Raw genomic sequence first — 56,482 nt, 5'->3', positions numbered from 1 at the left:
CCAGGCGACCTGCTGAAGGTTGGTGATCTTGACGGTGTCGGCCTGCTGGGCGAAGAGGTCCTGCATGCCCTGGGCGTTGTCCGGGCCCTTGTCCAGCGTGGAGGCGTCCCGGCCGATCTCGATGTTCTTGAAGACCGCGTTGCCGGAGAGCTGGGTCGCGTCCACGAACAGGTCGCTGGCCTCGACGGGGTCCTTCCCGCCACCCGCGCTGAGGTTCAGTGAGATGTCGCCGATGATGGGCAGATGGGTCACCACGGATTGGCAGAGCTTCTTGAGCTCGGCCTTCTTGATGGCGGTCACGGCGACGGGCAGCAGCTCGCCGCGGGCGTTGGTGTCCACGCTGCCGTACTGCGCGAAACCCTCGCCCGTCAGGCTGTCGGCGGAGACCTTGAACTGCTGGCCCGACACGGCGAACGAGGCGGCCAGCGCCCCGTCGGCCAGTGCGACCGCCAGCGCGGCCGTGGCCGCGAATCCCGGGACGGCCAGAACGGCGAACTTCCGCCACCGCACGCGGCCCGTCACCTGTCTTCCTTGAGCGTCTTTCATGCTGATTGTCCCCTCGGAGAGCGTTGCACAGCGCAGGCAGCGCTGCTGGGGTGCTGGGGCCCGGTGGTGCGCACGGGGAGAAGCGGCTCTTGCGGTGCGCGAAGCTGAGCACGGCGGCATGCGACGGGCATACGGTGCGGAGATCGTGCGGCGCGACGGTCGTGGGGTGCGGCGCACACGCGACGTATCGAACATGCCACCCTCGAAGGTGTACCCGAGAGTAAGTCCGCGCATGACGGCTGACAAGGTTCTGGTACGGACCGATTCCGGCCTATCGAGGGCCAGTTGGGGATCTGCGGCTAGGCGTACCGCACCCGCAGCTCCTTGATCCCGTTCAGCCAGGCGGACCTCAACCGCCTTGGCTCGCCCGCGAGTTGGATGTCGGGGAGGGTGTCGGCGATCGCGTTGAAGACGAGGTCGATCTCCATGACCGCCAGCGACTTGCCGAGACAGAAGTGCGGACCGCCGCCGCCGAAGCCGAGGTGGGGGTTGGGGTCGCGGGTGATGTCGAATTTCTCGGGGGCGTCGAAGACCTCGGGGTCGTGATTGGCGGAGGCGTAGAAGAGACCGACGCGCTGCCCCGCCCCGATCCGGGTGCCCGACAGTTCGGTGTCGCGGGTGGCCGTGCGCTGGAAGGAGACGACCGGGGTCGCCCACCGTACGATCTCCTCCGCCGCCGTCACCGGACGCTCCCGCCGGTAGAGGTCCCACTGGTCGGGGTGGGTGAGGAAAGCGTGCATGCCGTGGCTGATGGCGTTGCGCGTGGTCTCGTTGCCGGCGACGGCCAGCAGCAGGACGAAGAAGCCGAACTCGTCGGAGCCGAGATTGCCCTCGCCCTCGGCCGCCACCAGCCGGCTCACGATGTCCCGTGCCGGGCACTTCGCGCGGTCGGCGGCGAGGTTCATGGCGTACGCGATGAGCTCCGCGGCGGCCTCGGTGCCGATCTCCTCGGTGATGGCCAGCTCGGGGTCGTCGTAGCCGATCATCTTGTTGGACCAGTCGAAGATCCGCGCCCGGTCGTCCTGGGGGATGCCGATGAGCTCGGCGATGGCCTGCAGGGGCAGTTCGCAGGCGATGTCGGCGACGAAGTCGCCGCTGCCGCGCTCGCGCGCCCGTGCCGCGATGACCCCCGCCCGCTCGCGCAGCGCCGCCTCCAGGGCGCGGACCGAGCGCGGGGTGAAGCCGCGCTGGACGATCTGGCGGACCCGGGTGTGTTCGGGCGGGTCCATATTGAGCATCATCAGCCGCTGGGCCTCGATCTCGTCGCGCCCGATGTGCTCGCTGAAGCGGATCACCGAGGTGTTCAGCCGGGCCGAGAAGTCCTCCGGCCGGGTGGAGACCTCCCGGACGTCCGCGTGCCGGGTGACGGCCCAGAAGCCCTCGTCGTCGAAGCCCGCGACGCCGCGCCGCTGGGCGTTCCACCACACGGGGGCGGTCCGGCGGCAGACCGCGAACTCCGGGAGCGGCACGCGGTGCTGGTAGAGATCGGGGTCGGTGAAGTCGAAGCCCTCGGGCAACGCGGGACAAGGCATCGGGCACTCCGTTCCTGACGGCATCGCTGCCGTCATTGCTGACGGCCCATCAGAAGTGCCCGAAGGTAATGACGGGCCCCGAAGGAGGCAAGGCCGACGACGCCATCTGTTGCGCACGCGGTGGTTGCGCGACCCTTGCGTACCGAGGTGGCAGTCATAAGACTGCGAGCGGAACTAGAACGCGTACCAGTTCGGCCAGGGGTCGGTGGTGGTCAGGCAGGGCCCCGGGAAGACACAGCTCCGTGGGCGCCGGGACGTCCCGCGGCGCCCACGAGAGGACGAGTCATGGCCGCGGAACCCGTCATCGTCGAAGCCGTGCGCACCCCCATCGGCAAGCGTCAGGGGGCGCTCGCCAATCTCCACCCCGCCTATCTGCTGGGGGAGACCTACCGAGAGATCATCGCCCGCACCGGCATCCAGCCCGACTGCGTCGAGCAGATCGTCGGCGGCACGGTCACCCACGCCGGTGAGCAGTCCATGAACCCGGCACGCACGGCCTGGCTCGCCATGGGCCTGCCCTACGAGACCGCCGCCACCACCGTGGACGCCCAGTGCGGCTCCTCCCAGCAGGCCAACCACCTGGTGGCCAACATGGTCGCGGGCGGGGTCATCGACATCGGCATCGCCTGCGGCGTCGAGGCCATGAGCCGGGTGCCGCTGGGCAGCGGATCCAAGCACGGGCCGGGCAAGCCCTTCCCCGACGAGTGGAACGTCGATCTGCCCAACCAGTTCGAGGCGGCCGAGCGGATCGCCCGCAGGCGCGGTCTGACCCGCGAGCGGGTCGACGCACTGGGCCTGCTCTCCCAGGAGCGGGCGGCCCGGGCCTGGGCCGAGGAGCGCTTCAAGCGGGAGGTCTTCGCGGTCCAGGTGCCCACCACCGAGGAGGAGCAGTACGCCGGGCAGGGCATGTGGCGGCTCGTCGACCGCGACGAGGGGCTGCGCGACACCAGCGTGGAGGCGCTGGCCGGACTCAAGCCCGTGATGCCGACGGCGGTCCACACCGCCGGGAACTCCTCACAGATATCCGACGGGGCGGCGGCGCTGATGTGGGCCTCCAAACGCATGGCCCGCGCCCTGAAGCTGCGCCCCCGCGCCCGGATCGTCGCCCAGGCCCTGGTCGGCGCCGACCCGCACTTCCACCTCGACGGCCCCGTCGACGCCACGCGGGCCGTGCTCGGCAAGGCGGGCATGTCGCTGCGGGACATCGATCTGGTGGAGGTCAACGAGGCCTTCGCGTCCGTGGTGCTGTCATGGGCGCAGGTCTTCGACCAGGACCTGGAGAAGGTCAACGTCAACGGCGGCGCGATAGCGCTGGGGCACCCGGTGGGCGCCACGGGCGCCCGGCTGCTCGTCACCGCGCTGCACGAGCTGGAGCGCGCGGACAAGGAATTCGCGCTCGTCACAATGTGCGCGGGCGGGGCGCAGGCCACGGGCACGATCATTCAGCGCCTGTAGGGCCTGTGGCAAACGACGGACGGGCTTGATGTGGCTGAGCTCAGCCACATCAAGCCCGTCCGGCGTTTGAGGACACCGCCGCGCAGCGGAGGTGCACCCGCCAGGTCCAGCGCCAAGCGCTCAGTACCAGTGGTGGGTCTGCCAGAAGGTCCAGGCGCCACAGGGGCTGCCGTAGCGGTCCTTCATGTAGTCCAGGCCCCACTTGATCTGGGTGGCGGGGTTGGTCTGCCAGTCGGAGCCGGCCGAGGCCATCTTCGAGCCGGGCAGTGCCTGGACCAGGCCGTAGGCGCCGCTGCCGGCGTTGGTGGCCTTGTGGTTCCAGCCGCTCTCGTGCTCCACGATCTTGCTGAAGCACTGGTACTGCGCGGAGTCCTTGATCATCTGCTGGGCGGTCTCCTGCGCGGCGGCCTTCGGGGCCGCGGTCGCGGCCTGAGCCGGCACGGAGGCGAACACGACTCCGGCGGTACCCAGGGCGAGGGCGGCACCGGCGACGGTGGCCAGCTTGCGGGAGGCGACGCGGCTGATGTTCGAGAACGTCACGAAGGAACCTTCCGTGGGGGACATGGGGCGCCGCCGGGCCGACCTGCGCTCCGGCGACTCAACCGACCATGGACGACGCGGCGGGGCCTGGCAACGACCCCCCTCTACTAGCCGGCCTCGCAGGAAGGGGGCCGGGGAGCGGGCCGCCGGGGCCTTTACGGAGGGGCGCGCGGGCATACGAAGCGGGGCCGTATGTGAACGGGGTCACGTGGGGGCGTTCACAAATCGGTAAGGGCTAGTGGCGCTTTTTGGGGATTACTTGGCGCCGGTTTCGGCGCCCTCGAAGCGCACCGGGGCGTCGAACGCCGCGCGACGGGTGGCGCGGCGCAGCGCCTTCAGCACGGTGGGGCCCAGGGCGAGGGTGGCCGTCACCGTCACGATCGCCCGGGGCACGTCCCAGCCCAGGGACGTCGCCAGGCAGTACGCGACGAAGCGGGCGAGGTTCTCGGGGAGCGGGTCGCCGGGGACGAAGGAGACGCCCGTGGCGAGGGAGCCGATGTAGGGCCAGCCCTGGAGGTTCATGATCGTGCCGTAGAGGAGGGACGCCACCGCCCCGTATCCGGCGAGCAGCACCAGCTCCCGCCGCCCCCGCAGCCGGTCCGGCCCCGGCAGCAGGCCCGCGCCCATCGCCACCCAGCCCATGGCCAGCATCTGGAACGGCATCCACGGCCCGACCCCGCCCGTCAGCAGCGCGGACGCGAACATCGACACCGAGCCGAGGACGAACCCGAAGCCGGGTCCGAGGACCCGCCCGGACAGCACCATGAGGAAGAACATCGGCTCGATGCCGGCCGTCCCGGCCCCCAGCGGCCGCAGGGCCGCGCCCGCCGCGGCCAGCACGCCCAGCATCGCGATGGCCTTCGCGTCCAGACCGGTATCGGCGATGGTCGCCGCGACCACGGCGAGCAGCAGCGGCAGCAGCGCCGCGAAGAGCCAGGGGGCGTCCTTGGAGTGGGCGAGGCCGGAGGCGGTGTCGGCGAGCAGCGGCCAGCCGAAGGCGGCTACGCCTGTCGCTGAGACGAGGATCAGGACGGCGATGGATCTCGGGCCGAGGCGGACGGCTCGGGCCTGGCGGTCCATGCCGGTGGCTCGCGCCTGGCGGTCCGTGCCGGGGCTCCGCCCCGGACCCCGGTCCTCAAACGCCGGACGGGCTGAAGTCATGGTGTCTCCCGCAAGGCCTCGCGTACCTGCGGGACCGTGAGCCAGGGTGACGGGGCGAGGATCTTCGCCACCTGGGGGGCGAAGGCCGGGGAGGAGACCACGACCTCGGGGGTCGGGCCGTCGGCGACGATCTCTCCGTCGGCGATGACGACCACCCGGTGCGCCAGCTCCGCCGCCAGTTCCACATCGTGCGTGGCCAGGACGATCGCGTGGCCCTCGGCGGCGAGCGCGCGCAGGATCTCCACCAGGCGGGCCTTGGCCGCGTAGTCGAGGCCGCGGGTCGGCTCGTCGAGCAGGATCAGTGGCGGGCGCGCCGTGAGCACCACGGCGAGCGCGAGCGCCAGCCGCTGGCCCTCGGACAGATCGCGGGGGTGGGTCGTGTCGGACACGTCCGGCAGCAGCTCGGAGACCAGGGCCCGGCAGGTGCCCGGCGCCGCCGCCGCGTCACCGTCGGCGGCCTCGCACTCCGCCGCGACGGTGTCCGCGTAGAGCAGGTCGCGCGGCTCCTGGGGCACGAGGCCGACGTGGCGCAGCAGCTCGGCGGGGGCTGTGCTCTGCGGGATCACGCCACCGACCCGCACCGAGCCCGAGGCGGGCTTGTGCATGCCGACCAGCGTGCGCAGCAGCGTCGACTTGCCCGCGCCGTTGCGGCCCATCAGCGCGACGGTCTCCCCGGCCCGTACGGTCAGCTCCACGTCGTGCAGGGCGGCGACCCGGCCGTGCCGGACGCCGAGCCGGGTCACCGACGCGGGCGCGGGGCCGTCGGTGACCGATGCGGCCGGGGTGACGGGGGCGTCCAGCCCTGCCAGCCGCTCCCGCAGCGGGGCGGCCTTGCGGCGCGCGTCCCGGACGGACAGGGGCAGCGGCGACCAGCCCGCGAGCCGGCCCAGGGCGACCACGGGCGGGTGGACGGGCGAGAGGGCCATGATCTCGGCGGGGTCGCCGACGACGGGAGCCGCGCCCGGCGCGGGCAGCAGGATCACCTGGTCCGCGTACTGCACGACCCGCTCCAGCCGGTGCTCGGCCAGCAGGACCGTCGTGCCGAGATCGTGCACGAGGCGCTGCAGCACGGCGAGGACCTCCTCGGCCGCGCCCGGGTCCAGTGCGGACGTCGGCTCGTCGAGGACCAGCACCTTGGGGTGGGTGGTCAGCACCGAGCCGATGGCGACGCGCTGCTGCTGCCCGCCGGAGAGGGTGGCGATGGGGCGGTCGCGCAGGGTGGCGAGCCCCAGCAGGTCCAAGGTCTCCTCGACGCGGCGGCGCATCACGTCGGGCGCGAGGCCCAGGGACTCCATGCCGTAGGCGAGCTCGTCCTCGACGGTGTCGGTGACGAAGTGGGCCAGCGGATCCTGGCCGACGGTGCCGACGACGTCGGCGAGCTCGCGCGGCCGGTGCGTGCGGGTGTCACGGCCCGCGACGGTGACCCGGCCGTGCAGGGTGCCGCCGGTGAAGTGCGGCACGAGCCCGCTGACGGTGCCGAGCAGCGTCGACTTGCCGACGCCGGACGGCCCGACGAGCAGGCACAGCTCCCCTTCGGGGACGGTGAGGTCCACCCCCTGCAAGGAGGGGGCCGCGGCGTCGTCGTAGGTGACCGACACCTGCTCGAAGTGGATCACCGGTTCTCCTCGGAGTGGGGTGGATGGGTGGGTGAGCCGGCCGGCCTCGGCGCCACGAACGCCGGCAGCAGGCCGAGCAGGATCGACGCCGCCGGCCACAGCGGCAGCTCCGGCGAGGTCAGCGGCACGGCCGGGGGGTGCAGGGCCTGCGGGGCGTACGAGCTCGCCCAGATCGTCAGGGCCGCGACCGCCGCGCCCGAGCCGGACACCAGCCACGCGCGCGTGCCCCACCGGTCGGGCCGGTAGCGGGTGCGGACCGAGCGGCGGCCGCCCAGCCACAGGCCCGCCAGCGCGGCGGCGAGCCCGGCCACCAGCACCGCCAGGCCGTAGCCCGCGCCCTGGTCGGCGAGCAGGCCGTATGTCCCGGCGCAGACGCCCAGCAGCCCGCCCAGCGTCAGTGCCGTCGTGGTGTGCCGGACGGCGCGCGGCACCTCGGCGCTGCGGCCGTAACCGCGCGCGTCCATGGCCGCCGCCAGTGCCACCGAACGTTCCAGCGCTCCCTCCAGCACCGGCAGCCCCACCTGGAGCAGGGCCTTGAGGCCCCGGTCCGGGCGGCCGCGCAGCCGGCGGGCGGCACGCAGCCGCTGGACGTCCGCGACGAGGTTGGGTGCGAAGGTCATCGCGACGACGATGGCCACCCCCGCCTCGTACAGCGCGGCCGGCAGGGACTTCAGCAACCGGGCCGGGTTGGCCAGCGCGTTGGCCGCGCCGACGCAGATCAGCAAGGTGGCCAGCTTCAAGCCGTCGTACAGCGCGAAGACCAGCCCCTCGGCGGTCACCCGGCCGCCGATCCGCACCCCCTTCGCCCAGTCCGGGAGCGGGACCTCGGGGAGGGTGACGAGGATGTGCGTGCCCGGGATCGGCGAGCCGAGCACGATCGCGAACACCAGCCGGATGACGATCACGGCCAGCCCGAGCTTGAGGAACGCCCCGTACGAGCGCGCCCACGGCGCGTCCGTGCGGCGCGCGGCCACCACGTATCCGGCGACGGCGATCAGCAGGCCGAGCAGCAGCGGGTTCGTCGTGCGCGAGGCGGCGGTGGCCAGTCCGAGCGCCCATATCCACCAGGCGCCCGCGTGCAGCGCGGCCGCCCGTGCGGTGACGGGCGCGGGGCCCGCTCGCCCGGTGCGATGGCCGCCGGCCCGCGGCGGGGTCGTCCCACTCATGCGCGGCGGCGGGCCTGCCACACGGCGGCGGCGCCGAGGACGACCACGGTGGCGATACCGACGAGCAGACCGGCGGAAGGACCGCCGTCGTCCCCGCCGTCGGACTTGCCGGACTCGCCGGACTTCTCGGAGGCGGACGGCTGCTGCCCGGACTCCTGCGCGCCCACCTGCTCACCGCAGCCCGACTTCGGGTAGCCCGCGATGGCGCACAGCAGTGCCGCGGAGTTGTAGCGCAGCGGCTCGGCGACGGCCGCCAGCGCGTCACCTGCGCGGGCGTCCTCACTCACCTGCGCGCACGCGGTGCGCTGCCGGGGCGGGCGCTCACCGCCCGGCGCGTGCTCGGGTATGCCGAAGTCGAGGACGACCGCGACGCGCTTGCTGCCGTCCTTCGCCGGCGTGTTGGCGCAGATCGCCGAGAAGTCGCCCTTGTCGCGGGGTTTCGCGGCGCGCGCGGAGTCCTCGCTGACCGCGAACCGGAAGCCGATGGTGTCCCCGTCGTCCGGCCGCAGCACCGACGGCCCCTGGGTGGCGTACGCCCAGTCGCTGCCGGTGTGTTCCCAGAACGACCAGTACCGGTACCCCGCCGCCTGCGCGGGCACGGCCCCCAGGACGGCGAGGAGCCCGGCGACCAGCAGCGCGCCGACGGCTCGCGCGGCGGAACGCGCCACCGTCACAGCTGCTGCTTCTTGTTGCGGCCGCTGATCAGGAAGCCGACGCCGACGCTCGCGACGAAGAAGATGCCGACGATCCACCAGATGCCGATGGTGTCGTCGTCCTTCTTCTTCTCGTCCTTGGTCTCCGTCGATGACGGAGAAGCCTCCGCCTTGGGACCGGTCGCGGTCAACTGCTGCACCAGGTCGACGCCGGCGAAGTCACGCGGGTTGGCGCCGGCGGCGTGCGCGGCGAGCACGAGCTTGGAGAGACGGCCGGGGTCGCCCTTGGCCCAGTCGGCGGTCTTGTTGGCGCCGTCGCCGAGCCACTTCAGCGGCTTGGCCGCGGCGTCGCGGTGGCCGCCCGCCGCGAGGGCGAGGGTGGCGTCGGCGGTGAGGGCCGGGTCGGCCCCGCCCTGCGACATCGCGGACTTCAGGGCACCGTCGTTCGCGTCGATCTTCGCGGCCAGGTAGGCGGCCGCGGCGGCACCGGCGGACGGCGCGTCCTTGGGCTTGGCCGACTCGTCGTCGGCGCACTCCATCGGCTTGACGGGCATGTCGCCGCCCTTGGCGGGCGCGACGAGGTAGCCCTTGCCGAGCGCGGCCAGCGCGGCGGCGGTCGTGGCCAGGTCGTTGGGGGTGAGCTTGCCCTTCTGGTCCGGGTAGGCGAAGACGCCCCGCTCGTCCTCCTTCTGGTCACAGCCGAGCTGGAAGCCGATCAGCGCGTCGTAGGGGTTCTTGCCGCCCTTGGCCGTCACCTTGGCGGGGTCCTGGCCGGTGGCCGCGTACGCGCCGATCGCGGTGGAGGTGGAGTTGGGGTCGCTGGGGGAGCCGGGGGTCATGCCCCAGCCGCCGTCCTCGTTCTGGTGGGCCTTGAGCCAGCCCAGGCCCTTCTTCACCGCGTCGCCGTGCCCGCCGGCGGCCGCGAGGCCCTGCACGGCGAGGGCGGTCTGGTCGGTGAACTCACCGGCCTTGGGGTCGCACGCCTTGGCCGTGTCCGCGCGGTACGCGGCGAAGCCGCCGTCCGCGCACTGCTGCCCCGCGAGCCAGTCGACGGCCTGCTTCGGCGGGGCGACGTCCGTCGCCTTCTGCGCGAGGAGGGCCAGGGACTGCCGGAAGACACCGTCGAACTGCGGGTCCTTCTTGCCGTACAGCCCCGGGGCGGTGGCCGGGGACGGTGAACCGTCGGCGAACGCGGCAGGGGCCACGGCCGCGCTGAGGACGGCCGCGGTGGCCAGGGCCGCGGCGCCGCGGCGCGCGTGGACGGCGAAGGAGGGGGCCATGGAAGTCGGTGCCTCTCGGTGGGTGTCTCACAGCGGTGGGCGGCATACGGCTGGGTGCTACGGGTGGTGCACAGCCTCGCACGGCAGCCCAGCCGCGCACCTCGCGCGGTGGCACCGGGACGTCGGCTCCGTATACCTCGACGGTGCCGGTGTCCGGACGGCACCGCACGCGGCACGACCGGCTCCGGGGACCTGCCGCCACGGAGCGGGAGCTCCGGCTCGCACGACCGCACCGGGGTGCGGGCCGCGCTCACGGTTGCGGGTCAGCGCCGGATTCGCACCGGCTTTCCCCGTTCCGAGGCGGGATGAAGTTGTCACGCACACTTTAGCTGTCGCTTTACGGACACCTGGTGCCCTCCGGGCGGGTCGGCCGACGACGGCGCGGCAGCCGGGCTGGGGGCTTGCCCGTTCCGGACGGGGGCGTGTCGGCGGAGCGGTGCGCCGCGGGCGCCGCGCGGCGGTGGCCGTCCTGCGGGTGCCGCGCCGCGGCGGGGGTGTGTGTGGGCAGGCCGGGGTGCTTGTCCGTTCCGGACGGGGCCGTGTCTCGGAGCGCCGCGGGCGCGGCGCGGCGGAGCCGCAGGGTGGGTGGGCCGTCGGCCCGGAGGCGCTTGTCCGTTCCGGACGGGGTCCGTGCCGCCGCGCGGTGATGCGCTCGTCCTCGGCTCAGGAGGGGGCAGCGATGCGATCCGGGCCGCGGACCCAGCGGCGGCAACCGCGACAGCGGCTGTCGCCCCGCCCGCCGCGAGGCGACTGTTGCCCCCTCTCATCGGAACTGCTATCAGTTCTGATGCAGCGTCAGATCGAGGGTCGGTCAGACCCCCGGCCGTCGTGGAGGTGGTGCGGATGCGTGGAGTCATCGAGCACGGGCAGCTCTTCATCGGCGGGGTGATGGCCGATCCGGCCGGTACGGACACCATCGACGTCGTCTCGCCGCACACCGAGCGCGTCATCGGGCGGGTGCCGCACGCCACTCGCGCCGACGTGGACCGGGCCGTCGCGGCGGGGCGGGCGGCGTTCGAGTGCGGGGCCTGGGCGCGGCGGCCGCTCGGGGAGCGGATCGAGGTCGTCACGCGGATCAAGGACGCGATCGCCGCCCGGCACGAGGAGATCGCCCGGGTCGTCTCCGCGCAGAACGGGTCCCCTTACTCCTGGAGCGTCCTCGGGCAGGCGCTCGGCGCCATGATGGTCTGGGACTGCGCGATCACCGTCGCCCGGGACTTCCCCTACGAGGAGCGGCGGGCCGGCGTCCTCGGGCCGCTGCTCGTGCGGCGCGAGCCCGTCGGTGTCGTGGCGGCCGTCGTGCCGTGGAACGCGCCGCAGTTCGTGGCGGCGGCCAAGCTCGCGCCCGCCCTGCTGGCCGGCTGTTCGGTCGTCCTCAAGCCGTCCCCGGAGACACCGCTGGACGCCTATCTGCTCGCGGAGATCGTCGCCGGGGCGGGGCTGCCCGAAGGCGTGCTGTCGATCCTGCCCGCCGGCCGTGAGGTCGGCGAGTACCTCGTCGGGCACCCCGGCATCGACAAGGTGTCCTTCACCGGCTCCGTGGAGGCGGGCCGGCGCGTCATGGCGACCGCCGCCCGCAACCTCACCCGCGTCACCCTGGAGCTGGGCGGCAAGTCCGCCGCTGTCATCCTCCCCGACGCCGACCTCGACGCGGCCGTCGCCGGCATCGTGCCCGCCGCCTGGATGAACAACGGCCAGACCTGTGTGGCCCAGACCCGCGTGCTGGCGCCCCGCGCCCACTACGACGAACTCGCCGAGCGCTTCGCCGCCGCCGCGTCCGCCTTCGTCGTCGGCGACCCGCTGGACCCCGCCACCCAGATCGGCCCGCTCGTCGCGGAGCGTCAGCGCCGCCGGTCGCTGGACTACATCGCGCTCGGGCAGCGCGAGGGTGCCAAGGTCCTCGCCGGGGGCGGCCGGCCCGTCGGGCAGGAGCGCGGGTGGTACGTCGAGCCCACCCTCTTCGGCGACGTCGCCAACACCATGCGGATCGCCCGCGAGGAGATCTTCGGCCCGGTCGTCTGCCTCCTGCCGTACGAGGACGAGGAGGAGGCCGTCCGCATCGCCGACGACTCCGACTACGGGCTCTCCGGCAGCGTCTGGACGCGCGACGTCGAGCGCGGCATCGACGTCGCGCGACGGGTGCGCACCGGCACGTACTCCGTGAACACCTTCAGCCTCGACATGCTCGGCCCCTTCGGCGGCTACAAGAATTCCGGTCTGGGGCGGGAGTTCGGGCCCGAGGGCTTCGCCGCCTATCTGGAACACAAGACGATCCACCTGCCCGCCGGCCACGAGGCGCCGTGATGACCGAGCGCTGGCACGTGGAGGTCGACCGGAGCGTCTGCGTCGGCTCGGGGATGTGCGCGGGAATCGCACCGTGGGCGTTCCGGCTGGACGCGGCCCGGCAGTCCCACCCGGCCGAGGCGGAGACCGACGCGGCCGGGCCCGTGCTCGCCGCCGCGGAGAGCTGCCCCGTCGAGGCCATCACCCTGCGGGCCCTCGGGGACGGTGCCGCGGTCTTCCCGCCCGAGGACGCATGACCGGCGCCCGGGGCGGCGCGGGCAACCGGAACGGAGAGGCCAACAACCGGAACATGTGTTGCCTTGTTACTCGTGCGTTCCTCATAGCGGGTTCATGACATTCACGACTGTCCCCTCGCGGTGACGCCGTGGAACCCTCACGACGTCACCGGACGAGGGAGTGCGATGAACAAGGGCTACGCCGTCTACTGCGACGCGGACCGCCGGTTCTACGACGCCCCGCACCGCCTGCCCGCCGACGGCGACGGCCCCACCGGCTTCTACGCGACCGCCCGCCGTGAGCCTCCCGCCGACTGGCAGCGCCACGACTCCGGCGACTGGCGGGCCTTCCGGCCGCTCGACGCCCAACTGCCCAGCCAGGGCTGGAAGATCCACGTCTCCGCGTGCCTGGACAACGCCGAGCGGATCCTCGCCACCGTCTGGGACTACTGCGTACCGCGCCGCATCGCCTTCAAGTGCGTGCCGAGCCCGTACCTCCTGCACACCCGCAACGCCAAGTACGCCGACCGGGGCGGCAGCGGGAAGTTCATCACCGTCTACCCCGCCGACGACGCGCAGTGCCGGGCCATCGCAGAGGACCTCGACGCCCTGCTGACCGGCGAGGCGGGCCCGTACATCCTCACCGACCTGCGCTGGGGCGACGGCCCGGTGTACGTGCGGTACGGCAGCTTCACCGAACGGCACTGCTACGACGACAAGGGCGAGCTGCGCCCGGCCGTCGAGAACGCCGACGGGGTGCTCGTGCCCGACCGCCGGGACCCCGCCTTCCACGTCCCGGACTGGATCACCCTTCCCGACTTCCTCGCCCCGCACCTCGCCGCCCGCTCGGCGACGACGGTCAGCGACATCCCGTACCGGATCGACCGCGCCCTGCACTTCTCCAACGGCGGCGGCGTCTACGTCGGCACCGATCTGCGCACGGACCGGCAGGTCGTCCTCAAGGAAGGTCGCCCGCACGCGGGCCTGGCCGCCGACGGCGCCGACGCGGTGACCCGGCTGGAGCGCGAACGGGACGCCCTGCGCGCGCTGTCGGGGCTGCCGTACACCCCCGAGGTGCACGACTACTTCACCCTCGGCGACCACCACTTCCTGGTGCTCGAGTTCGTCGAGGGCAGGCCGCTCAACACCTTCTTCGCCCGGCGGCACCCCCTCGTCGACCCGGACCCCGGCGCCGAGGCCCTCGCCGCCTACACGGATTGGGCGATGCGGCTGTACCGGCTGGTCGAGGAGGCCGTCGACGCCGTCCACGCGCGCGGCATCGTCTTCAACGACCTGCACCTGTTCAACATCATGGTCGCCGAGGACGAGGAGTCGGTTGTCCTCCTCGACTTCGAGGCCGCCGCGCACATCGACGAGGGCCGCCGCCAGACCATCGCCAACCCCGGCTTCGTCGCCCCGGCCGACCGCAAGGGCTTCGACGTCGACCGCTACGCCCTGGCCTGTCTGCGCATCGCCCTCTTCCTGCCGCTGACGAGCCTGTTCGCCGTCGACCCGCACAAGGCGGCGCACCTGGCGCAGACGGCCAGTGAGCAGTTCCCGGTGCCGCCCGGCTACTTCGACGAGGCCGTCGCGGAGATCGTCCACGGGCCGCGTGCCGAGCGTGCCGCACGGGGGAGCGGCCCGGCCGGCCCGGTCGCCGCCGCCGACTACCTGCCCGTCGACCTCGCCGACTGGCCGCGCAGCCGCGACTCCATGACCGAGGCCGTCCTCGCCTCGGCCACCCCCCAGCGCGAGGACCGCTACTTCCCCGGCGACATCGCCCAGTTCGCCACCGGCGGCGGCGTCTGCTTCGCCCACGGCGCGGCCGGTGTGCTGTACGCCCTGGACGCCACCGGCGGGCGCGAGCGGTGCGGCGACGCCGAGGAATGGCTGCTGCGCCACACCAAGAGCCCCCGGCCCGGCACCCCCCTCGGCTTCTACGACGGGCTCGCCGGCGTCGCCTGGGTCCTCGAACGGCTCGGCCACCGCGCCCGCGCCCTGGAACTCGCCGAGACGATCACCGCCCAGAACTGGGACCAGATCGCCCCCGACCTGCACAGCGGCCTCGCCGGCATCGGCCTCGCCCTCGACTCCCTGGCCACGACCACGGGCGAGAGCGCCCTCCACGACGCGGCCCTGCGCTGCGCGGAACTGGTCATGGCCAGGCCGGTCGCCGAGGCGGGCGGCAAGCCCCGCGCCGGCCTCCTCCACGGCGCCACCGGCACCGCCCTGCTCCTGCTGCGCCTCTACGAACGCACCGGCGAGGCCGCGTTCCTCGACCGCGCCGCCGACGCCCTGCGCCGCGACCTCGCCCGTTGCGTCCTGGGCGTGGGCGACGTCCTCCAGGTCGACGAGGGCTGGCGCACCATGCCCTACCTGGGCGCCGGAAGCGTCGGCATCGGCATGCTGCTCGACGACTACCTCGCCCACCGGCCCGACGCCGAGTTCGAGCAGGCACGGGGCCGGATCGTCCGGGCCGCCCAGGCCACCTTCTACGCGCAGCCCGGCCTCTTCCGGGGCACCGCCGGCATGGTGCTGTACCTGAGCCGCACCACGGCCGCCGGACCCGGCACCGCCCCGGCCGACCTGCACCGCCAGATCACCTCCCTGTCCTGGGGCGCCGTCCCCTTCCAGGGCCGTCTGGCCTTCCCCGGCGAGCAGATGATGCGCCTGTCGATGGACCTGTCCACCGGCACCGCAGGCTGTCTGCTCGCCCTGGGCAGCGCCCTGCACACCGCACCGGTGCACCTGCCCTTCCTCCCGCCGCTCCGGCGGCCCCCAGAGCCGGCCCTTCGGGGTCGTACAGAGAAACACCCCGTCCCCACGAGTGAGAGGAACTGACATGACCCTTCTCGACCTGCAGACGATGGAGACCCCCAAGACCGAGGTGACCGGTGAGCTGGGCACCGGTGGCGGTGGCGGCAGCCGCGCCAGCCTGCTGCTCTGTGGTGACAGCAGCCTGTCGGTCGTCACCTGCAACTGATCGAGGGCGCACGGCGGTCGCAGACCGCCACGCCACGATCGTGGTGACGTAACCCACGCACACGGTCGAACCGGTCCCGGGCGCACCGCCGCCCGGGACCGGTTCGCGCCCCGGCCACGCCCACGGACGAGGACCCACCGCGTATGGCCACGACGCCCCGCACGCCGGGAGCCACGGACCCCGCACCGGCCGACGAACGCAGGCCCCCCGACCGGGGCCGGGCGCACGAGGACGCACGGGCGGACACCGGCGCACGGGCGCACGAGGACGCCGGGCCCTCCGCCGACCGGCTGCTGCTGGCGGCCGCCCGGCACAGCGCCGGCCGCACCACCGTGATCTGCCTGCTCAGCACGGTGACCGCGGGCTGTGCCCTTGCCCTGCCCGCCGCGCTCGGCCACACTCTCGACCTGATCCTTCGCCAAGGCCCCTCCCCGTACCTCTGGACGGCCCTGTGCGCGGCCCTGATCAGCGCGGAGGTCCTCCTCGAAGCCCTGACGGCCTTCGTCACCGGCACCACGAACGCGCGCGGCGGCTCCTGGCTCCGCCGCCTCGGCGTCCAGCGGCTGCTCGCTACCGGACCGCACCACGCCTCCCGCTTCACCCCCGGCGACCTCGTCACCCGGCTGACCGGCAACGCGGCCGAGGCGGGCACCGCCCCGACGACCGTCGCCACCGGCGTCGCCGCGCTGATCACCCCGCTCGGCGGGCTGATCGCCCTGGCCTTCATCGACCTCTGGCTGGCCGCCGTCTTCCTCGCCGGGGCACCGGCGCTCTTCCTCTTCCTGCGCGCCTTCGCCCGCAGCTCCTCCGACAGCGTCTCGCGCTACCAGCGCGTCCAGGGCGAACTCGCCGCCCGGCTCGTCGAGGCCCTCGGCGGCGCCCGCACCGTCGCCGCCGCCGGCACCGCCCGACGCGAACGCGACCGGGTCCTCGCGCCACTGCCCGAACTCAGCGCCCAGGGGCGGCGCATGTGGCAGGTGTACGGGCGGGCCGTCGTGCAGGGCGGCATCCTGGTGCCGCTGCTGCAGACGGCCGTCCTCGCGGTCGGCGGGGTGCGCCTCGCCGCCGGCGATCTGAGCGTCGGCGAACTACTGGCCGCCACCCGCTACGCGGCGCTCGCCGCCGGTGTCGGATCCGTCATCGGCCGGCTCAACTCCCTGGTGCGCAGCCGCGCCGCCGCCCGGCGCACCGCCGAACTCCTGGCGCTGCCCGCCATGCCGTACGGCACCAGGCCGCTGCCCGCCGACGGCCCCGGCCGGCTCGAACTGAGGGGCGTGAGCGTCACCCGCGGTGGCTGCGAGGTGCTGCGCGGCGTCGATCTGGTGGTCCCCGGCGGTACGACGACGGCCGTCGTCGGCCGTTCCGGCGCGGGCAAGTCCGTCCTGGCCGCCGTCGCCGGCCGGCTGACCGACCCCGGCAGCGGGCAGGTGCTGCTCGACGGCGTGCCCCTGACCGAGGCGGACCCCGCACAACTGCGGCGGGAGATCGGATACGCCTTCGAGCGGCCCGCGCTGTTCGGCGAAACGGTCGGCGGGGCCGTCGCCTTCGGGGCCTACGCCCCCGACGGGCCGGCCGTCGAGGCCGCCGCGCGGGCGGCCAGCGCGGACCGCTTCGTCCGGCTGCTGCCGCGCGGGTACGACACCGCCCTCGCCGACGCGCCGCTGTCGGGCGGGGAGCTGCAACGCCTCGGCCTGGCCCGGGCCTTCGCCCACGCGGGCCGGCTGCTGGTGCTCGACGACGCCACCTCCAGCCTGGACAGCGTCACGGAGGTCCAGGTGGGGCGGGCACTGGTCGGCGAGGTCCGGGCGGGCACCCGGCTGCTGATCGCGCACCGGGTCTCCTCGGCGGCCCGCGCGGACCGCGTCGCCTGGCTGGAGAACGGCCGCGTCCGCGCCGTCGGCCCGCACGAGGAGCTGTGGGAACTGGCCGACTACCGGGCGGTGTTCGCGGACGAGCCGGAGGAGCCTGACGAGCCCGATGCCGAACGGGCCGACGGCGGAACGGGCGCGGTCCGGTGACCGGCACCCGCACCCGGCCCGGCCCTGCCCGCCGTGTCCTGCCGAAGGCCAAACGATTCCTGGCGTGCCGCAAGCGCGTGCTGCTGATGCTCGGCGGCTGGTCCCTGCTGGAGTCCGCGCAGACCTTCCTCGGCGGCTACAGCGTGGCCCGCGCCCTCGACGACGGATTCCTGGCGGGCCGGCCCGGCGTCGGACTCGGCTGGCTGGCGCTGGCCGCCGTGACGATCGTCGTCGGCGGACTCGCCACGGGCGGGGTGTTCCGCGGGCTGGCCGATCTCGTGGAGCCGCTCCGGGACGGGCTGGTGCGCCGGGTGGTGAACCGGTCGCTGGGGGAGGCCGTGACCGGCGGGGGGCGGGCCGACAGCGCCGTGGTCTCCCGGCTCACCCACCAGACCGAGCTGGCCCGCGACAGCTTCGCCGGGCTGGTGCTGGTGGCCCGCTCGTTCGTCTTCACCGCGGCCGGGGCGCTGCTGGGCCTCGCCTCCCTCGCGCCGCTCCTGCTGCTGGTCGTCGTGCCGCCCCTGCTGCTGGGCCTGGCGCTGTTCGTGGCCACCCTGGCGCCGATGGCCGACCGGCAGCAGGACTTCCTCAGCGCTGACGAACGCATGTCCACCGAGTTCGGCGCGCTCGCCGAAGGGCTGCGCGACGTGGTGGCGTGCGGTGCGGAGCGGCAGGCCGCCGGGCGGGCGGACGCGCTGATCGACGCCGAGGTCCGGGCGGCCCGCTCGCTCGCCGGGTGGGCGGCGGTCCGCGCCCTGGCGCTCGGCGTGGCCGGGCAACTGCCGGTGGTGCTGCTGCTCGTCGCCGCGCCCTGGCTGCTCGACCGGGGCCTCACCGCGGGTGAGCTGCTGGGCGCGCTCACCTATCTCGTCCAGGCGCTGCTGCCCGCCCTGCACACCCTGATGAACGCCCTCGGGGCGGCGGGCACCCGGCTGCTGGTGGTGCTCGACCGCCTCACCTCGGGGCCCGACGGCGACCTGCCCGCGCACGGCGACGAGCGGGTGCCGGCGGCGCCCGCGCAGCCGCCGCGCGTCGAGCTTCGATCGGTCACCTTCGCCTACGGGCCGCGTGCCCATCCCGTCGTCCGGGACCTCGACCTCGTGGTGGAGCCCGGCGAGCACCTGGTGGTGGTCGGCCCCAGCGGCATCGGCAAGTCCACCCTGACGGGACTCATCGCGGGGCTGCTCGCCCCGGGCCGGGGCGAGGTGCGGGTGGCGGGGGAGCCCGTGGCCGGCCCGGCGGCGGCCCCCGCCCGGGACTGGGCGCGGCAGCGGGTGCTGATCCCGCAGCAGGCCTACGTCTTCACCGCCACCGTCCGGGAGAACCTGCTCTACCTCCGGCCCGGCGGCGCGCCCCCGGCGGCCGTCGCGGCATCGGTGGCGGCCGTGGGCCTCGAAGCGCTGGTGGAACGGCTGGGCGGGCTGGACGCGGAAGTCGACCCGGCCGCCCTGTCCCAGGGGGAGCGGCAGCTGATCGCGCTGGGCCGGGCCCATCTGTCCCCCGCGCCGCTCGTGCTGCTGGACGAGGCGACCTGCTATCTGGACCCCGCGGCGGAAGCGCGCGCGGAGCGCGCCTTCGCCGAGCGGCCCGGCACCCTGATCGTGGTGGCGCACCGGATCAGCTCCGCGCGCAGGGCCGACCGGGTGCTGGTGATGGACGGCGCCCGCGCCGTCTGCGGGCGCCACGACGAACTGCTCGACTCCTCGGTCCTCTACCGCGATCTGGTGGGGCGCTGGCACGCGGGACACGTCTGAGCCGGGCCCGCCGCCCGGCTCTCAGGGGGTGTCCGCGATGTCGTGCCCGGCCCGGCTACACCCACCCCGCGCACTGGGAGATCCGTATGGCGTCCACCCGGTTGCGGGCGCCGGTCTTGCGGGTGATGGCGGCCATGTAGTTGCGTACGGTTCCGTTCGACAGACACAGACTGCGGGCGATCTCCCCGATGGAGGCGCCCTCGGCGGCGAGCGATAACACGCTCAGTTCGCGTCGCGTCAGCGGCATCTCCGACGCCTCCAGAAAGCCGAAGCCGAGTGACTCGTCGATGTAGCGCTCGCCCTTGGCGACATGCCGGATGCCCTCGACCAGCCGATCGGGAGAAGCGTTTTTGCTCAAGAACCCCAGGGCCCTCTCCTCGTAGGCCCGGCGCAGGGGGCCCGGGCGTCCCGCGCTCGCCAGAGCCAGCAAGGAGAAACCGCCGTCCCCTTCGTAACATCGGCGGGACAGCTCCCGGATGCCGCGCGGACCGACCGCGTCGGCGCTGTCCATGTCCACCACGCACACCTGCGGCCGCAGCGTCCGCGAGGTCGCGACGGCTCCCGGCCAGGACGTCGAGGAGACCTCGAGATCGGTTTCCCTGCCGATCAGCGCGGCCAGCGCCGTCCGCAGCAGATAGGTGTCGTGCACCAGAAGGACCCGGATCACGTTCCCGCCTCTCCCCGCTCGCGCTCCCCGGGTAGCGAGCGCTACGTCGGGCACGTCGGTAAATACTTACCGGCGTGTGCCACTGTCACGGGCGCCGAAACCGAACGTGCGGGGGGCGCAAGGGCGCACGAAACTTGCCGCGTGCGCCCCAAGTGTGAGCGAATGCGCCTCCCCCTGCCCATGGACGCCGGAGCGGGTAGGTGGTCATACGCGGCGGTCAGCGCCGTTTGGCGCGGCCCGGCTTGGTGCGACTCGTAGCGGTACGCCCCGACTTGGCGCGCCCACCGGCCGCCGCGCCTGCCGCCGTGCCTGCCGCTGTGTCCCTCGCGCCCGCTGTTCCCGTCGTCGGGCCGGGGGCCGCCGACGTCAGGTCGATCAGTCGGCAGACCGTCTCGATGTCTATCTTCACTTGCGCGATGGAGGCCCGCCCCGACAGCCAGGTGATCAGCGCCGAGTGCCAGGTGTGCTCGATGACCCGGACGGCCGAGAGCTGTGCGGGCGTGGGCGGGACGGTCAGGCCCATCGCGTCCAGGATGATCGTCGTCGTCAGCCGGGAGGCCGCGTCGACCTCGGCGCTCACCGACCGGTCGGCGAAGGTGAGGGCGCGCACCATCGCGTCGGCCAGATGCGGCTCGCGCTGCATCGCGCGGAACGCCCGCATCAGCGTCTGCGCGACCCGGGCGGCGGGCTCCTCCTCGGTGGGCGGACGCTTGCGCAGCGTCTCGTGCAGATGCTGGAGCTGGTCCTGCATCGTGGCGACCAGCAGATGGATCTTCGAGGGGAAGTAGCGGTAGAGCGTGCCGAGCGCCACGCTCGAGGACTCGGCGACCTCCCGCATCTGCACCGCGTCGAAGCCGCCGCGGCCGGCCAGCTGGGCGGTGGCGTGCAGGATCCGGCGCCGCCGCGCCTCCTGACGCTCGGTCAGGGGGAGACCGGACGAGGCGATCACGACCGAGGCGGTCGCCGACTTGGGTTCCGTCGTCATATGTCCCATTCCGTGGCAATCCATCCAGCGGTGTCTGTACAGCCCGGACGGCACAGCATGGCAGGGGCCGGGTCGTGGCGCGAATCACCTGATCCGGCTCCGGCGCGTCCCCGAGAGGCCGGTAGATTCGTGACTTCTGGACGACTCGGTCTGAAACTTGTTCTAGATTACCGCGACCGGTTACGCTCCGGCGGAATCGCAGTGAGAAGGAGGCCGGGAGTGACCGCTGAGGCCGCTGAGGCAACGACATCCCACCTCCTTGACCAGGACGTCGGCCGACCGCTGCGCATCGCGATGCTCACGTACAAGGGGAACCCGTTCTGCGGCGGCCAGGGCGTCTACGTCCGCCACCTCTCCCGTGAACTCGCCCGGCTCGGCCACACCGTCGAGGTCATCGGCTCCCAGCCCTACCCGGTCCTGGACGAGGGCACCGGACCCGGCACGGTCAGCCTCACCGAGCTGCCCAGCCTCGACCTCTACCGCCAGCCGGACCCCTTCCGCACGCCCAAGCGCGACGAGTACCGCGACTGGATCGACGCGCTGGAGGTGGGCACCATGTGGACCGGCGGCTTCCCCGAGCCGCTCACGTTCAGCCTGCGGGCCCGCCGCCACCTGCTGGCCCGCCGCGGCGACTTCGACGTCGTCCACGACAACCAGACCCTCGGCTACGGCCTCCTCGGCAACCTCGGCACCCCGCTGGTCACCACGATCCACCACCCCATCACCGTCGACCGGCAGCTGGACCTCGACGCCGCCGACGGCTGGCAGCGCCGCGCCTCCGTGCGCCGCTGGTACGGCTTCACCCGGATGCAGAAGCGCGTCGCCCGGCGGCTGCCGTCCGTGCTCACCGTCTCCGGCTCCTCGCGCCAGGAGATAGTCGACCACCTCGGGGTGCGCGACGAGCGCATCCACGTCGTCCACATCGGCGCCGACACCCAGCTGTTCTCCCCGGACCCGGCCGTCGCCGAGGTGCCCGGCCGGATCGTCACGACCTCCAGCGCCGACGTCCCCCTCAAGGGGCTCGTGTTCCTCATCGAGGCGCTCGCCAAGGTCCGTACGGAGAACCCCGACGCCCACCTCGTCGTCGTCGGCAAGCGCGCCGAGGGCGGCCCGGTCGCCGCCGCCATCGAGCGGTACGGGCTCGAAGGGTCCGTCGAGTTCGTCAAGGGCATCACCGACGCCGAGCTCGTCGACCTGGTCCGCTCGGCGCAGATCGCCTGCGTCCCCTCCCTCTACGAAGGCTTCTCGCTGCCCGCCGCCGAGGCCATGGCGACCGGCACCCCGCTGGTGGCCACCACCGGCGGAGCCATCCCCGAGGTCGCCGGCCCCGACGGCGAGACGTGCCTCGCCGTGCCGCCCGGTGACGCGGGGGCGCTCGCCGCCGCCCTGGGCCGGCTGCTCGGTGACGCCGGACTGCGCCGCCGGCTGGGCGCCGCGGGCCGCGAGCGCGTACTGGCCCGGTTCACCTGGGAGCAGGCCGCCATCGGCACCGCCGAGCGCTACCGCGCCGCCATCGCCGCCCAGGGCGCCGGGCGCGGCGCCCCGGCCCGCGCCACCGCCAGACGCAAGCCCGCCTGACCACCGGCCCGGCGGCCGCCCGCCCTTCGCCGCCACCCGCTTCGCACCCCTCACGACCCCGCTCGGACGCATTCCCCGAACCAGAAGGCAGAGCCCGTGCTGACCGTCGATTTCTCCCGCTTCCCGCTCGCCGCAGGCGACCGCGTCCTCGATCTGGGGTGCGGCGCAGGACGGCACGCCTTCGAGTGCTACCGGCGGGGCGCGCAGGTCGTGGCCCTCGACCGCAACGGCGAGGAGATCCGCGAGGTCGCCAAGTGGTTCGCCGCCATGAAGGAGGCCGGTGAGGCCCCGGCGGGCGCCACCGCCACCGCCATGGAGGGCGACGCGCTGGCCCTGCCCTTCCCCGACGACAGCTTCGACGTCGTCATCATCTCCGAGGTCATGGAGCACATCCCGGACGACAAGGGCGTGCTCGCCGAAATGGTGCGCGTCCTCAAGCCCGGCGGCCGCATCGCCGTCACCGTGCCGCGCTACGGCCCGGAGAAGATCTGCTGGGCCCTCTCCGACGCCTACCACGAGGTCGAGGGCGGCCACATCCGCATCTACCGCGGCGACGAACTCCTGGACCGGATGCGCGAGGCGGGCCTCAAGCCGTACGGCACCCACCACGCGCACGGGCTGCACAGCCCTTACTGGTGGCTCAAGTGCGCCTTCGGTGTGGACAACGACAAGGCGCTGCCGGTCCGCGCGTACCACAAGCTGCTGGTCTGGGACATCATGAAGAAGCCACGGGCCACCCGGCTCGCCGAGCAGGCCCTCAACCCCCTCATCGGCAAGAGCTTCGTCGCCTACGCCACCAAGCCGCACGCCCCGGCCGCCCCGGCCGCCCCGGTCGCACCGGCCACCGAGGACGCTGCCCGCGAGGGACGAGCGTGACGACACCGGGCCGTACCGAGCGCCTCGTCCTCGCCGGGGTGCTCACCGCCGAACAGGTCGCGCAGACCGTCGCGGGCATCGCCGCCACGCAGTGCCCGGACGGCGCCATACCCTGGTTCCGCGGCCACCACCTGGACCCCTGGGACCACGTCGAGGCCGCCATGGCCCTGGACGTGGCGGGCGAACGGGACCGGGCCGAGGCCGCCTACCGCTGGCTGGCCGAGCACCAGAACTCCGACGGCTCGTGGTACGCCGCGTACGCCGACGGCGACCCCGAGGAGCCCACCGACCGGGGACGGGAGACGAACTTCGTCGCCTACGTCGCCGTCGGCGTCTGGCACCACTACCTCGCCACCGGCGACGACGCCTTCCTCGACCGCATGTGGCCGACCGTCTTCGCCGCCGTCGAGTTCGTCCTGGGCCTGCAGCAGCCCGGCGGCCAGATCGGCTGGAAGCGGGAGGACGACGGCACCCCCGTCGACGACGCGCTGCTGACCGGCTCGTCCTCCATCCACCACGCGCTGCGCTGCGCCCTCGCCATCGCCGAGCACCGTGAGGAGCCGCAGCCCGACTGGGAACTGGCCGCGGGCCTGCTCGGCCACGCGATACGGCACCACCCCGAGCGGTTCCTGGACAAGGACCGCTTCTCCATGGACTGGTACTACCCGGTCCTCGGCGGCGCGGTCACCGGCGCCGCCGCGAAGGAGCGCCTGGAGGCGGGCTGGGACCGCTTCGTCGTCCCGGGCCTGGGCGTGCGCTGCGTCTCCGACCGGCCATGGGTGACCGGCGGCGAGAGCTGCGAACTCGCCCTCGCGCTCTGGGCGATGGGCGAGTCCGACCGCGCGGTCGAGATCCTCCAGTGGATCCAGCACCTGCGCGCCGAGGACGGCATGTACTGGACCGGATACGTCTACGAGGACGACGCCGTCTGGCCGGAGGAACGCACCTCCTGGACCGCCGGCTCACTGCTCCTGGCCGTCGCGGCCCTCGGCGGCGACGAGGCGACCACGACGGTCTTCGGCGGCGAACGCCTCCCGTACGGCCTGGAACCGGACTGCTGCGCCTGAACCCGGACGCCGGACGGGCGAAGCCCGTGCCCGTCCGGCACCCGGATGCAGCCCCGCTGGGGCTCCTGACCCGCGCTCTGTCCGGCAGCGCACCGGTGCCCCACTCGAACGGACCCCGCCCGGTCGCCCGGCTCGCCCGCCCGCGCCAGTCTGGGAGGAGTACAGCCCCACATCCCCGGAGGGAACCGCTCCGACGCAACGGCCGTCCCGGCCAAAGGCGTTGTCAGCGGCCCGTTCTAGAGTGACGTCATGAGCCTTCTCAGTCACGACCGTTACTGCTCCGAGGTCGAAGCCCAGACCGGACTGCTGCGTTCGGCACTGCACGGCACCGACCTTTCCACCACCGTCCCCACCTGCCCCGACTGGTCGCTCAGCGAGCTGGCCCTGCACGTCGGCGGCGCGCACCGCTGGGCCGAGACCATCGTGCGGACGCGCGCGAGCGAGCCCGTGGGCCCCGATGCGGTCCCCGGCGCGGCCGGCCCGGACCCGCTCGACGCGGCCGGGCTCGACGCATGGCTGGCCGAGGGTGCCGAGACGTTCGCGCGGACCCTGCGCGCCGCGGACCCCGCCGAGGAGGTGTGGTCCTGGGCGCCGCAGCAGACGCCGGGCTTCTGGGCCCGTCGGATGGCGCACGAGACGGTGATCCACCGGGCCGACGCGTTCGCGACCGCCGGCCTCGACTTCACCCTCGACGCCGATCTCGCGGCGGACTGCATCGACGAATGGCTGGAGATCGGCAGCTATCCGCAGACCGTGGAGCGCAAGCCGGAGCTCAAGGAGCTGCTCGGCCCCGGCCGCACCATTCATCTGCACGCCACGGACACCCCCGCCGAGCTCGAGGCGGAGTGGTTCGTCGATCTCACCGGTGACCGTGCCACCTGGCGTCGCGCCCATGAGAAGGCGGCCGTCGCCCTGCGCGGGCCGCTCACCGACGTCCTGCGTGTCTTCTACCGCCGCCTCCCGGCGGACACCGACCGCGTCGAGGTGCTCGGCGACCGCGAGCTGCTCGACTTCTGGCTGGAGCGGGTCACCTTCTGATGCGTACCGACGAGCACATATCCGACGGCGGGCGCCGGGCGCTCGCGCCGCGCCGTCTGCTGCGCGGCGCCCTGCCGGCCGTTCTGCTGCTCGTCGCGGCGTGTACGGGCGACGGCGGCGGTGGCGTGGCCGCTGCCGCCGCCGGGCAGCCCGGGGTGGCGGGCGTCGGCGATCCGCTCTACCCCCGGCTGGGCAACGGCGGTTATGACGTCAGCCACTACGGGCTCACCCTCGACTACGTGCCCGAGGGGAACGAGCTGCACGGCATCGCCGTCGTCAAGGCCCGGGCCAAGCAGGAACTGACCGCGTTCAACCTCGACTTCAAGGGCCTGAAGGTACGGACCGCGCTGGTCGACGGAAAGTCCGCACGGGTCTCCCGCAAGGGCGACGAACTGACGCTGACGCCCCGTTCGACGATCGGCAAGGGCGACGAATTCGAGGCGAAGATCGTCTATGACGGCACGCCCCGGCGCGTCGTCGATGAGGACGACGGCAAGGAGGGCTGGGTCGAGACCGACGACGGCTCGGTGAGCCTCGGCGAGCCCATGGGCTCGATGACCTGGTTCCCCGGCAACCACCACCCCTCCGACAAGGCCACCTACGACATCGACGTCACCGTCCCCAAGGGCTTCACCGCCGTGGCCAACGGCGAGCTGAAGCGCAAGAAGGTCGCCGAGGACGGGCGGACCACCTTCGCCTGGCACACCGCCGAGCCCATGGCCAGCTATCTCGCCAGCGTCGCCGTCGGGGACTTCACCGTCTCCGAGACGAAGACGAAGAACGGCCTCCCGGTGTACGTCGCCATCGACCCGGACGAGGCCGAGCGGAGCAAGGGCGTCGAGACGCTCATACCCAAGGTCGTCGAGTGGGGGAGCGGACTCTTCGGCCCGTACCCCTTCAGCGGCACCGGCGCCGTCATCGACAACAACCCCGACGTCGACTACGCCCTGGAGACACAGGCCAAGCCGTACTTCCCGCACGCGCCCGACGACCTGCTGGTGGTGCACGAGCTGGTGCACCAGTGGTTCGGCAATTCCGTCTCCCCCCGCACCTGGCGGGACATGTGGCTCAACGAGAGCTTCCCGTCCTACGCCGAGTGGATGTGGGAGGAGAAGACCGGCGGCCGGACCGTGGCGAAGATATTCCAGGACTTCTACGACGGCACCGACAAACTCAGCAAGAACATCTGGGACTTCCCGCCCGGCAGCCCGCCCGCCGACGACGTGTCCGGCGACCCCGTCTACGGCCGGGGCGCGATGGTGCTGCACAAGCTGCGCGTGGCCGTCGGTGACAAGACCTTCTTCGACATCCTCCGCACCTGGACGAAGGAACACCGGCACGGCAACGCCGAGACCCGCGAGTTCATCGACCTGTGCGAGAAGAAGTCCGGCAAGGACCTGGGCAAGCTCTTCGAGTCCTGGCTGTACGGGAAGGCCAAGCCCCCGAGGGGTGCGATAACGGTGCCGTAGGGCCGTGCGGCCGGCTCCGGCTCCCGCTCACGCGTTGAGCTCCGCCAGCACCCGCAGCGTCCCGGGGTCGGGCGCGGTCACCAGCAGATCCGTGACCGGCCCCGCGCGCCACGCCGTCAGCCGCTCGGCGATCCGCTCCCTCGGCCCGACCAGGGAGATCTCGTCGGCGAAGGAGTCCGGCACCGCTTCCACCGCTTCCGCCCGCCGCCCCGCGAGAAACAGCTCCCGCACCCGCGTCGCCGCGTCCTCGAAGCCCATCCGCGCCATCAGGTCGGCGTGGAAGTTACGGGTCGCGTGCCCCATCCCGCCGATGTAGAAGCCGAGCATCGCCTTCACCGGCCGCAGTCCCTCGGCGACGTCGGCGCACACCTGCGCCCGCACCATGGGCGCGACCATGAACCCCGCGGGCGCCGCGCCCAGGGAGGCCGTGTAGACGTCCGCGCGCTCGGGTGACCAGTACAGCGGCAGCCAGCCGTCGGCGATGCGCGCGGTCTGGGCGATGTTCCGGGGGCCCTCCGCGCCGAGCAGGACCGGCAGTCCGGAGCGCAGCGGATGGGTGACGGACTTCAGTGGTTTGCCGAGGCCGGTGGCTCCGGGGCCGGTGTAGGGAAGGGGATGGAAGCGGCCGTCGAGCGTGACGGGGGCTTCCCGGCGCAGCACCTGCCGGACGACGTCCACATACTCGCGGGTAGCGGTCAGCGGGCTCGCCGGGAACGGGCGTCCGTACCACCCCTCCACCACCTGCGGCCCCGACAGCCCCAGCCCGAGCAGCACCCGGCCCCCGGAGAGGTGGTCGAGCGTCAGCGCGTGCATCGCCGTGGCGGTGGGCGCGCGGGCCGCCATCTGGGCCACGGCCGTGCCGAGCAGGATCCGTGTCGTGCGGGCGGCGATCCAGGTGAGCGCGGTGAAGGCGTCGGAGCCCCAGGACTCGGACGTCCACACCGAGTGGTAGCCCAGCCGCTCGGCCTGCCGGGCGAGCTCCACATGCCGCGGGTCGGGGCCGCGGCCCCAATAGCCGAGTGCCAGGCCGAGTCGCATGCCGTGCCGCCCCTTCCGCTGGAGCTGACGAGCCGTCAGGCAAGGTCCGGCGACTGTACGGGCCACCGGCCGCCCCCGACAAGAGGCACATGCCGGTCACGGGCAAAGGCGAAGGCCCGCCGGGCAACCCCGGCGGGCCTTCGATGACGGAGCTTCCTCCGGCGCGTGCCTCAGCCGCGCTGGATGCCCGTGGTGTCCTGCAGCACGCCGCGTCGGCCGTCCTGCGTCTGCGCGACGAGCGCCTGACCGCGCTGGTCCACCGCGAGGTACCACGTGCCGGGCGCGAGCTCGGCGATCTGCGTCGGCGAGCCGTCCTCCCCGTACAGGGGGCGGGCCACCGGCACCGCGAACCAGAACGGGGCGAAGTCGCCGGCGGGAGCCGCGGCGGGCTGGGCCCCCACAGGACCGGCGGGCTGCGCCTGAGCCGGAGCCGACTGGTCCTGCTGCGGGGCCTGCGGCTGACCGGTCTGACCGGCCTGCGCGCCGTAGGGCTGCTGCTGCGCGCCGTACGGGGCCTGGCCCTGCTGCATGCCGCCCGGACCCGGGTAGCCGTAGCCCGGACCGGCGCCGTACGGGGACGGGGCCTGCGGCGCCGGAGCGCCCATCAGCGGGGCCTTCAGCGCGGGGATCCGCTGCGTGAGCAGCGCACCGGCGGCCATCACGAGCAGCGCGATGAGCGCCAGGATGCGGCCGATGCCCGCACCGACCTTGTCGTTGTCCTCCAGGGCGCCGCCGAACATCGTCCACAGCGAGGACCACGCGGCGAACACCGTCAGAGCGGTGCCCCACTGGTCGAGCGTGAGCCCGAGCAGATTGCGGCCCTGGGGCTGGAAGCGGCCCGCGATGATGAGCACCGCGCCGACGATCCCGGCGAGGACGACGGTGGGCAGCACCGGGAAGAGCTTCGAGTCCCACAGGTTGGGAAGTTCCGACTTGTCGCAGAACTGGCCACTGCAATCGACGGAGTAAAAATCGAGGAACGAGGCGATGAACAGCAACACCGCTGCTCCGATCACCACGCCGTCGCCTCGAGTGAGGGAGCGGATGTTCACCTAAAATCCTTTGTCAGAGCTGTCAGAAGTCGTCGCGGTCGCCGATACGCGAGCTGCGGGGGCGCGGGGGTGGCCGCCCCATCGTACGGGTGAACCTATCGCCTGGGCGGTCGGGGCGTCTCCTTCGTATCACCCTCGTGACACGGCCGTGGCCTGCTGGTATCTACCCTCGCAGGAAGTCCGTAATGCCGTCCGCGATCCCTCGCGCCGCCTTCTCGCGCCACGCGGTGTCGGTGAGCAGAGCGGCGTCCTTCGGGTCACGCATGTTGCCGCATTCGACGAACACCTTCGGCTGGGTGGAGAGATTGAGGCCCCCCAGATCGGACCGGGTGTCCAGACCGGTGCCGCCCCCGATGTAGTTGGACGGCGCGCTCCCGGTCGTCCGTACGAAGTTCCCGGCGATCCGCGCGCCGAGCTCCTTCGACGGCCCGACGATGGGCGCGGTGTCCGCCCGGCCGCCGCGCACGGTCGCGGGCAGGATCACATGGAAGCCGCGATTGCCGACCGCCGAACCGTCCGCGTGCACGGACACCACGGCGTCGGCCTTCGCCTTGTTGCCGATCGCGGCCCGCTCGTCCACGCACGGCCCGTACGGCCGGTCGCCGTCGTGGGTGAAGCTCACGGTGACGCCCTGGTCCTGGAGCATCGTCCGGATCCGGTGCGCGACGTCGAGGGTGAACGTGGCCTCGGCGTAGCCGTCGTCGGTGGACGTGCCGGTGGTGTCGCACTCCTTGCGCCCGGTGCCGATGTCGACGGAACGGTTGATCTCGGCGGTGTGGTCACGGTTACGGGTGTTGTGACCGGGATCGATGACGACGACCTTGCCCTTGAGCGGACCGTCGGCACGGGGCCGGCCGACCGTCCCCGCCGCCGTCGCCTCGTCGGCGGGACGTGACGCCTCACCCGTCGGCTTCGACGGCGGCGTCACGAACGGCGAGGGGAGCGCGGGCGACGGCTTCCCGGACGGTCCGGACGTGCCGGACTGGCCCGACGGAGCGGGATGCGTCGCGGAGGAGGCCGCCACCGGCGACTTGGCGTCGTCCGCGCCACCGCCCGAGGCGGCGTCCCACAGAAGCCAGCCCGCCAGCGAGAGCGCCAGTAACGCGGCCAGCGCCACGAGAAGGGGGGTGCGGAGGGTGGTGCCGCCCAGGCGGCCGGGCATGCGGGAATTCCTGCCGTTGGACACCCGGCGATGCTAGCGCCGCCGCCCGCGCCGCGAGACCCCCTCCGCGAAGTACCTACGCGGCGCGGGGTCCGGCCACCCGGCGCAGCACGCGCAGCGAGCGCGTCACCGAGACCTCGGCGAACTCGCCGGACTCCAGGGCCCGGAGATAGACGCGGTACGGCGCCTGCCCGCCGTCCGCCGGGTCGGGGAAGACGTCATGGATGACGAGCAGCCCGCCCGGGGCGACGTGCGGGGCCCAGCCCTCGTAGTCGGCGTTCGCATGCTCGTCGGTGTGCCCGCCGTCGATGAACACCAGCCCGACCGGCGTCCCCCAGACCGCCGCGACCTGCGGCGACCGGCCGACGATCGCGATCACATGCGGTTCCAGGCCCGCCTTGTAGAGCGTGCGGCGGAAGGTCGGCAGGGTGTCCATGCGGCCCACGCCGGGGTCGTCGTCCACGACGGACGGGTCGTGGTACTCCCAGCCGGGCTGCTGCTCCTCGCTGCCCCGGTGGTGGTCGACGGTCACGGCCGTCGTCCCGGCCTCCCGCGCGGCGGCGGCCAGCAGAAGGGTGGAGCGCCCGCAGTACGTACCGACTTCGAGCAGCGGCCCGAGCACCGCCGCCTCCTCGGCGGCGGCGTAGAGGGCGAGACCCTCGTCGACCGGCATGAAGCCCTTCGCCGCCTCGAAAGCGGCGAGTACCTCGGGTTTGGGGGGCATGCGGTCTCCTCCTGGCGGTGCGGGTCGTGGCGCCTCATGCTGCCGCATGGCGTTGCGCGCGCCATGCCGGGGGCGGGCCCAGGCCCTCCGGTGCAGGGGCCGGGCGGCCGTCCGGCCAGGGGCGGTCGCACATTTCAAGCCCGTCCGGCGATTGAGGACAGCGCCCTCCGGGCGCTCGCCCGGAGCTACAGCCAACCGTTCTGCCGAGCAGCCCGCACCGCCTCCATGCGGTTGCGCGTCGCCGTCTTCCCTATCGCCGCCGACAAATAATTCCGCACCGTCGCGGGCGACAGGTGCACCCGTGACGCGATGTCCGCCACCGTCGCCCCGTCCACCGCCGCGGCCAGCACGTCGCGTTCGCGCTGGGTGAGCGGGTTGGGGCCGGCGCTCAGGGCCGCCGCGGCCAGGGCCGGGTCGATGACGCGCTCTCCCGCCAGCACCCGGCGAATCGCCGCGGCGAGTTCCTCGACGGGGCCGTCCTTGACCAGGAATCCGGACGCCCCCGCCTCCATGGCCCGGCGCAGATACCCGGGCCGGCCGAAGGTGGTGAGAATCAGCACCCGGCATTCCGGCAGCCGTTCCCGCAGGTCGGCCGCCGCGTCGAGGCCGCTGCGGCCCGGCAGTTCGATGTCGAGGAGGGCGATGTCGGGCCGGGTCGCCAGGGCCTGGGGCAGGATCTCGTCGCCGTCGCCGACCTGCGCGACGATCTCGATGTCGTCCTCCAGGCCGAGCAGCAGCGCGAGCGCGCCCCGCATCATGCCCTGGTCCTCGGCAAGCAGCACGCTGATGACGCGGCTCATGCGGCCCGGCCCTCCTCTTCGTCGTCCACCGGGAGTTCCGCCACCAGGCGGAAGCCCCGCTTACCGTCGGGTCCGGCGGCCAGTGCGCCGCCCGCGGCGGCCAGCCGCTCGGTCAGTCCCTTGAGGCCTGTACCGCCCTTGGCACCGTCCGGTTCGGCGGCTGCCGAGCCTACGCCGCGGCCGTCGTCGATGATCTCCAGATGGACCCGGTCCGGCTCGCCGCGCACCTCGATCGCGCAGCGGGCCGCGGCGCTGTGCCGGACGACGTTGGTGACGCCCTCGCGCACCACCCAGCCGAGCAGCGCCGCGGTCTGCGGTGGCAGGGGCGGGCCCGACTGGCGGATGTCGGTCGCGATGCCGGAGGCGTCGAGGAGGGAGCGGGCCCGTTCGAGTTCGGTGGTGAGGCTGCCCTCGCGGTAGCCGGTGACGGCCTCCCGGATCTCGGTGAGGGCCTGGCGGCCCACCGCCTCGATGTCGGCGGCCTGGCCGACGGCCGCGTCCAGGTCGCGCGGGGCCAGCCGGCGTACCGCCTCGGCCTTGACCACAATCACGGACATGGTGTGGCCGAGCAGATCGTGCAGATCGCGGGAGAACCGCAGCCGTTCGCGTTCGACGGCGGCGTGGGCCAGCTCCTCGCGGGTGGCGCGCAGCCGTTCCACCGTCTCGAAGAGGTTCAGCAGGGCGGCCGCGACCAGGCCCGACAGCGCGGTGCCCCAGGCGATGGCCAGGACGTCCTCGGTGTCGTTGTGCACGGCCATCAGCACCCCGACCGTGGTGCCGAACGCCGCCAGCGCCGCCCCGAGCCGGGGGCCGCTGCCGCGCAGCACGATGCCGGCGGCCAGGGAGAGCAAGGGGAAGCACAGCAGCCAGTCGCCGCCATAGCCGGTGGTGAGCGCGTAGGTCACGGCGGCCAGGGCGGCGAGCGACGCCAGCGGGGCGCGCGTCTCCCGGCGGCGCTCGTCGAGGCCGAGGAAGACGGTGGTGACGTAGAGGGCGACGAAGGCCGCCAGTGCCGCGGCGCCGAGCCAGGGCAGCGGCAGCCTGCCCCGGCACAGGTCGATCACGTCCCCGGTGAGGATGAGAAGCCACGGCAGGAACCCCCGCCGGTCCGGCGATCTCATCCGTTCGATCCGCTGCATCGCTCCACTCATGCTCCGACCCTATGGAACAGGGCGGTGAGCTGCGCAGATGCATCTGTCCAAGGCGTGCGGTGACTTTTGTCATGGCATGTGACGCCCCGTCAGGCAATGCGGTCCGCGGCCTTCCGGCCCCCACGGCGATCGGCTATACAAGGGTGCATCGGATCGGCTGGAACGCGTTCCAGTACCGAGCGCGAGCGGGCCGGCCCGGCAGCGACCCCGGCGCGGCCTGCGGTGCGGACGGCCGGGTCGGGGTCTTCGACCACACCGCGAAGGAGCCGTCGCCCCGATGCCCATCGACGTAAGCCAGGCGGTCGGGGCGAAACCCCGTAGCGTCGAGCTCTCCTGGGACCACAAGGACGTCCTCCTCTACCACCTCGGCATCGGGGCCGGCGCGGCCCGGCCCACCGACCCGGAGGAGCTCCGCTACACCCTGGAGAGCAGGCTCGCCGTGCTCCCCAGTTTCGCGACCGTCGCGGGCGGCGGCATGGCCCTGGCCGGCGGCCTCTCCGCGCCCGGTGTCGACGTCGACCTCGCCCGCGTGCTGCACGGCGGGCAGACCATCGGGCTGCACCGGCCGCTGCCCGCCCGCGGCTCGGCCACGCTCACCTCCCGCGTCGCCGCCGTGTACGACAAGGGCAAGGCCGCCGTCATCGTGCTGCGCGCGGACGCCGCCGACGCCGAGGGCCCGCTGTGGACCAGCGACTGCCGGATCTTCGTCCGCGACGAGGGCGGCTTCGGCGGCGAGCGCGGCCCCTCCGACCGGCTCCCCGCGCCCACGCGCGAGCCGGACCTGACGGCCCTGCGCCCCACCCGCCCCGACCAGGCCCTGCTCTACCGCCTCTCCGGGGACTGGAACCCGCTGCACGCCGACCCGGAGTTCGCCGCCTCCGCCGGCTTCGACCGGCCGATCCTGCACGGCCTGTGCAGCTACGGCATCGTCCTCAAGGCCGTCGTCGACACCGTGCTCGACGGTGATGTGACCCGCGTCCGCTCCTACGCGACCCGCTTCACGGGCGTCGTCTTCCCCGGCGAGACCCTGCGCGTGCGGATGTGGCGCCAGAGCCCGGGCCCCGGCCGGGTCCAGGTGTCCGTGACGGCCGTCGAGCGCGAGGACGCGCCGGTCCTCGCCGACACCGTCGTCGAGCACACCTGAACCACACCCCTGTCCGCGAATCCTGGAACACCGAAGGGATACGCACCATGCGCGCAGCCGTCCAGCACGAGATCGGCCAGGACAAGCTCGAAGTCCTCGACGACGTCGAGGCCGTGGGCTTCGGCCCCGGAAAGGTCAGACTGCGCCTCCGGGCCGCCGGACTGTGCCATTCCGACCTGTCCGCGATGAGCGGCGTACTGCCGCAGCCCGCCCCCTTCGTCCCCGGTCACGAGGGCGCCGGCGAGGTGCTCGACGTCGGGGACGGCGTCACCGCCGTCAAGCCGGGCGACCGCGTCCTGGTCTGCTGGCTGCCCTCCTGCGGGACCTGCCCGTCCTGCCGGCGCGGCCAGACCCAGCTGTGCCTCGCCGGACTCGCGGCCGCCGGCGCCCCCAACTTCCGGCGCGCGGGCGGCTCCCCGTCCGATGTCTTCGGCTTCGCCGGCACCGGCACCTTCGCCGAGGAGGTCGTCGTCGGAGCCGTGTGCGCGGTGCCGATCCCGGACGACGTGCCCTACGAGATCGCCGCCCTCATCGGCTGCGGCGTCACCACCGGCCTCGGGGCCGCCCTCAACACCGCGCGGGTCGACGCCGGTTCCTCCGTCGCCGTCATCGGCTGCGGCGGCGTCGGCATCAACACGATCCAGGGCGCGCGGGCCGCGGGCGCCGCCCGCATCGTCGCCGTGGACCCCGTCGCCTCCCGCCGCGACGCCGCGCTGCGCTTCGGCGCGACGGACGCCGTCGCCCCGGACGCCCTGGCCGACGCCAAGAAGCGGATCACCGGCGGCGAGGGCTTCGACTACGTCTTCGAGGTCGTCGGCACCTCCGCCACGGCCCGCACCGCGTACGAGACGACCCGGCGCGGCGGCACCCTGTGCGTCGTCGGAGCGGGCGCGCTGGACGACCACTTCAAGGTCAGCATGTTCGAGCTGTTCTTCGACGAGAAGCGGATCCTGCCGTCCCTGTACGGCGGCGGCGACGTGCTGCGGTCCTACGAGCGGGCCATCGCCCTGTGGCGGGCCGGCCGGATCGACCTCGCCGGGCTCATCACCCACCGGGTCCCGCTCGCCGGGATCAACGACGCGATCGACCAGATGCGCACCGGTGAGGCGCTGCGCACCTGCGTCGAGATCTGACCGGTTCGATTCCGGGAGAGGGAGGCGCATGTCAGCGCAAGCGACCCTGCGGGGCCGGACCGCGATCGTCACCGGCGCCGGGCGCGGACTCGGCCGGGCCGAGGCCCTCGAACTGGCCCGGCTCGGCGCCCACGTCATCGTCAACGACTACGGACAACCGGGCCGCGACGGCTCGGGCGAGGCGTCCGCCGCACCCGCCGAGGCGGTCGTGGCACAGATCCGGGCGGCGGGCGGCAGCGCCACCGCCCACCTCGGCGACGTCGCCGACTTCGAAGAGGCCCGCGCCCTCGTCCAACTGGCCCTCGACACCGGCGGCTCGCTGGACATCCTCGTCAACAACGCGGGCATCCTGCGGGACCGGATGGTCTTCTCGATGACCGAGGAGGAATGGGACTCCGTGGTCCGCGTGCACCTCAAGGGCCACTTCAACACCGTCCGCTTCGCCGCCGCACACTGGCGGGACCGGGCGAAGGCCACGGGTAGGCCGGTGTACGGACGGATCGTCAACACCTCCTCCGAGGCCTTCCTCGCCGGCTCGGCCGGGCAGCCCAACTACGCGGCGGCCAAGGGCGGCATCGTCGGCCTCACCACCTCGACGGCGGAGGCGCTGCGCAAATACGGGGTCACCTCGAATGTGATCTGCCCCCGGGCCCGGACCCGGATGACCGAGGACGTCTTCGAGAGCATCGAGGCGGACGGCAAGGGGCTCGACCCGCTGGCGCCCGAACACGTCTCACCGCTCGTGGGCTATCTCGCCTCACCGGCGGCCGCGCACATCAGCGGACAGGTCTTCGTGGTGCACGGCGGCATGGTCGCCGTCGTCGAACGGCCCAAGGTGGCGGCCACGTTCGACACGGCCGGGGAGGCCTTCAGCGTCGAGGAGCTCGACGGGCTGCTCACCCCTTATTACGCGGGGCGGCCGTCGCGGGAGACCTTCGCGAGCGTGGAGGTGCTGGGCCTGTCCCACCGGACGGACGCCCGAGGCGGCCCGTCCGGCGGGTGAGGGACCCGTGGAGTCCTGTGGAGAGGACGGGGTCAGTGGTTGTCCGTCGTATTGCGGCGGTGCTTGCCATGGGCGGGGGCGCCGTGGTCGTTCGGGGAAGCCGGGCCGCGGTGCCTGCCGGAGCCGGTGGCTGCGGCCTGGGCGGACGCCTCGCGGGGGCGCGCCTCGGTCGTGTCGGTTCGGGCGTCGGGCATGGGAAGAGTCACTCCGTGGGAAGGGGATGCGTGCACTGCGCGTCGGGGGCCGTGGCAATGGCGCACGGCATCGACGGACGTCAACACGCTGCACACGCTTCTCACGCGCGACCGTTCGGTTCACCGCCGGTGCCCGGCCGGTACAGCCGCACAACCCCCGCCCGATTCTAACGGGGACCTTGATCGCGGAGCCACCCGGTTCGCCGGTGTGTTCGCATTCTCGCGACGCCGGAACCGGACGGAAACGGGTGCGGACAGACGGGCGCCCGGCAACGCGACCGAGCGCGGTGCCGGGCGTCGTGGGCCCGTCGGGTCCGCCGGGCGGATACGTCCTAGGGGGTCCGGCCCAGGGGTGCTTGCTGGAGCGGGACGGGCCGGGGCGCGGCGCCCGGGTCCGGCTCCGGGAACCCGGCGCAGCCTTCCGTGAGCGTCGGCTGCACCGCCTGCCAGAGCTGCGCCGTCGGTGCCGCGTGCGACGCGGGCCGCGGTGTCGCCCCCACCCCGGCCGCCCAGGCCCTGGGAGGCGGGGCCTCCTCCTGCCCGTCCGGCTCGTCGTGCGCGTCCGGCCCGTCCGGTGCCGCGGCCTCCGGTGGGACGCAGACCGGGCCCTGCGGTGGACCGCCCGGCTCCTGCTCCGCGTCCTCCTCGCGGGGGCCGCGCTTGCCGTCCGCGCCGGGCAGCCGCAACCGTGCCAGCCCGCAGGGCACGTACGGCGTGACGTACGGCAGTCGCAGCTCGCCGTCGGCGGTCCACAGGCCCGCGCCCGCCAGCCACCCCACCGGCGCCGGGAACTGCTGCACCCGCCGCCCCGACGGCCGCCACACCCCCACCCAGCTGCCCGCCGCCCCGTCGATGCGGAGCGCCACCGCACACCCCTCGGGCATCAGCACCTGCCCCGGCTGCGCGGCGAAGGGGGTCACCGCCGCGTCGGCCATCCGCAGGCACTCGGGGAAGCGCACCGGCCGCGCCGAGCCGAGCACCCCCCACCCGAGCCGGTCCTGCCCGGGCGCGTCGGACCGCACGAGCAGCAGGCCGCTGTCCGGGTCGGCCAGCAGCAGACGGTCGTTGCTCTCCTCCGTGATCTGCAGCAGCGGGCTCGTCTCGCCGCCGCGGCCCAGGTCGACCACCACGGCCTTGGTGCGCCCGTCCAGCTCGCGGTCGAGCGCGAGCATCCGGCCCGTGCGGTCGAGCCAGGCGCCGCCCCCGCAGCGGCCCGGCAGCTCGGTGACCCGCTCGGGCCCGAAGGCGCCGCCGTGCACCCGCCACAGGGTGGTCGACCGCTCGCCGTGCACGAGGGCGAAGGCGGACGAGCCGTCGGGCGCGGGGGGCAGCAGGGACAGCCGGGGGCACTCGATCGCGCCGAGCGGCAGCTCGCCGGTGCCGGGGCCGGTGGGGTAGAGCAGCGACAGCGCGTACCGCTCGGCGACCCGGCGGCGGATCAGCACCCGGCCGTCGGCGAGCGGCAGTACCTCGCTGTCGGGTTCCTCGGGCTGGCTGCCGGGCAGCGGGACCGCGTAGGGCTCGGGGCCGCCGAGCGTCCAGCGCTCCGGAAACCAGCCACCGGTGCCACGGCCGAGAGCCAGCCACGCGGCGTACGAACCGTCCGCCGTGACCGTGAACGAGGTGCGGCCGCGGTCCTTCGGTGGGCCGGATGGGGTGTTCGGTGGAGCGCTCTGGGGGACACAGACCGTCATGAGAAACGTCACCTCCGGCACTGAACGTAGTTATCGCACTACGTCCCGAACCTTGAGAGTGAGGCCGCTTCACGCTTAAGGGTGGTGTTCGCCTGATTTGCCTGAGGGGCTGGGGGTGGGTGTGCTCCTCATTGGGCGGCTGTTTAAAGTAAGGCCGACCTAAGTGGCCGCGGGAGTGGCCGAGCAGGCTCCCTTGACCGCCCTGCCGCCTGGCGCGTTTCCGCCTCCGGCCGACCGGTCGCCCCCTTCCCCCCGATCAGGAGCACCCCATGTCCCTCCGCCGCCGCGGCACCGCCGCCGTCGCCCTTTCCGTAGCCGCCGCGCTCTCGCTCGCGGCCTGTGGTTCCTCCGACGGGAAGGACGGCGAGGCGGGCAAGGACGGGGGCAACGGCTCCAAGTCCGTCGCCCAGGGCGGCAAGGACTTCGGCAAGGCGGCCGAGGAGACCGCGAAGATGGGCACGGACGCGAAGCCCGGCCAGTTCCCGCGGACGATCACCCACGCGCTGGGCAAGACCGAGATCAAGGAGATGCCCAAGCGCGTCGTCGTCCTCGATGTCGGCGAGCTGGACAACGTCGTCTCCCTCGGCATCAAGCCGGTCGGCTGGGCCCCGAGCGAGGGCAGCCAGGAGATCCCTGCGTACCTGAAGAAGGACGTCGGCGACCCCAAGAGCGTCGGCACCATCAGCAACCTCAACCTCGAGGCCATCAACGAGCTCAAGCCCGACCTGATCCTCGGCAGCAAGCTGCGCGCGGAGAAGAACTACAAGGACCTCTCGAAGATCGCCCCGACGGTGTTCTCCGTCCGCCCCGGCTTCACGTGGAAGGAGAACTACCTCCTCAACGCGGCCGCCCTGGACAAGACCGCCGACGCCAAGAAGCAGCTCGACGCGTACGGGGCCAAGGCCAAGCAGCTCGGTGAGGACATCGGCGAGAAGAAGCCGACGATCACCATGCTGCGCTACCTGCCGCAGTTCACGCGCCTGTACGCACAGCAGTCCTTCATCGGCACCATCCTCAAGGACGCGGGCCTGCCCCGCCCGAAGAACCAGCAGGCCGACAAGCTCGCGGAAGAGATCAGCCCCGAGAACATCGACCAGGCCGACGCGGACTGGATCTTCACCGGCGTCTACGGCGACCCGGACAAGACCAAGCGCGACAGCGCCCAGGACAACCCGCTCTGGAAGAACCTCAAGGCGGTCAAGGACGGCCGGGCCAAGGACGTCCAGGACGAGACCTGGTACCTGGGCCTCGGCGTCACCGCGGCGAACAGCGTCCTGGACGACCTGCGCGGATACCTGGTGAAGAAGTAGGACGGACCGTTCGCCGGGCCGTCCCGGCGGGGCCGGGTTTCGTCCCGGGTCCCGCCCCCTGGGTGGTGACCCGGGCGGCAGTCCGGCTCGCACCCGGCGCCGACGGGACGGCCGGAGCTTTGCCGGTCCGGCCGTGGCCGGGTTCGCGGCCTGGCCTGCCGACCGGCCTGCCGCCCGGTCGGCGGGCCGGCGCGCGCCGGAGGCGACCGCCCCGGCCGGGGCCGGATTCCCGGCACCCCGCCCAGGGGACCCGTGGGGGCACGAGGGACAGGTAGCCTTTCCCCGTGCCCGTACTGTCTGAAGTCATCGCCGCCCTCGACGCCCTCTGGCCCCCGGAGCGGGCCGAGCAGTGGGACGCCGTCGGTACGGTCTGCGGCGACCCCGACGCCTCCGTCGGCCGGGTCCTGTTCGCCGTCGACCCCGTTCAGGAGGTCGTCGACGAAGCCGTGGAGCTGGGCGCGGACCTGCTCGTCACCCACCACCCGCTCTATCTGCGCGGAACGACGACGGTCGCGGCCTCCACCTTCAAGGGCCGCGTCGTGCACACCCTCATCAAGAACGACATCGCCCTCCACGTCGCGCACACCAACGCCGACCGCGCCGACCCCGGGGTCTCCGACGCCCTCGCCGGCGCCCTCGACCTGCGCGTCACCGGCCCCCTCGTACCCGACCCGAGCGACTCCGCGGGCCGTCGCGGCCTCGGCCGGATCTGCGAGGTCGAGCCCCCGCTGACCCTCGCCGCGTTCGCCGCCCGCGCCGCCGAGCGGCTGCCGGCCACCGCGCAGGGCATCCGCGTCGCCGGCGACCCCGAGCGCCTCATCCGCACGGTCGCCGTCTGCGGCGGCTCCGGCGACTCCCTCTTCGACGACGTACGGGCCGCGGGCGTCGACGCCTACGTCACCGCCGATCTGCGCCACCACCCCGCGTCCGAGGCGCAGCACCACAGCCCGCTCGCCCTCGTGGACGCGGCGCACTGGGCCACCGAATGGCCCTGGATCGAGCAGGCCGCCGCCCAGCTCGACGAGATCTCCGACCGCCACGGCTGGGGGCTGCGCACCCATATCTCCCGTACGGTCACCGACCCCTGGACCGCCCACGCGGCGTCGTCCGCTTCCTCTTCCCACCACTAATCAGGAGCTTCCACTGAACGCCGCGCCCGCCGACCAGATCCGTCTTCTCGACCTCCAGACCCTGGACACCCGCCTCGCGCAGCTCGCCCACAAGCGCAAGAGCCTGCCCGAGCACGCCGAGATCCAGAGCCTCGAAGGCGATCTCACGCAGCACCGCGACCTCCTCGTCGCCGCGCAGACCGAGGAGAGCGACACCACCCGCGAGCAGACCAAGGCCGAGCAGGACGTGGACCAGGTGCGCCAGCGCGCCGCCCGCGACCAGCAGCGCCTGGACTCCGGCGCCGGCATCTCCCCGAAGGACCTGGAGAACCTCCAGCGCGAGATCGCTTCGCTCGCCAAGCGCCAGGGCGACCTGGAGGACGTCGTCCTCGAGGTCATGGAGCGCCGTGAGTCCGCCCAGGAGCGCGTCACCGAGCTGACCGGCCGCGTCGAGTCCGTGCAGGCCAAGGTCAACGACGCCGTCGCCCGCCGCGACGCCGCCTTCGCCGAGATCGACGCCGAGGCCGCCTCGGTCACCAAGGAGCGCGAGATCGTCGCCGGCTCCATCCCGGCCGATCTGCTCAAGCTCTACGACAAGATCCGCACCAAGGAGGGTGGCGTCGGTGCCGCCCGCCTCAACCAGCGCCGCTGCGAGGGCTGCCGCCTGGAGCTCGACATCACCGGGCTCAACGAGGTGCGCGCCGCGGCCCCGGACGAGGTCGTCCGGTGCGAGAACTGCACCCGCATCCTCGTCCGCACCCGCGAGTCGGGCCTGTAAGCCCCATGGCGAATCGCTTCATCGTCGAGGCGGACGGCGGTTCCCGGGGCAACCCGGGCCCCGCCGGCTACGGTGCCGTCGTCCTGGACCCGGTGACCGGCGAGGCCCTCGCCGAGGCCGCCGAGTACATCGGCACCGCCACCAACAACGTCGCCGAGTACAAGGGCCTCATCGCGGGCCTCAAGGCGGCAAAGGCCCTCGACCCGGAGGCCACGGTCCAGGTCCGGATGGATTCCAAGCTCGTCGTGGAGCAGATGTCCGGCCGCTGGAAGATCAAGCACCCGGACATGAAGCCGCTGGCCGCCGAGGCCCGTGGCGTCCTCCCGGCCGGTCAGGTCACGTACCAGTGGATCCCGCGTGAGAAGAACAAGCACGCGGACCGGCTCGCCAACGAAGCCATGGACGCGGGCAAGGCCGGCAAGCGCTGGGAGCCCGGGGCGTCGGCCGCGGGTCTCCACACGCGGATGACGCCGGAGCCGGCCGCCCCCGTTTCCGCCGCACCCCTTTCCGGCTCCGCGGACGCCGCCGGCACGGCGGCGCTCGCCGAGCCGAAGGCCGTGCCCGTCGGGTGGGCCGCCCCGGCCGACCTGGGCGCGCCGACGACGTTCGTCCTGCTGCGGCACGGCGAGACGGCGCTGACCCCCCAGAAGCGGTTCTCCGGCAGCGGCGGCAGCGACCCCGAACTCTCGCCCGCCGGGCGCCGGCAGGCCGAGCAGGCCGCGGCCGCCCTCGCCGCGCGGGGCACCGTCCAGGCCGTCGTGTCGTCGCCGGTGCGCCGCTGCCGGGAGACCGCGGCGGCCGTGGCCGCGCGCCTCGGACTCGAGGTCCGGATAGACGAGGGGCTGCGCGAGGCCGACTTCGGCGCCTGGGAGGGACTGACCTTCGCCGAGGTCCGCGAGCGCTACCCCGACGACCTCGACGCCTGGCTCGCCTCCTCCAAGGCGGCACCGACGGGCGGCGGCGAGAGCTTCGCCGCGGTGGCCCGCCGGGTCGCGCTCTCGCGGGACAAGCTCATCGCCCGCTACGCGGGCCGGACGGTTCTCCTGGTCACCCATGTGACGCCGGTCAAGACGCTGGTACGGCTGGCGCTCGGGGCCCCGCCGGAGTCGCTGTTCCGCATGGAGCTCTCCGCGGCCTCCCTGTCCGCCGTCGCCTATTACGCCGACGGCAACGCCTCGCTCCGGCTGCTGAACGACACGTCCCACCTGCGTCACTGACGTGTCGCGTCCACTGACGTGACGAAGGGCCCCCACCGCAGGGTGGGGGCCCTTCGCCGTACGGCCGTCCGCCGGAGCCGCCGGGCGGGCCTACTCCGCGCGCCACCCGATGGCGCGTTCCAACAGGGCCAGCGCCTCCAGACGCTGCCGTTCACGGTCCTCGATGTCCTGGGCACTCTCCCCGGTGGCCGCCACCCGCGGGCAGTCCGGACACTGCCACCGGTCCGGAGCACCGAGAGGCGGTGGCCGCATGGCGATGCGGCAATGGGGGCACTCCACGATCACTCCTTCCACATGGCCGCACGAGGCGCAGACCCATACCGGGCCCTCGGCGTCCTGCTGCCGCCAAGCGGTGCGATGGCACTGCGGGCAGCCGGTCGTGACGATCCCGGCCCGGCTCATGACCGGCGGTTCCGGAGTGGTGTCGGCGTACTCGATGATCCGCGCCCGGACCCTGTCGTCGGTCGTGTTGGCCATCCGGAGCAGGTGGGCGACTCGCGAGCGTGCTTCGTCAACGAAATCGTTCATGGCAGCGGCAGGCTATGGCAGCCGGTCGGGCCCCCGACGCCAGTCCCCGGCCGATCACCCACCGGTCGGGGGCGCGTTCACCGGATGGAGTGGCGGGCGGCCGCGACACCGGGCCGTCAGCCGCGCAACGCCGACGCCGCACGGGCGAGTTCCTCGATCCGCGCCCAGTCCCGGTCCCGGATCGCGTCGGCGGGCAGCATCCATGTCCCCCCGACGCAGCCGACGTTGGGCAGCGCCAGATACGCGGGCGCCGAGGCGGGCCCGATGCCGCCCGTGGGGCAGAAGCGGGCGGTGGGCAGCGGTGCGGACAGCGACCGGAGATAGGGCACCCCGCCCGCGGCCTCGGCGGGGAAGAACTTCATCTCGCGCACCCCGCGCTCCAGCAGCGTCACGACCTCCGAGGCCGTCGACACCCCCGGCAGGAACGGCACCCCCGCCGTCCGCATCGCCTCCAGCAACCGGTCCGTCCAGCCGGGACTCACCAGGAACCGCGCCCCCGCCCCGACCGCCGCGGTCACCTGCCCGGGCGTGAGGACCGTCCCGGCGCCCACCACCGCGCCCGGCACGTCCGCCGCCACGGCCCGTATCGCGTCGAGCGCGGCTTCCGTGCGCAGCGTCACCTCGATCGCGGGCAGACCACCGGCGACGAGGGCGCGGGCGAGGGGGACCGCGTCCGCCGCGTCGTGGAGGACGACGACGGGGACGACGGGCGCGAGGTCGAGGACGGACACGGGCGAGGCGGGTACGGCGGCGGGGGTCACGCGGGCATCCTCGCCGCGCCCGACACACACCGCAACAGTCGTTGCACAGTGTGCAACGGGCTCGTGTCTACAGCTCGGTGACCACGACGTCCAGCGCCCAGGGCTTCCCGCCCTTGGCCGGAGCCTCGCCCTCCACCGCGTACCCCAGCTCCCGCAGCGCCGCGGCCAGCTCTCCCGGCCCGGACGGCTCGACGCCGGCCGTCAGCAGGTCCCGTACGAGCCGCCCCTTGGTGGCCTTGTTGAAGTGGCTCACGACGGACCGCTTCTCGACCCCGTTCACGATCTTCGACTGAAGGACCCGCACGGTCGCCGTCCGCTCGGCGACATCACCGGCCGGCTTCCACGCGGAGGCGTACGCCGCGGACCGGAGGTCCAACACCAGCCCGTCGCCCGCCGACTCGGGCACGGTCCGCGCCATCGGGCCGCGCCAGTACGCGCCGAGCGCGCCCAGCCCCGGCAGCTTCACCCCCATCGAGCAGCGGTAGGAGGGGATCGCGTCCCCGATCCGCACCGCGCCCCACAGCCCGGAGAACACCAGCAGCGACCGCTCCGCCCGCCGCCGGGCCGCCGGGTCCAAGGTGGCCAGGCCCAGCGCGTCGTACAGCACGCCCGTGTAGATCTCCCCGGCGGGCCGGGTGCCGGCGGCGGGCAGCGCGGCGTTCTTGACGATCTCGCCCCGCAGCCCCGGGCTCAGCCCGAGGACCTCCGCCGCCTTGTCCTCGTCGCCCGCGCACAGCTCCACGAGCTCCGCCAGCACGGCCCGGCGCGCCTCGGTCAGCCCCGGCAGGGACAGCGAACCGAGCTCCAGCGGGGCACCACCGGAACCGCTCTCGACGGGCGCGGCCTTCCCCTCGGACGGCGGCAACAGCACGAGCACGGTCGTTTCTCCTTCAGTACGTACGCCCGCGCGCGCCGTGGGCGGCGCGGAACGGTCAAGGGGCCCCGTCGAGCCTAACGCCGCCCGCCGCACTCACCGTGCCGCGCGCCCGCACCCCGCCTACGCTCGGTGCCATGCCCCGTCGCCACATACATGTGACGGATACGGACGGCGCCCCCCTGCGCGCCGCGCTGCGCGAGCTGCGTGCGAAGTCGGACGTACCCGCCGAGTTCCCCCGCGCTGCCCTCAGCGAGGCGGAACAGGCCACGCGGCGACCCCGCCTTCCCGCGCACGACGCCACGGACATCCCGCTGTTCACCATCGACCCGCCCGACTCGATGGACCTCGACCAGGCCATGTTCCTGGCCCGCCGCGACGCCGGCGGCTTCCGGGTGTACTACGCGATCGCCGACATCGGCGCGTTCGTCCTCCCCGGCCGGGCCCTGGACGCCGAGGCGCACCGCCGGGTGACGACCCTCTACTACCCCGACGGACGGATCCCCCTCCACCCCGACATACTCGGCGAGGGCGCCGCCAGCCTCCTCCCCGACCGCACCCGCCCCGCCCTGCTCTGGCAGCTCGACCTCGACACGGACGGCCGAGTCGTCCGGGCCGACGTCCGCAGGGCCCTCGTCCGCAGCCGGGCCAAGCTCGACTACGCGGGCGTCCAGCGGGCCATCGACTCCGGCACGGCCGAGGAACCGCTGTCGCTGCTGCGCGAGATCGGCATGCGCCGGGAGGAGCTGGAGCGGACGCGCGGCGGCATCTCGCTCAACGTCCCCGAGCAGGAAGTCGTCCGGCGCGGCGACCGCTACCGCCTCGCATACCGCGTCCCGCTGCCCGCCGACGGCTGGAACGCCCAGATCTCCCTCATGACCGGCATGGCCGCCGCCGAGCTGATGCTCACCGCCGGCACCGGCATCCTGCGCACCCTGCCCCCCGCCCCCCAGACCGCCGTCGAACGGCTGCGCCGCGTCGCCCGCTCGCTCGGGGTGAACTGGCCCGAGGGCATGCCGTACGCCGTCGTCCTCCGCGCCCTCGACCCCCGGCACACCCAGCACGCGGCGTTCCTCCAGGAGTGCACCTCCCTCCTCCGCGGCGCCGGCTACACGGTCTTCGACCGCGACCGCCCCACCGAGCACCCCCTCCCCATCAGCCCCGACGCCTCCTTCCACGCCGCCCTCGCCGCCCCGTACGCCCACTGCACCGCCCCGCTGCGCCGCCTTGTGGACCGCTACACCGGCGAACTGTGCCTGGCGGCGGCCGCGGGCACGGACGCGCCGGAATGGGTACGGTCCGCGCTGGACACCCTCCCGCAGGAAATGGAGACCGGCGCCCGCCGCGCCGCCCGGACCGAACGCGAATGCGTGGACCTGGTCGAGGCGGCGCTGCTGCGGGACCGGATCGGCGAGGTCTTCGACGCGTACGTCGTCGACGTCCGCGAGGACCGCCCGACGGCCGGCACGGTGCACCTGTACGAACCGGCCGTCGTCGGCCACGTCGAGGGCGACGGCGACGGCCCCCCGCTCGCACTGGGCCACCGGCTGCGGGTCCGCCTGATCGAGGCGTCCCCGGGCCGGGAGAAGGTCTGGTTCGCCCCGGCGTGATGGGGACGTCACCCCTGCCAGGTAGCATGGTCGACACGGCGGACGAGCCGGCCGGGCGGCCGCGTGGGATCTTCGGATCCCCCGAGGAACGTCCGGGCTCCATACGGCAGGGTGGTGGGTAACGCCCACCCGGGGTGACCCGCGGGACAGTGCCACAGAAAACAGACCGCCGGAGGCCGCGAGGCTTCCGGTAAGGGTGAAACGGTGGTGTAAGAGACCACCAGCGTCCGAGGTGACTCGGACGGCTAGGTAAACCCCACCCGGAGCAAGGTCAAGAGGGCCGTCGCAAGACGGCCTGCGCGGACGATCGAGGGCTGCCCGCCCGAGTCCGCGGGTAGACCGCACGAGCCTGCCGGCAACGGCAGGCCTAGATGGATGGCCGCCTCCCCGCGGGCCGCGAGGCCCTCGGGAGACAGAACCCGGCGTACAGGCCGACTCGTCCGCCTACTAGGGCCTCTGAGCAGCGAAAGCGCTGGTCAAGGGCCCTTTTTGGCAGATCAAGGGGCTTGGTCAGACCCCGTTCCACACCGGTTCAAACGGGACCGCGCGGCTACGTACGTAGCCATGAAAGTAGCCACGAAGGATCGGGGCTGTAGACGGTCCGAAGACGGCTGTGATGAGGCGAGAGCCAGCGCAGATGGCCTTTGCCCTGCGGCATCCGGGTGGTCTGGTCACGATGCCTCAGCGTGCAGTGCAGCCACTTCCGGCTTGTACCTCTCCGATAGCCCCGATGGGTGGGGGCACGGGAGGGCAGCCCGCGGGGCGCTACGGTGGCCCCGTCACACGGGCGCTCTCCCGGAGAGGCGCGTCCGCCTGAAGGTGAGGAGTCTCGTGAGCCGCCATACCCACACCGCCGACGACGTAGCGCCGGGCACGATCACGCTGTGCGCGCAGGATGATCACCAGTGGACTCATACCCCTGTAGACGTCCATTTTTGGGCGCACGCTGGCGAAGAGATGCGGGCGGGGCTGCGTGACGCCGCCCGCCGCCCCTACGGCAGCGCCGGACAGCCCGTGGTTGTCGTCCGCCGGGAAGACATCGAGGGAGCCAGCGCCCGTGAGGCGGCCAACGAAGGCAAGGCCAGGGCCTGAGAAACGCCTCAGCGGGGCTGAGGCCGATGATCGGCCTCAGCCCCGCTGAGGTTCAGAACCCGATGCCTCTACGAGGGGGCAGTGCGGAGGGGCGTCACGCAGCGATGCCTACGCGAGAGGGGGAGGGTGCCGGCCGTGCTGTCAGGCTGGCGGCCACCGCTCCGTGTGTGTCGGCGTGGTTCTTCAGGAGGTGGCTGTACGTGCGCCGCAGCTCCTCGACGGTGTCGCCGACCCAGGCAGCCACGGTGTGCTCAGGGATTCCGTTCTGGAGGCACGTGGAGATGAAGGTGTGTCGAAGGTCGTGGTATGTCGGGAGGTTCCCGTCCTCGTCCTTGATGCCCAGCTTTAGCAGGGTGGGCTTCCACAGGTCGTCGTTGAAGTGGTTTCGGTTCAGGAGGCCGCCGCGTGGCGTCCAGAAGAGTGCACGGACCGAGCCGCGCTTGCAGTCATCGATCTTCTTCTTGTGCTCCCACAGGACGGTCTCCGTGACCTGCGGCGGGTAGCGCTCCGTGTACTCCCCCAGAGCTTCCTGGAAGTACGGAGGTATCGGCACCTCCTTCGAGTTGAGGCGCGGGCTCGTCTTGAGGCGGTCTACAAGGATGGGTCTGTAGCCGGTCTCCTTCGTCCTGAGCACCTGCCGACGCACGGTGAGCAGCCGTCCGCCCGACCCGATGACGTCGTCGCACAGGCCGAACGCCTCTGCCTGTCGGACGCCACAGGCGAAGCCAGCCATGGGGATGGGGCGGTAGCGCTCAGGAAACTCGTCGTAGATCGCCCAGCATTCGTCCGGGCTGAAGACGTACGACTTCGACGTACCTACGTAGGGTCCTTCGACCTCGTAGGTGGGGTTGGCGGTGATCTTCCCGTTCTGCTGCGCGTCCTTCATGATCATCTGGAAGACCTTCCAGTGGCCGTCCGCGGTGGAGTTGGCGATGTGCGGGTTGGCTTCCATCTCCTGCACCCACGCTTCGACCTTTGCTTTCTTGATGGCGGGCATGCGGTAGCTGCCCCAGCGCGGGTTGAGGTGTACGCGGATGGCTATCTCGTACTGCTCGAGGCTGGTGTCCTTGACTCGGCGTCTGCTGAGCCAGTCGGCAGCCCATTGCCGGAAGGTCAGGTTCACCTCGGCGGGTTCCGGGACCGCGCCGGCGGGCGTGCCGTCCAGAATTGCCTGAGCCTGGGCCTGGGTCAGGCCGACCGAGTCGGGAATGGTGGCCCGCGTGCGATTGCCTTCACTGTTCGTGAGGTTGTAGTACCAGCTGTGCTTACATCCGCCCTTTTTGGGCCTGTTCTGATCGGGGCAGTCGCACCGCTTTTTGACAGTGGGCTTGCGTGCCACAGGACGCCTCTCGCGACTCGGTTCTTGGGTGATGCCCTGGCCAGGGGAGTTGGACTGTACGTAGGGCGGGGCGCGGCAGGTCAAGCCGACGAGCAGGAGGCGGAGCGGTTGATAGTGGGCCTGCTAATCGCGGCAGTAGCGCCTGCCTCGTTTATTGGAATTCACTCTGTGCGGGCATCAACCCATGCTTCGAAATCGCGCTCCCGAACACGCAGGATCCTGTCGCTGATGCGTACGACGGGGATGTCCCAATTCCTGTAGTTGTCGAGCACGGTGCGCTTTGGGACTTCCATTCGCTCGGCAATCGTCTCGAAACTCAGCAATGCATTGGAGCCACCGCGAGGCATAGCCGTCCTCATCCACTCGTGTGTGTCCCCCGGCGGCCCGAACCGGCCGGATGGAGCCGGTTGCGTTCAGTCCGGCACTGACACGTACGTGGATCAGCGGAATCTGTTACACCCGGGGAGAAGCCCAAGGTGTCTGCTGGCGGGCTAGTCGCTATCGTTGGGGCGCTTAGGGGTGCGGCGCGCGGCGGGGTAGATCCGCCTGACCTGCTGGGCCGGTCCCTTCCCGCGGGTACGCAGGACACCGCGACGGCGACCTGCGCGTACGACGCTGGCGGCAGCGTCCTCGTCGATGTCAGCGCGCTGCGCGGCCGCGCTGATCGAGATCCACTCCTCGAACGGCAGGAGCATCAACGTCTGGTCGGTGGCGCTCATGGACGCGGGCATTGGTCGCGGGTCCCTTCGCTTCGGGTCTGTGCCCGCCGGGTTGCTCTCCCGGCGCGGGTTTGCACCATATACCACAGCGCGCGTCATGGGGTGTCGCGAGCCTGTTCGATGCATTCGGCATGTGTCCGGTTATGCTGCCTCAGCGTCGCTACGGAATGTGACCTTCCCTCTGAGGGGGGACCGTGAAGACGGCCCGAGGGCGGCGCGGTAGGGGACCTGCGCAGGACACGCTCTAGGGGGGACAACACGCCGTGACTGACATATTGGAAGCCCTGGTCACACGCGCCGCGGCAGGCGGGGCGGACGGGGCGGACGCCATCGCGGCGTTGTACGACGAGCTCAACGGCACCGTGTACCACTGGGTGCGGTTCTATATCCGTGACGGGCACGTTGCGGAGGATCTGAGCCAGGAGGTCTGGCTGAAGGTCGCCCAGAACATCAGCAAGTATCGGCCAGGTACGAGCTTCCTTGCGTGGCTGCGCACGATCACGAAGAACACCGCGCTCGACTATCTGCGGTCCGTGCAGCGGCGCCCCTCGGAAGTGCTGTACGCCGACCACCTGGAACTGGACCGGCCGCGCGTCGGTCAGAGCCCAGAAGAGTACGCGGAGAACCGTGCTCTGGCTCAAGCCGTTGCAGCCCACCTGCATAAACTGAGACCCCAGCAGCAGCAGGTCCTGATCCTGCGGTTCTTCGACGGCGAAAGTCCTGGGCGTACGGCGGAGATCATGGGGAAGACGGACGGTGCTGTCCGTACCCTGACGGTACGGTCACTGCGCAAGCTTGCTGAGGTCATGCCGGCAGGGGAGTCGTCTTCCCAACTGGTCGAGGAGCTGCTGACAGCGGCAGCGGGCAGAAACAGGTATGTCGGTACACGGGTCAACACACGAGAGGCAAGGGCGCATGTCGCGACGCGCTGACCAGAGCGAGCGCCTGGAACGGGCGCTAGACGGCGGGCCCATCCCTCACGACGAGGAGACCCGTCGGATGCTGGCGGCCGCGGGCGCCTTGCGCCCCGGTTACCGACGCAGCCCCGCGCGCGTGCGGGCCACCAAGGAGGCGATGCTCCGCGAGTACGAGCGTGCGCAGAATCCGCAGGAGGTCCGCGAGGACGCCGGAACGGGCGACGGCTTGGACGAGCCGGAGATCCATCGCGAGGAGATGGACCTGCCCGGAGGCGGACACCTTGTCCTCACCGACATTGAGGCCATCACCCCCGAGCGTGCCGAGAAGACGGCCGCCCGCATCGCGCGCATCTTGCAGAGCAGTGAAGAAAGAGACCGGCTGAGTTGAGCAGCGCCATATCCGGCTGCCCGAGTATGGAGGACCGGCTGTGAACCCCTCCATGCCGCGCATCAAGATCCACGTCCTTGATCCGGACGCGGACGACGATGATGTTTCGCTCACAGACGTGGGCGTGGTCCACGTGGACGGCGAGTGCCACCTGTTCCTGAGTCCGCAGTCGTTCTACTCGGCTGTGCGGCAGGTCAGCTCCGCCATGCCGGACCTGCCCCTGGAACAGGTCGAGCGCCTGGTGCGTGATCACTGTGAGTTCAAGGACTTCGACGAGCTGCTGGGACCCGCCGAGCCTGCTCCGTCCGTCGACCTGCCGCCGCAGTCGGAGGAACCGCCTGCGGCAGTACGCCCGAGCGGCCGTGCGAAGAAGTGGGTCATCGCTGCGGCTCTGCTGCCGGCGCTGGCCGGGTCTTGGGCGCTTGGGCACTTCACGGCCGCTGCCCCGGGCACGACTGCCGCGAGCGCGCCGGACAAGGACCCGAGCGCTGTGCGCGACGGGGCGGCCAGGGATAACCGCAACCTGGGGCCGGAACCGTTCACAGCTTCCGACTTCAAGGACTTCTCCGTTGCGGGGAAGATCGCTTGCAGCCCCATCGCCAGTCTGGAAGCGGAGTGCACTGACTCCGACGGGATGGTGATGGCGTCCAAGGCTGCGACGGGGCCGGACTCCACCATTTTTACGTTCTCGTACGGGAGGGAACGCCTTGGCCTGCGCATCTTTGGGACCGCCGAATATGCGAAGACGTGGGCGATGCAGGACGCCTCCCGGAAGCTGTACCCCAACATGGTTCTCTCGGGCCGGTACGTACTGTGGGGCACCGACGAGGAGCGGCTGAAGGAGTACGAGGCGGAACTGCTGGCCGCGGCGCCGAAGAAGTCTGCCGCTGCAGCCCATCAGTCGAGCGCGAAGGGGGACGCTGCGCCGCTGCCACCCCGCCTTGCCGCTCTCACTTTGGGCACTCTGGGGATCGACGAGCACGACGTGCGCACGATCCTCTACGCCCCACAGGAGGCTACGGTCGACGCGCCAGTTTTACTGGCGGCACGGGCCGTCCTGGGCGTGCCTGACGCGACGCCCTCCGTCGTGAAGCCGGGCGAGGCGGACATCGTGGCGCTCGCCGTAGGGCTTGAGCCGCGGCTTGAAACCGGGCCGGACACGCACACGGCCGAACCGGTCACCGACCCGGCGGCAGGGGCGAACTCGACGGGTGGCTTGTCCGGAGAGTCGACGGAGACAAGGACCGCCACGAGCCCTGCTCAGTCGCCGAACCCGAGGCCGACGGAGAGCGAGCAAACGCAGAAGCCCGAAGACCCGAGGCCGACGGAGAGCGAGCAAACGCAGAAGCCTGAGGAGCCGGAGCAGCCGACGGAGCCGACGCCCGAGCCCGAGCCGAAGGAGTCCCCGACTACGCCTGTCGAACCTGCGCCGGTCGATCCGGCCCCGCCGGTCACTGAAACGCCGGCACCGCCGCCGGAGCCGGACCCCGCCCAGACGCAGCCGTCCACCGGCGATGCTGCCCAGGAGCCGCCCGCCTCCGACGGACAGACGCCCTCGGACGGTGAAGCGGGAGAGCTGCTGACGCTCCCGCAAGCCTGGATCGCCCCGGCCGCGTAGCGCAACGTGCCGCGCAGGAGACCACCTGCGCGGCACGTTCCCATCCCGGGGGCGGGCTCAGAAGGGCGGCTCCGTCGCCCACTGATCGTCGGCCGTTGGGTGGCCCGCCGGGGTGGCGGCCGGACGCTGCCCACCGGTCTTGGTCACCTTCGCGATCGCATTCTTCAGACTCACGCCGACATCATCGACATCGAGTTCGTACACGGTGCGCTTCACGCCCTCGCGATCCTCGTAGGAGCGCTGCTTGAGGCGGCCCTGGACGATGACGCGGGCGCCGCGCGTGAGGGACTCGGCGACGTTCTCCGCAGCCTGGCGCCACACGGCGCAGGTCAGGAACAGGCTCTCGCCGTCCTTCCACTCGTTGGTCTGGCGGTCGAAGGTGCGGGGAGTGGACGCGACGCGGAACTTCGCGACCGCCGCGCCGGACGGGGTGAAGCGCAGCTCGGGGTCGTCGACGAGATTGCCGACGACCGTGATGACGGTCTCGCCTGCCACGGGAGCGGGCCTTTCAGGAAGGGGCTGGCCCGCCAAGGGGCGGGCTGGCCGGTGGGCAGGGGTCAGGAGAAGAGCAGGCGCCAGGTCAGGGGGCCGGGCAGGCCGTCCGCGTCGCCGCGCAGCTCCGCTCGGCTGCGCTGGAAGTCGCGGACGTTCAGCCGGTCGGCCTCGGACCACTTCGGGCTGGGCCCGGAGGAGTAGTGCTTGCCGTAGCCCTTCTTCACGAGCTGCTTGCCGAGCAGGGTGACGTGGGAGTTGTTCTTGCCCGACCCGAAGTAGGAGGTGCCAGGGAACGGCGGCGCGGGCTTAGGAGTGGTGCCGGTGGTGCCCGACTCGGTGCCGGAGCTGCCGTTGACCTTGGTCTTGGCCTTGGTGACGAGCTTGGCGAAGTCGATGTCGCCGGGGTCGCCGTGGTCGTTCTCCGGGACGTGGGCGTGGCCGCACCAGCCCTGGAAGTCGTTCCACGCCGAGAAGGACATCCGGGCGTCGGTGTCGCCGTAGGAGGACGGGTAGGGCAGCCACGTCGCGGGGCCGGTCAGCGGGATGTTGTTGTTCTTGTACTGCCAGGCCATGAACGCCGCGAGGTCCTGCAGGGCCCAGTCCGGGGCGTCCGGCCAGTAGATGTAGTCCTCGCCCGGCGTCTCACCGTCCCAGCTGGTTTCGTTCTCGGGATCGCAGGTGCCCACCAGTTCGATCTGGATGCAGTTGAGGGTGTTGGTCTCGACGCCGCCGGCGCGGTTGACCAGGGCGCGGGCGGAGCGGTCGAAGGGGTAGTGCTGGTAGAACTCCAGCCGCTTCTTCGCGAAGTTCGGCACGGCGGTGATGTTCGGCGCCTCGGCGCCCTGGTCGTACGAGGGCAGGGAGGTGCCCTCTGTGGTGTGGATGATGCCGCAGTTGGGCTTGATCTCGCTGCCCTCGTAGCGGGACGAGTAGTCGTAGGCGCGGCTGGCGCCGGGGTAGTACAGGACGGTCACGGTGTTTCCTCCAGTGCTGGTGAGCAGGGAGGGAGCACCGTGACCGGTGATGCGGGTTAGTGTCGCGCGCTGCCCGTGGGTCGCCGTTATGCGGTCGGTACGCCGGAGTTCCGTGGGGCGGCCACCGTGCCGACGCGCGTGCATTGGATGGGCGGAGCCCGGCCCGAGGGAGCGACGGACCAGGGAGGGGGGCCACCGGGTCCGTGCCGTGGGGCCGGTCAGTGGCCGCGCAACTGCGCGGCGTACGTCTCTGCCTCGGCCGCGAGGTTGGGCACGAGCTTGAGGTGCTCGAGGAGCGCGGCGATGCGCTCGCCGTGGGGCGTTGGGAGTATTACGGTGCCGTCGGGGGCCTTGATCGGGCGCGTGGCCGTGATAGCGGTCGGCGCGCTGGTGGTTGACGGTGCCGTGGTCGTGATGACCATGTCGCCGCCCTGGATGACGGCGCCGGTCGCGGTGCCGCCGGTGATGCTGTTGACAACGCCCACTGCTGGTTCCTTCCGGATGAGTGATCGTTTTGCCGGGGGAGCGTATCGCTTGTGATCAGCAGGGCGTTGGGCCGGGCGGGCCGGAACCGCAGGGTTCACCCGTCGACGACCTCTGCGTCCAGGACGCTGCCGTCCTCCAGCTCGGGCGGCTTGGGGTACTGCACGGCGAAAAGGCTCTTGTTCAGCCGCTCGGCGATGGCTGCGAGGTCGACGCGGGGTTCCTCGGCGGGCGCGCCGGCGTCGATGCCGGTGATCTCGAAGGCAATCGCGGCATCCTTGCCGTAGTGGTGGCGGTGCTGCCGCTCCAGGTACCAGGCGTCGGCGCGCCAGTCCGGGGCCGTGCGGTCCTCGGTGACCTCTTCGACGATCTGGCCGGTCTCCGGATCGCGGAACTTTCTCGTCGTGACCTTGGTGACGATTCCGCCGTCGGCGACCCGGCGAATGTTGGCCATGGCGCGGGCTCCTGCCATGGCGCGGGCGGTGCGGACCTTTTCGAACAGCTCGACGTAGGGGTCCTCGTCCCGGTTCGGGGCCTGCCCGTCCTCGCGGGCGGCGACTTCGGCCCGGCCGCGAGCCATCCACCGGTGGTAGGTGGCGCTTGAGATGCCAGATGCTTCGGCGGCGAGTTCGACGGCAATGCCGGTGCGGGATGCGGCGATGATGCGGCTCTCGACCTCCTCGGACAGCAGAGTGGGGCGTCCGGCGCCGGAGCGGCGGGGCTTGCGGCGGTTGGACATGGGGCCGCTCCTCAGCGTCCGGGCGTGAACGCGTGGCCGCAGGCCGGGCAGGTGATCAGGCTCGCACGTCCTTCGTCGTCTGGGCTGAGGCTGTCACCGCCCAGACCGTCAGCGCCGTCGTCTGGGAGGTGCAGCAAGGGTGCATGGTCCTCGTTGATGGCGCCGGGCAGCGTCTCGGGGTCAACCTGGCGTAGCAACTTGTCCAGCTCGTCATCGGAGATGGCGAGCGAGTCGTACAGCTCGGCGTCTTCCGTCACGATGTCTTCGAGGTAAGCGGCGAGGGAGCGCGGTCGCCAGCCGCCGTCGGCGCCGATCTTGTTGAGCTTGATGTTCAGCGCCTTCGCCTCGGCGTCGGAGCGGGAGGCCCAGCCGCGCTGGACGGGGACGAGCCAGCCGCCGTCGTTGTCCAGGAGGAGCCCGGCGGGAAGCTGTTCACCGCGGGCCTGCATCTCGATCAGAGCCTCGCGGCGGCCGTGGCCGCCCAGGATGGTGTGGGTGCGTTCGTCGGCGATGGGCTGGTCGACGAAGCCATGCGTGCGGATGCTCTCGATGATCCGCTCGACTTCGTGATACTTCGGATTGCCGGGCGCGGGGGTGAGGTCGGTGAGCGGCACGTAGGTGGTGTAGCGGGGCGCGGGCAGGGTCTCGGTCACGGCAGTCCTTCCGGCGGTTCGTAGTGCCGGCGGCGGGCGCGGGCTGCGAGCCCGCGGACTTCAACCGCAGCACCCCGCCTCGCAAGCGGGGCATGCCGTCATGGCCGGGCCGCGCCCGCCGCCGGGCCGGCGCCGCCCTCGTTCCGGATGGGGCGACACCGGAGCTTTCCCACCCCTGGCGACGTCACCAGGGCAGGAGAGCCGTGCGGAAGGTAGGGGACGTGGATGGTTTGTGTCGCGGCGTCGTCAGGCCAGGGCCTCGGCCACGAGGTTCCCGGTTCGTCGCGCGGTGATGGTCACCTTCGTGTTCGCGTCCCCGAACACGGTGGGGTAGTCGGTGCCAAGGTTCACTTGCACGTCGGTGCCGCCGGTGGGGGTCTTCACGTGCTTCAGCGCGTCCACGGTGACCCGGCGCTCGTTGAAGTGGATGACATCGCCGACCTGGAGGCCTCCCATCCTCACCCGTTCCGTGTGGTGTTCGAGCACATGCGGGCGCTGCGTGAACGCGTGGCGGGATACTTCGGCCACGGCCTGGGCGAACTGGCTGGCGGTGTAGCGGCTGACGGGCTTTCCCCGCTCGTTCACTAGCAGCGGGCCCTCGGAGCGTCCATCCATAGCTTCGCGGACGATGTTGAATACGCGGTCGCTGAGGGGGAACGCCTGCGGCTCCGACTCCTTCACGGGCACTGCCACGACCGCCTTCCCCTTACCGAGGTCGGCATCGCGCACATCCAGGCTGATGGCGCCCGTCGCTGGATCGCGGTCGACGGCGGTGAGGACGCGTCGGGCGTACGACTTACTGACGTTCCAGAGTGCGGCGCAGTCCTGTGCGGACATCAGTTCATCAGCCATAGCCCGCAACATAGGCACACCCCGTTTG

General features: G+C 72.5%; 52 protein-coding genes, 1 other RNA gene, 1 pseudogene and 1 riboswitch (1 of these 55 running past the window's edge). Of the genes and pseudogenes, 25 read left to right on the top strand and 29 right to left on the bottom strand.

Translation table 11 applies throughout. From position 1 onward, the window contains the following. Window positions 1-546, bottom strand: the 5' portion of a protein-coding gene (locus tag AB8O64_RS11560; protein ID WP_365377692.1) for a DUF6230 family protein. Its footprint begins 75 nt before the window's first position; only the first 546 of its 621 coding nucleotides appear in the window; it begins with the start codon at window positions 544-546; its stop codon lies beyond the left edge, outside the window. Between the two features lie 299 nt (window positions 547-845). Then, window positions 846-2,078: a cytochrome P450 gene (locus tag AB8O64_RS11555; protein ID WP_370419073.1), complete on the bottom strand. Its 1,233-nt coding sequence runs from the start codon at window positions 2,076-2,078 to the stop codon at window positions 846-848. Window positions 2,079-2,363: 285 nt separating this feature from the next. Between AB8O64_RS11555 and AB8O64_RS11550 the strand changes: the two genes are divergently transcribed. Beyond that, a complete protein-coding gene (locus AB8O64_RS11550) occupies window positions 2,364-3,533 on the top strand; it encodes a steroid 3-ketoacyl-CoA thiolase (RefSeq protein WP_370419072.1) in 1,170 nt (389 codons plus the stop codon). 120 nt (window positions 3,534-3,653) lie between these two features. On the opposite strand, the gene AB8O64_RS11545 is transcribed toward AB8O64_RS11550, so the two are convergent. The 6 genes from AB8O64_RS11545 to AB8O64_RS11520 form a co-directional block, all read right to left on the bottom strand. After that, a complete protein-coding gene (locus AB8O64_RS11545; RefSeq protein WP_370419071.1) occupies window positions 3,654-4,097 on the bottom strand; it encodes a transglycosylase SLT domain-containing protein in 444 nt (147 codons plus the stop codon). A 231-nt stretch (window positions 4,098-4,328) separates the two neighbouring features. Continuing rightward, on the bottom strand, window positions 4,329-5,153 hold the full coding sequence (locus AB8O64_RS11540) for an ECF transporter S component (RefSeq protein ID WP_370423846.1): 825 nt from the start codon (window positions 5,151-5,153) through the stop codon (window positions 4,329-4,331). A gap of 77 nt (window positions 5,154-5,230) precedes the next feature. Then, window positions 5,231-6,850, bottom strand: coding sequence for an ABC transporter ATP-binding protein (locus tag AB8O64_RS11535; protein ID WP_370419070.1), 1,620 nt, complete (start codon window positions 6,848-6,850; stop codon window positions 5,231-5,233). Then, entirely contained in the window at window positions 6,847-8,016 is a 1,170-nt protein-coding gene (locus tag AB8O64_RS11530; RefSeq protein WP_370419069.1) for an energy-coupling factor transporter transmembrane component T, read from the bottom strand. The genes AB8O64_RS11535 and AB8O64_RS11530 overlap by 4 nt, the downstream gene beginning before the upstream one ends. Then, window positions 8,013-8,690: an SCO2322 family protein gene (locus tag AB8O64_RS11525; protein WP_370419068.1), complete on the bottom strand. Its 678-nt coding sequence runs from the start codon at window positions 8,688-8,690 to the stop codon at window positions 8,013-8,015. The genes AB8O64_RS11530 and AB8O64_RS11525 overlap by 4 nt, the downstream gene beginning before the upstream one ends. Then, a complete protein-coding gene (locus tag AB8O64_RS11520; RefSeq protein ID WP_370419067.1) occupies window positions 8,687-9,949 on the bottom strand; it encodes a prenyltransferase/squalene oxidase repeat-containing protein in 1,263 nt (420 codons plus the stop codon). Before AB8O64_RS11520 ends, AB8O64_RS11525 begins: the two co-directional genes overlap by 4 nt. 186 nt (window positions 9,950-10,135) lie before the next feature. Further along, window positions 10,136-10,290: riboswitch (cobalamin riboswitch) on the bottom strand. 502 nt (window positions 10,291-10,792) lie between these two features. Here AB8O64_RS11520 and AB8O64_RS11515 point away from each other — a divergent pair. From AB8O64_RS11515 to AB8O64_RS11490, 6 genes are all read left to right on the top strand, one after another. Continuing rightward, window positions 10,793-12,253, top strand: a complete 1,461-nt coding sequence (locus AB8O64_RS11515) for an aldehyde dehydrogenase (RefSeq protein WP_370419066.1) — start codon at window positions 10,793-10,795, stop codon at window positions 12,251-12,253. Beyond that, window positions 12,253-12,489, top strand: a complete 237-nt coding sequence (locus AB8O64_RS11510; RefSeq protein WP_356453828.1) for a ferredoxin — start codon at window positions 12,253-12,255, stop codon at window positions 12,487-12,489. Before AB8O64_RS11515 ends, AB8O64_RS11510 begins: the two co-directional genes overlap by 1 nt. 165 nt (window positions 12,490-12,654) lie before the next feature. Next, entirely contained in the window at window positions 12,655-15,309 is a 2,655-nt protein-coding gene (gene lanKC, locus AB8O64_RS11505) for a class III lanthionine synthetase LanKC (protein ID WP_370419065.1), read from the top strand. Between the two features lies 1 nt (window position 15,310). Next, window positions 15,311-15,451: a SapB/AmfS family lanthipeptide gene (locus AB8O64_RS11500; RefSeq protein WP_365377721.1), complete on the top strand. Its 141-nt coding sequence runs from the start codon at window positions 15,311-15,313 to the stop codon at window positions 15,449-15,451. 143 nt (window positions 15,452-15,594) lie between these two features. Next, window positions 15,595-17,469: an ABC transporter ATP-binding protein gene (locus AB8O64_RS11495; RefSeq protein ID WP_370419064.1), complete on the top strand. Its 1,875-nt coding sequence runs from the start codon at window positions 15,595-15,597 to the stop codon at window positions 17,467-17,469. A gap of 86 nt (window positions 17,470-17,555) precedes the next feature. Then, window positions 17,556-19,223 (top strand): ATP-binding cassette domain-containing protein, encoded by a 1,668-nt coding sequence (locus AB8O64_RS11490; protein WP_370423845.1) that lies wholly within the window; start codon window positions 17,556-17,558, stop codon window positions 19,221-19,223. 55 nt (window positions 19,224-19,278) lie between these two features. Here AB8O64_RS11490 and AB8O64_RS11485 read toward each other — a convergent pair whose 3' ends face one another. Both AB8O64_RS11485 and AB8O64_RS11480 read right to left on the bottom strand, forming a co-directional pair. Beyond that, a complete protein-coding gene (locus AB8O64_RS11485) occupies window positions 19,279-19,890 on the bottom strand; it encodes a response regulator transcription factor (RefSeq protein ID WP_365213897.1) in 612 nt (203 codons plus the stop codon). Window positions 19,891-20,107: 217 nt separating this feature from the next. Then, entirely contained in the window at window positions 20,108-20,875 is a 768-nt protein-coding gene (locus tag AB8O64_RS11480) for a TetR family transcriptional regulator (protein WP_370419063.1), read from the bottom strand. Between the two features lie 219 nt (window positions 20,876-21,094). On the opposite strand from AB8O64_RS11480, the gene AB8O64_RS11475 reads away from it, so the two are divergent. The 5 genes from AB8O64_RS11475 to AB8O64_RS11455 all read left to right on the top strand — a co-directional run bounded on the left by AB8O64_RS11475 (window position 21,095) and on the right by AB8O64_RS11455 (window position 26,903). Continuing rightward, window positions 21,095-22,453: a glycosyltransferase family 4 protein gene (locus AB8O64_RS11475; RefSeq protein ID WP_370419062.1), complete on the top strand. Its 1,359-nt coding sequence runs from the start codon at window positions 21,095-21,097 to the stop codon at window positions 22,451-22,453. A gap of 96 nt (window positions 22,454-22,549) precedes the next feature. Then, window positions 22,550-23,329 carry a methyltransferase domain-containing protein gene (locus AB8O64_RS11470; RefSeq protein WP_370419061.1) on the top strand — a complete coding sequence of 260 codons (780 nt, stop codon included), beginning with the start codon at window positions 22,550-22,552 and terminating at the stop codon, window positions 23,327-23,329. Further along, complete coding sequence (locus AB8O64_RS11465) at window positions 23,326-24,396, top strand: prenyltransferase (RefSeq protein WP_370419060.1); 1,071 nt, start codon at window positions 23,326-23,328, stop codon at window positions 24,394-24,396. The genes AB8O64_RS11470 and AB8O64_RS11465 overlap by 4 nt, the downstream gene beginning before the upstream one ends. 249 nt (window positions 24,397-24,645) lie before the next feature. Further along, window positions 24,646-25,434 (top strand): maleylpyruvate isomerase family mycothiol-dependent enzyme, encoded by a 789-nt coding sequence (locus AB8O64_RS11460; protein WP_370419059.1) that lies wholly within the window; start codon window positions 24,646-24,648, stop codon window positions 25,432-25,434. After that, window positions 25,434-26,903 carry a M1 family metallopeptidase gene (locus AB8O64_RS11455; RefSeq protein ID WP_370419058.1) on the top strand — a complete coding sequence of 490 codons (1,470 nt, stop codon included), beginning with the start codon at window positions 25,434-25,436 and terminating at the stop codon, window positions 26,901-26,903. The genes AB8O64_RS11460 and AB8O64_RS11455 overlap by 1 nt, the downstream gene beginning before the upstream one ends. A gap of 27 nt (window positions 26,904-26,930) precedes the next feature. On the opposite strand, the gene AB8O64_RS11450 is transcribed toward AB8O64_RS11455, so the two are convergent. The 6 genes from AB8O64_RS11450 to AB8O64_RS11425 all read right to left on the bottom strand — a co-directional run bounded on the left by AB8O64_RS11450 (window position 26,931) and on the right by AB8O64_RS11425 (window position 32,830). Then, a complete protein-coding gene (locus tag AB8O64_RS11450; RefSeq protein WP_370419057.1) occupies window positions 26,931-27,941 on the bottom strand; it encodes an LLM class F420-dependent oxidoreductase in 1,011 nt (336 codons plus the stop codon). Between the two features lie 170 nt (window positions 27,942-28,111). After that, the gene (locus tag AB8O64_RS11445; protein ID WP_370419056.1) at window positions 28,112-28,993 is read right to left on the bottom strand and encodes a hypothetical protein; all 882 of its coding nucleotides are present in this window, start codon (window positions 28,991-28,993) and stop codon (window positions 28,112-28,114) included. A 163-nt stretch (window positions 28,994-29,156) separates the two neighbouring features. Further along, window positions 29,157-30,110, bottom strand: coding sequence for an N-acetylmuramoyl-L-alanine amidase (locus tag AB8O64_RS11440; protein WP_370423844.1), 954 nt, complete (start codon window positions 30,108-30,110; stop codon window positions 29,157-29,159). Between the two features lie 121 nt (window positions 30,111-30,231). After that, complete coding sequence (locus AB8O64_RS11435; protein WP_356453841.1) at window positions 30,232-30,879, bottom strand: class I SAM-dependent methyltransferase; 648 nt, start codon at window positions 30,877-30,879, stop codon at window positions 30,232-30,234. 185 nt (window positions 30,880-31,064) lie between these two features. Beyond that, on the bottom strand, window positions 31,065-31,679 hold the full coding sequence (locus tag AB8O64_RS11430; RefSeq protein WP_370419055.1) for a response regulator: 615 nt from the start codon (window positions 31,677-31,679) through the stop codon (window positions 31,065-31,067). Next, on the bottom strand, window positions 31,676-32,830 hold the full coding sequence (locus tag AB8O64_RS11425) for a sensor histidine kinase (protein WP_370419054.1): 1,155 nt from the start codon (window positions 32,828-32,830) through the stop codon (window positions 31,676-31,678). Before AB8O64_RS11425 ends, AB8O64_RS11430 begins: the two co-directional genes overlap by 4 nt. 277 nt (window positions 32,831-33,107) lie before the next feature. Here AB8O64_RS11425 and AB8O64_RS11420 point away from each other — a divergent pair, with 277 nt between their 5' ends. Genes AB8O64_RS11420 through AB8O64_RS11410 form a run of 3 tightly spaced genes read left to right on the top strand, consistent with a single transcriptional unit; the run spans window position 33,108 to window position 36,110 of the window. Then, window positions 33,108-33,974, top strand: a complete 867-nt coding sequence (locus AB8O64_RS11420; RefSeq protein ID WP_370419053.1) for a MaoC/PaaZ C-terminal domain-containing protein — start codon at window positions 33,108-33,110, stop codon at window positions 33,972-33,974. 47 nt (window positions 33,975-34,021) lie between these two features. Continuing rightward, window positions 34,022-35,107: a zinc-binding dehydrogenase gene (locus AB8O64_RS11415; protein WP_370419052.1), complete on the top strand. Its 1,086-nt coding sequence runs from the start codon at window positions 34,022-34,024 to the stop codon at window positions 35,105-35,107. Window positions 35,108-35,135: 28 nt separating this feature from the next. Beyond that, window positions 35,136-36,110, top strand: coding sequence for a 3-oxoacyl-ACP reductase (locus AB8O64_RS11410; RefSeq protein ID WP_370419051.1), 975 nt, complete (start codon window positions 35,136-35,138; stop codon window positions 36,108-36,110). A 32-nt stretch (window positions 36,111-36,142) separates the two neighbouring features. On the opposite strand, the gene AB8O64_RS11405 is transcribed toward AB8O64_RS11410, so the two are convergent. After that, complete coding sequence (locus AB8O64_RS11405) at window positions 36,143-36,304, bottom strand: hypothetical protein (protein ID WP_370419050.1); 162 nt, start codon at window positions 36,302-36,304, stop codon at window positions 36,143-36,145. A 332-nt stretch (window positions 36,305-36,636) separates the two neighbouring features. Next, window positions 36,637-37,998: a hypothetical protein gene (locus tag AB8O64_RS11400; protein WP_370419049.1), complete on the bottom strand. Its 1,362-nt coding sequence runs from the start codon at window positions 37,996-37,998 to the stop codon at window positions 36,637-36,639. A gap of 269 nt (window positions 37,999-38,267) precedes the next feature. On the opposite strand from AB8O64_RS11400, the gene AB8O64_RS11395 reads away from it, so the two are divergent. From AB8O64_RS11395 to AB8O64_RS11380, 4 genes are all read left to right on the top strand, one after another. Next, the gene (locus AB8O64_RS11395) at window positions 38,268-39,308 is read left to right on the top strand and encodes an iron-siderophore ABC transporter substrate-binding protein (RefSeq protein WP_356453848.1); all 1,041 of its coding nucleotides are present in this window, start codon (window positions 38,268-38,270) and stop codon (window positions 39,306-39,308) included. 284 nt (window positions 39,309-39,592) lie between these two features. Beyond that, window positions 39,593-40,438 (top strand): Nif3-like dinuclear metal center hexameric protein, encoded by an 846-nt coding sequence (locus AB8O64_RS11390; protein ID WP_356458678.1) that lies wholly within the window; start codon window positions 39,593-39,595, stop codon window positions 40,436-40,438. Between the two features lie 13 nt (window positions 40,439-40,451). Beyond that, window positions 40,452-41,195: a zinc ribbon domain-containing protein gene (locus tag AB8O64_RS11385; protein ID WP_370423843.1), complete on the top strand. Its 744-nt coding sequence runs from the start codon at window positions 40,452-40,454 to the stop codon at window positions 41,193-41,195. Between the two features lie 5 nt (window positions 41,196-41,200). Next, window positions 41,201-42,412 carry a bifunctional RNase H/acid phosphatase gene (locus AB8O64_RS11380; protein WP_370419048.1) on the top strand — a complete coding sequence of 404 codons (1,212 nt, stop codon included), beginning with the start codon at window positions 41,201-41,203 and terminating at the stop codon, window positions 42,410-42,412. A gap of 90 nt (window positions 42,413-42,502) precedes the next feature. Here AB8O64_RS11380 and AB8O64_RS11375 read toward each other — a convergent pair whose 3' ends face one another. From AB8O64_RS11375 to yaaA, 3 genes are all read right to left on the bottom strand, one after another. Next, complete coding sequence (locus AB8O64_RS11375; RefSeq protein ID WP_365212501.1) at window positions 42,503-42,940, bottom strand: hypothetical protein; 438 nt, start codon at window positions 42,938-42,940, stop codon at window positions 42,503-42,505. 116 nt (window positions 42,941-43,056) lie between these two features. After that, window positions 43,057-43,701 carry a bifunctional 4-hydroxy-2-oxoglutarate aldolase/2-dehydro-3-deoxy-phosphogluconate aldolase gene (gene eda / locus AB8O64_RS11370; RefSeq protein WP_370419047.1) on the bottom strand — a complete coding sequence of 215 codons (645 nt, stop codon included), beginning with the start codon at window positions 43,699-43,701 and terminating at the stop codon, window positions 43,057-43,059. Window positions 43,702-43,768: 67 nt separating this feature from the next. Then, window positions 43,769-44,578 (bottom strand): peroxide stress protein YaaA, encoded by an 810-nt coding sequence (yaaA, locus tag AB8O64_RS11365; RefSeq protein ID WP_370419046.1) that lies wholly within the window; start codon window positions 44,576-44,578, stop codon window positions 43,769-43,771. 134 nt (window positions 44,579-44,712) lie between these two features. On the opposite strand from yaaA, the gene AB8O64_RS11360 reads away from it, so the two are divergent. The 3 genes from AB8O64_RS11360 to AB8O64_RS11350 all read left to right on the top strand — a co-directional run bounded on the left by AB8O64_RS11360 (window position 44,713) and on the right by AB8O64_RS11350 (window position 47,277). Further along, window positions 44,713-46,185, top strand: a complete 1,473-nt coding sequence (locus tag AB8O64_RS11360) for an RNB domain-containing ribonuclease (RefSeq protein ID WP_370419045.1) — start codon at window positions 44,713-44,715, stop codon at window positions 46,183-46,185. Between the two features lie 43 nt (window positions 46,186-46,228). Further along, window positions 46,229-46,628, top strand: an RNA gene (gene rnpB / locus AB8O64_RS11355) — RNase P RNA component class A. Between the two features lie 388 nt (window positions 46,629-47,016). Beyond that, window positions 47,017-47,277: a hypothetical protein gene (locus tag AB8O64_RS11350; RefSeq protein ID WP_370419044.1), complete on the top strand. Its 261-nt coding sequence runs from the start codon at window positions 47,017-47,019 to the stop codon at window positions 47,275-47,277. A 94-nt stretch (window positions 47,278-47,371) separates the two neighbouring features. Here the strand turns inward: AB8O64_RS11350 and AB8O64_RS11345 are convergent, their stop codons facing one another. Next, entirely contained in the window at window positions 47,372-48,616 is a 1,245-nt protein-coding gene (locus AB8O64_RS11345; RefSeq protein WP_370419043.1) for a tyrosine-type recombinase/integrase, read from the bottom strand. A gap of 491 nt (window positions 48,617-49,107) precedes the next feature. Further along, the gene (locus AB8O64_RS11340) at window positions 49,108-49,335 is read right to left on the bottom strand and encodes a hypothetical protein (protein ID WP_370419042.1); all 228 of its coding nucleotides are present in this window, start codon (window positions 49,333-49,335) and stop codon (window positions 49,108-49,110) included. 263 nt (window positions 49,336-49,598) lie between these two features. On the opposite strand from AB8O64_RS11340, the gene AB8O64_RS11335 reads away from it, so the two are divergent. From AB8O64_RS11335 to AB8O64_RS11325, 3 genes are all read left to right on the top strand, one after another. Then, window positions 49,599-50,267, top strand: a complete 669-nt coding sequence (locus AB8O64_RS11335) for an RNA polymerase sigma factor (protein ID WP_370419041.1) — start codon at window positions 49,599-49,601, stop codon at window positions 50,265-50,267. 67 nt (window positions 50,268-50,334) lie between these two features. Further along, window positions 50,335-50,640 (top strand): hypothetical protein, encoded by a 306-nt coding sequence (locus AB8O64_RS11330; protein ID WP_370419040.1) that lies wholly within the window; start codon window positions 50,335-50,337, stop codon window positions 50,638-50,640. A 40-nt stretch (window positions 50,641-50,680) separates the two neighbouring features. Continuing rightward, window positions 50,681-52,258, top strand: coding sequence for a hypothetical protein (locus AB8O64_RS11325; RefSeq protein WP_370419039.1), 1,578 nt, complete (start codon window positions 50,681-50,683; stop codon window positions 52,256-52,258). 135 nt (window positions 52,259-52,393) lie between these two features. On the opposite strand, the pseudogene AB8O64_RS11320 reads toward AB8O64_RS11325, so the two are convergent. From AB8O64_RS11320 to AB8O64_RS11295, 6 genes and pseudogenes are all read right to left on the bottom strand, one after another. Beyond that, window positions 52,394-52,753, bottom strand: a pseudogene (locus AB8O64_RS11320) (single-stranded DNA-binding protein); the annotation flags it as partial. 62 nt (window positions 52,754-52,815) lie between these two features. After that, window positions 52,816-53,727, bottom strand: coding sequence for a peptidoglycan-binding protein (locus AB8O64_RS11315; protein WP_370419038.1), 912 nt, complete (start codon window positions 53,725-53,727; stop codon window positions 52,816-52,818). A gap of 218 nt (window positions 53,728-53,945) precedes the next feature. Further along, the gene (locus AB8O64_RS11310) at window positions 53,946-54,212 is read right to left on the bottom strand and encodes a hypothetical protein (RefSeq protein WP_370419037.1); all 267 of its coding nucleotides are present in this window, start codon (window positions 54,210-54,212) and stop codon (window positions 53,946-53,948) included. Between the two features lie 95 nt (window positions 54,213-54,307). Further along, entirely contained in the window at window positions 54,308-54,949 is a 642-nt protein-coding gene (locus AB8O64_RS11305) for a hypothetical protein (protein ID WP_370419036.1), read from the bottom strand. A gap of 11 nt (window positions 54,950-54,960) precedes the next feature. Beyond that, a complete protein-coding gene (locus tag AB8O64_RS11300; RefSeq protein WP_370419035.1) occupies window positions 54,961-55,602 on the bottom strand; it encodes a ParB N-terminal domain-containing protein in 642 nt (213 codons plus the stop codon). Between the two features lie 246 nt (window positions 55,603-55,848). Then, window positions 55,849-56,454, bottom strand: a complete 606-nt coding sequence (locus tag AB8O64_RS11295; protein WP_370419034.1) for a hypothetical protein — start codon at window positions 56,452-56,454, stop codon at window positions 55,849-55,851. Window positions 56,455-56,482 lie beyond the last annotated feature (28 nt).

Source organism: Streptomyces sp. QH1-20, assembly GCF_041283565.1.
GTDB classification, from domain to species: Bacteria; Actinomycetota; Actinomycetes; order Streptomycetales; family Streptomycetaceae; genus Streptomyces; species Streptomyces syringius.
This window is presented reverse-complemented; position numbering and strand designations above follow the sequence as displayed.

Coding starts and splice junctions, on each gene's coding strand:
- AB8O64_RS11555 (WP_370419073.1), bottom strand. CDS start 2,078: ATGCCTTGTCCCGCGTTGCCCGAGGGCTTCGACTTCACCGACCCCGAT.
- AB8O64_RS11550 (WP_370419072.1), top strand. CDS start 2,364: ATGGCCGCGGAACCCGTCATCGTCGAAGCCGTGCGCACCCCCATCGGC.
- AB8O64_RS11545 (WP_370419071.1), bottom strand. CDS start 4,097: ATGTCCCCCACGGAAGGTTCCTTCGTGACGTTCTCGAACATCAGCCGC.
- AB8O64_RS11540 (WP_370423846.1), bottom strand. CDS start 5,153: ATGGACCGCCAGGCCCGAGCCGTCCGCCTCGGCCCGAGATCCATCGCC.
- AB8O64_RS11530 (WP_370419069.1), bottom strand. CDS start 8,016: ATGAGTGGGACGACCCCGCCGCGGGCCGGCGGCCATCGCACCGGGCGA.
- AB8O64_RS11520 (WP_370419067.1), bottom strand. CDS start 9,949: ATGGCCCCCTCCTTCGCCGTCCACGCGCGCCGCGGCGCCGCGGCCCTG.
- AB8O64_RS11515 (WP_370419066.1), top strand. CDS start 10,793: ATGCGTGGAGTCATCGAGCACGGGCAGCTCTTCATCGGCGGGGTGATG.
- AB8O64_RS11510 (WP_356453828.1), top strand. CDS start 12,253: ATGACCGAGCGCTGGCACGTGGAGGTCGACCGGAGCGTCTGCGTCGGC.
- lanKC (WP_370419065.1), top strand. CDS start 12,655: ATGAACAAGGGCTACGCCGTCTACTGCGACGCGGACCGCCGGTTCTAC.
- AB8O64_RS11500 (WP_365377721.1), top strand. CDS start 15,311: ATGACCCTTCTCGACCTGCAGACGATGGAGACCCCCAAGACCGAGGTG.
- AB8O64_RS11495 (WP_370419064.1), top strand. CDS start 15,595: ATGGCCACGACGCCCCGCACGCCGGGAGCCACGGACCCCGCACCGGCC.
- AB8O64_RS11490 (WP_370423845.1), top strand. CDS start 17,556: ATGCTCGGCGGCTGGTCCCTGCTGGAGTCCGCGCAGACCTTCCTCGGC.
- AB8O64_RS11480 (WP_370419063.1), bottom strand. CDS start 20,875: ATGACGACGGAACCCAAGTCGGCGACCGCCTCGGTCGTGATCGCCTCG.
- AB8O64_RS11460 (WP_370419059.1), top strand. CDS start 24,646: ATGAGCCTTCTCAGTCACGACCGTTACTGCTCCGAGGTCGAAGCCCAG.
- AB8O64_RS11455 (WP_370419058.1), top strand. CDS start 25,434: ATGCGTACCGACGAGCACATATCCGACGGCGGGCGCCGGGCGCTCGCG.
- AB8O64_RS11450 (WP_370419057.1), bottom strand. CDS start 27,941: ATGCGACTCGGCCTGGCACTCGGCTATTGGGGCCGCGGCCCCGACCCG.
- AB8O64_RS11435 (WP_356453841.1), bottom strand. CDS start 30,879: ATGCCCCCCAAACCCGAGGTACTCGCCGCTTTCGAGGCGGCGAAGGGC.
- AB8O64_RS11430 (WP_370419055.1), bottom strand. CDS start 31,679: ATGAGCCGCGTCATCAGCGTGCTGCTTGCCGAGGACCAGGGCATGATG.
- AB8O64_RS11425 (WP_370419054.1), bottom strand. CDS start 32,830: ATGAGTGGAGCGATGCAGCGGATCGAACGGATGAGATCGCCGGACCGG.
- AB8O64_RS11420 (WP_370419053.1), top strand. CDS start 33,108: ATGCCCATCGACGTAAGCCAGGCGGTCGGGGCGAAACCCCGTAGCGTC.
- AB8O64_RS11415 (WP_370419052.1), top strand. CDS start 34,022: ATGCGCGCAGCCGTCCAGCACGAGATCGGCCAGGACAAGCTCGAAGTC.
- AB8O64_RS11410 (WP_370419051.1), top strand. CDS start 35,136: ATGTCAGCGCAAGCGACCCTGCGGGGCCGGACCGCGATCGTCACCGGC.
- AB8O64_RS11405 (WP_370419050.1), bottom strand. CDS start 36,304: ATGCCCGACGCCCGAACCGACACGACCGAGGCGCGCCCCCGCGAGGCG.
- AB8O64_RS11400 (WP_370419049.1), bottom strand. CDS start 37,998: ATGACGGTCTGTGTCCCCCAGAGCGCTCCACCGAACACCCCATCCGGC.
- AB8O64_RS11395 (WP_356453848.1), top strand. CDS start 38,268: ATGTCCCTCCGCCGCCGCGGCACCGCCGCCGTCGCCCTTTCCGTAGCC.
- AB8O64_RS11380 (WP_370419048.1), top strand. CDS start 41,201: ATGGCGAATCGCTTCATCGTCGAGGCGGACGGCGGTTCCCGGGGCAAC.
- AB8O64_RS11375 (WP_365212501.1), bottom strand. CDS start 42,940: ATGAACGATTTCGTTGACGAAGCACGCTCGCGAGTCGCCCACCTGCTC.
- AB8O64_RS11360 (WP_370419045.1), top strand. CDS start 44,713: ATGCCCCGTCGCCACATACATGTGACGGATACGGACGGCGCCCCCCTG.
- AB8O64_RS11340 (WP_370419042.1), bottom strand. CDS start 49,335: ATGAGCGCCACCGACCAGACGTTGATGCTCCTGCCGTTCGAGGAGTGG.
- AB8O64_RS11330 (WP_370419040.1), top strand. CDS start 50,335: ATGCTGGCGGCCGCGGGCGCCTTGCGCCCCGGTTACCGACGCAGCCCC.
- AB8O64_RS11305 (WP_370419036.1), bottom strand. CDS start 54,949: ATGTCCAACCGCCGCAAGCCCCGCCGCTCCGGCGCCGGACGCCCCACT.
- AB8O64_RS11295 (WP_370419034.1), bottom strand. CDS start 56,454: ATGGCTGATGAACTGATGTCCGCACAGGACTGCGCCGCACTCTGGAAC.